The 54575-nt window shown below is 62.4% G+C and carries 57 protein-coding genes, 1 tRNA gene and 1 riboswitch (2 of these 59 only partly in view); of the genes, 28 read left to right on the top strand and 30 right to left on the bottom strand.

Features of this window, described 5'->3' with window-relative positions:
- The 5 genes from AMC88_RS14015 to AMC88_RS33630 all read right to left on the bottom strand — a co-directional run.
- On the bottom strand, positions 1–196 hold the start of the coding sequence (locus AMC88_RS14015) for a TIGR04290 family methyltransferase (protein WP_225880689.1). 620 nt of this gene lie to the left of the window's left edge; 196 of the gene's 816 nt are visible here — the first part of the coding sequence; its start codon is at positions 194–196; its stop codon lies beyond the left edge, outside the window.
- A 26-nt stretch (positions 197–222) separates the two neighbouring features.
- Entirely contained in the window at positions 223–348 is a 126-nt protein-coding gene (locus AMC88_RS34675) for a hypothetical protein (RefSeq protein ID WP_418314103.1), read from the bottom strand.
- A gap of 359 nt (positions 349–707) precedes the next feature.
- On the bottom strand, positions 708–1295 hold the full coding sequence (locus tag AMC88_RS14010) for a class I SAM-dependent methyltransferase (RefSeq protein ID WP_064825448.1): 588 nt from the start codon (positions 1293–1295) through the stop codon (positions 708–710).
- 163 nt (positions 1296–1458) lie between these two features.
- The gene (locus AMC88_RS14005) at positions 1459–2559 is read right to left on the bottom strand and encodes a branched-chain amino acid aminotransferase (RefSeq protein WP_064825447.1); all 1101 of its coding nucleotides are present in this window, start codon (positions 2557–2559) and stop codon (positions 1459–1461) included.
- Between the two features lie 95 nt (positions 2560–2654).
- Positions 2655–2921 carry a hypothetical protein gene (locus AMC88_RS33630; RefSeq protein WP_167355272.1) on the bottom strand — a complete coding sequence of 89 codons (267 nt, stop codon included), beginning with the start codon at positions 2919–2921 and terminating at the stop codon, positions 2655–2657.
- Here AMC88_RS33630 and AMC88_RS14000 point away from each other — a divergent pair.
- Positions 2878–4098, top strand: coding sequence for an aminotransferase-like domain-containing protein (locus tag AMC88_RS14000; RefSeq protein ID WP_064825446.1), 1221 nt, complete (start codon positions 2878–2880; stop codon positions 4096–4098). The genes AMC88_RS33630 and AMC88_RS14000 overlap by 44 nt on opposite strands.
- 320 nt (positions 4099–4418) lie before the next feature.
- Here the strand turns inward: AMC88_RS14000 and AMC88_RS13995 are convergent, their stop codons facing one another.
- Together AMC88_RS13995 and AMC88_RS13990 are read right to left on the bottom strand one after the other, a co-directional pair.
- Positions 4419–5477 carry an aldo/keto reductase gene (locus AMC88_RS13995; protein ID WP_010025046.1) on the bottom strand — a complete coding sequence of 353 codons (1059 nt, stop codon included), beginning with the start codon at positions 5475–5477 and terminating at the stop codon, positions 4419–4421.
- Between the two features lie 193 nt (positions 5478–5670).
- The gene (locus tag AMC88_RS13990) at positions 5671–6141 is read right to left on the bottom strand and encodes a MarR family winged helix-turn-helix transcriptional regulator (RefSeq protein ID WP_012484399.1); all 471 of its coding nucleotides are present in this window, start codon (positions 6139–6141) and stop codon (positions 5671–5673) included.
- A 189-nt stretch (positions 6142–6330) separates the two neighbouring features.
- Here AMC88_RS13990 and AMC88_RS13985 point away from each other — a divergent pair, with 189 nt between their 5' ends.
- From AMC88_RS13985 to AMC88_RS13950, 8 genes are all read left to right on the top strand, one after another.
- Complete coding sequence (locus tag AMC88_RS13985; RefSeq protein ID WP_010025043.1) at positions 6331–7098, top strand: alpha/beta fold hydrolase; 768 nt, start codon at positions 6331–6333, stop codon at positions 7096–7098.
- Between the two features lie 131 nt (positions 7099–7229).
- The gene (locus AMC88_RS13980; RefSeq protein ID WP_064825445.1) at positions 7230–8207 is read left to right on the top strand and encodes an ABC transporter substrate-binding protein; all 978 of its coding nucleotides are present in this window, start codon (positions 7230–7232) and stop codon (positions 8205–8207) included.
- Between the two features lie 7 nt (positions 8208–8214).
- Positions 8215–9909, top strand: coding sequence for an ABC transporter permease (locus AMC88_RS13975; RefSeq protein ID WP_064825444.1), 1695 nt, complete (start codon positions 8215–8217; stop codon positions 9907–9909).
- The gene (locus AMC88_RS13970; protein ID WP_012484396.1) at positions 9897–10916 is read left to right on the top strand and encodes an ABC transporter ATP-binding protein; all 1020 of its coding nucleotides are present in this window, start codon (positions 9897–9899) and stop codon (positions 10914–10916) included. The genes AMC88_RS13975 and AMC88_RS13970 overlap by 13 nt, the downstream gene beginning before the upstream one ends.
- A 120-nt stretch (positions 10917–11036) precedes the next feature.
- On the top strand, positions 11037–12146 hold the full coding sequence (locus AMC88_RS13965; RefSeq protein ID WP_012484395.1) for an endonuclease/exonuclease/phosphatase family protein: 1110 nt from the start codon (positions 11037–11039) through the stop codon (positions 12144–12146).
- On the top strand, positions 12143–12913 hold the full coding sequence (locus AMC88_RS13960) for an NUDIX hydrolase (RefSeq protein ID WP_012484394.1): 771 nt from the start codon (positions 12143–12145) through the stop codon (positions 12911–12913). The genes AMC88_RS13965 and AMC88_RS13960 overlap by 4 nt, the downstream gene beginning before the upstream one ends.
- A gap of 237 nt (positions 12914–13150) precedes the next feature.
- Positions 13151–14062, top strand: a complete 912-nt coding sequence (locus AMC88_RS13955) for a PhzF family phenazine biosynthesis protein (protein ID WP_012484393.1) — start codon at positions 13151–13153, stop codon at positions 14060–14062.
- 124 nt (positions 14063–14186) lie between these two features.
- Positions 14187–14262: transfer RNA gene (locus tag AMC88_RS13950), tRNA-Lys, on the top strand.
- A gap of 218 nt (positions 14263–14480) precedes the next feature.
- Here AMC88_RS13950 and AMC88_RS13945 read toward each other — a convergent pair.
- Together AMC88_RS13945 and AMC88_RS13940 are read right to left on the bottom strand one after the other, a co-directional pair.
- Complete coding sequence (locus AMC88_RS13945; protein WP_016733509.1) at positions 14481–15164, bottom strand: methyltransferase family protein; 684 nt, start codon at positions 15162–15164, stop codon at positions 14481–14483.
- Between the two features lie 97 nt (positions 15165–15261).
- Positions 15262–15789, bottom strand: coding sequence for a hypothetical protein (locus AMC88_RS13940; RefSeq protein ID WP_016733508.1), 528 nt, complete (start codon positions 15787–15789; stop codon positions 15262–15264).
- 356 nt (positions 15790–16145) lie between these two features.
- Here AMC88_RS13940 and AMC88_RS13935 point away from each other — a divergent pair, with 356 nt between their 5' ends.
- Together AMC88_RS13935 and AMC88_RS13930 are read left to right on the top strand one after the other, a co-directional pair.
- On the top strand, positions 16146–16442 hold the full coding sequence (locus tag AMC88_RS13935) for a hypothetical protein (RefSeq protein ID WP_012484390.1): 297 nt from the start codon (positions 16146–16148) through the stop codon (positions 16440–16442).
- A gap of 102 nt (positions 16443–16544) precedes the next feature.
- Positions 16545–16847 (top strand): hypothetical protein, encoded by a 303-nt coding sequence (locus tag AMC88_RS13930; RefSeq protein ID WP_029531372.1) that lies wholly within the window; start codon positions 16545–16547, stop codon positions 16845–16847.
- Between the two features lie 277 nt (positions 16848–17124).
- Here AMC88_RS13930 and AMC88_RS13925 read toward each other — a convergent pair whose 3' ends face one another.
- Positions 17125–17436 carry a hypothetical protein gene (locus tag AMC88_RS13925; RefSeq protein ID WP_041683691.1) on the bottom strand — a complete coding sequence of 104 codons (312 nt, stop codon included), beginning with the start codon at positions 17434–17436 and terminating at the stop codon, positions 17125–17127.
- 312 nt (positions 17437–17748) lie between these two features.
- On the opposite strand from AMC88_RS13925, the gene AMC88_RS13920 reads away from it, so the two are divergent.
- Together AMC88_RS13920 and chrA (AMC88_RS13915) are read left to right on the top strand one after the other, a co-directional pair.
- Positions 17749–18564: a chromate resistance protein ChrB domain-containing protein gene (locus AMC88_RS13920; RefSeq protein ID WP_012484387.1), complete on the top strand. Its 816-nt coding sequence runs from the start codon at positions 17749–17751 to the stop codon at positions 18562–18564.
- A 1-nt stretch (position 18565) separates the two neighbouring features.
- Positions 18566–19987 (top strand): chromate efflux transporter, encoded by a 1422-nt coding sequence (chrA, locus tag AMC88_RS13915; RefSeq protein ID WP_012484386.1) that lies wholly within the window; start codon positions 18566–18568, stop codon positions 19985–19987.
- Here the strand turns inward: chrA (AMC88_RS13915) and AMC88_RS13910 are convergent, their stop codons facing one another.
- The 3 genes from AMC88_RS13910 to chrA (AMC88_RS13900) all read right to left on the bottom strand — a co-directional run bounded on the left by AMC88_RS13910 (position 19988) and on the right by chrA (AMC88_RS13900) (position 23155).
- A complete protein-coding gene (locus AMC88_RS13910) occupies positions 19988–21319 on the bottom strand; it encodes a hemolysin family protein (protein ID WP_012484385.1) in 1332 nt (443 codons plus the stop codon). It abuts the gene before it with no gap.
- Between the two features lie 93 nt (positions 21320–21412).
- Positions 21413–21796, bottom strand: coding sequence for a VOC family protein (locus tag AMC88_RS13905; RefSeq protein WP_064825854.1), 384 nt, complete (start codon positions 21794–21796; stop codon positions 21413–21415).
- Between the two features lie 126 nt (positions 21797–21922).
- Positions 21923–23155: a chromate efflux transporter gene (gene chrA / locus AMC88_RS13900; RefSeq protein WP_064825443.1), complete on the bottom strand. Its 1233-nt coding sequence runs from the start codon at positions 23153–23155 to the stop codon at positions 21923–21925.
- Positions 23156–23677: 522 nt separating this feature from the next.
- On the opposite strand from chrA (AMC88_RS13900), the gene AMC88_RS13895 reads away from it, so the two are divergent.
- Positions 23678–24004 (top strand): RcnB family protein, encoded by a 327-nt coding sequence (locus AMC88_RS13895; RefSeq protein ID WP_012484382.1) that lies wholly within the window; start codon positions 23678–23680, stop codon positions 24002–24004.
- A 340-nt stretch (positions 24005–24344) separates the two neighbouring features.
- On the opposite strand, the gene AMC88_RS33625 is transcribed toward AMC88_RS13895, so the two are convergent.
- From AMC88_RS33625 to znuA, 3 genes are all read right to left on the bottom strand, one after another.
- Entirely contained in the window at positions 24345–24518 is a 174-nt protein-coding gene (locus AMC88_RS33625) for a hypothetical protein (RefSeq protein ID WP_010010145.1), read from the bottom strand.
- Complete coding sequence (gene zigA / locus AMC88_RS13890; protein ID WP_064829966.1) at positions 24515–25720, bottom strand: zinc metallochaperone GTPase ZigA; 1206 nt, start codon at positions 25718–25720, stop codon at positions 24515–24517. The genes AMC88_RS33625 and zigA overlap by 4 nt, the downstream gene beginning before the upstream one ends.
- A gap of 119 nt (positions 25721–25839) precedes the next feature.
- Positions 25840–26862: a zinc ABC transporter substrate-binding protein ZnuA gene (gene znuA / locus AMC88_RS13885; protein ID WP_012484380.1), complete on the bottom strand. Its 1023-nt coding sequence runs from the start codon at positions 26860–26862 to the stop codon at positions 25840–25842.
- A 101-nt stretch (positions 26863–26963) separates the two neighbouring features.
- Here znuA and AMC88_RS13880 point away from each other — a divergent pair, with 101 nt between their 5' ends.
- The 3 genes from AMC88_RS13880 to AMC88_RS13870 are packed head-to-tail and all read left to right on the top strand — an operon-like array spanning position 26964 to position 29117.
- On the top strand, positions 26964–27914 hold the full coding sequence (locus AMC88_RS13880) for an ATP-binding cassette domain-containing protein (protein ID WP_012484379.1): 951 nt from the start codon (positions 26964–26966) through the stop codon (positions 27912–27914).
- Complete coding sequence (locus AMC88_RS13875; RefSeq protein ID WP_012484378.1) at positions 27907–28722, top strand: iron chelate uptake ABC transporter family permease subunit; 816 nt, start codon at positions 27907–27909, stop codon at positions 28720–28722. The genes AMC88_RS13880 and AMC88_RS13875 overlap by 8 nt, the downstream gene beginning before the upstream one ends.
- The gene (locus AMC88_RS13870) at positions 28719–29117 is read left to right on the top strand and encodes a Fur family transcriptional regulator (RefSeq protein ID WP_012484377.1); all 399 of its coding nucleotides are present in this window, start codon (positions 28719–28721) and stop codon (positions 29115–29117) included. Before AMC88_RS13875 ends, AMC88_RS13870 begins: the two co-directional genes overlap by 4 nt.
- Positions 29118–29391: 274 nt before the next feature.
- On the opposite strand, the gene AMC88_RS13865 is transcribed toward AMC88_RS13870, so the two are convergent.
- Positions 29392–29754, bottom strand: coding sequence for a hypothetical protein (locus AMC88_RS13865; protein ID WP_012484376.1), 363 nt, complete (start codon positions 29752–29754; stop codon positions 29392–29394).
- A gap of 258 nt (positions 29755–30012) precedes the next feature.
- The gene (locus tag AMC88_RS13860; protein ID WP_064825442.1) at positions 30013–31260 is read right to left on the bottom strand and encodes a hypothetical protein; all 1248 of its coding nucleotides are present in this window, start codon (positions 31258–31260) and stop codon (positions 30013–30015) included.
- A 191-nt stretch (positions 31261–31451) separates the two neighbouring features.
- Between AMC88_RS13860 and AMC88_RS13855 the strand changes: the two genes are divergently transcribed.
- The 3 genes from AMC88_RS13855 to AMC88_RS13845 all read left to right on the top strand — a co-directional run bounded on the left by AMC88_RS13855 (position 31452) and on the right by AMC88_RS13845 (position 33730).
- Positions 31452–32024: a transglutaminase-like cysteine peptidase gene (locus tag AMC88_RS13855; protein ID WP_012484374.1), complete on the top strand. Its 573-nt coding sequence runs from the start codon at positions 31452–31454 to the stop codon at positions 32022–32024.
- 393 nt (positions 32025–32417) lie between these two features.
- Positions 32418–32819 carry a hypothetical protein gene (locus AMC88_RS13850; protein WP_041683690.1) on the top strand — a complete coding sequence of 134 codons (402 nt, stop codon included), beginning with the start codon at positions 32418–32420 and terminating at the stop codon, positions 32817–32819.
- Positions 32820–33022: 203 nt separating this feature from the next.
- Positions 33023–33730 (top strand): methyltransferase family protein, encoded by a 708-nt coding sequence (locus tag AMC88_RS13845; protein WP_064825441.1) that lies wholly within the window; start codon positions 33023–33025, stop codon positions 33728–33730.
- A gap of 123 nt (positions 33731–33853) precedes the next feature.
- Here AMC88_RS13845 and AMC88_RS13840 read toward each other — a convergent pair whose 3' ends face one another.
- Both AMC88_RS13840 and AMC88_RS13835 read right to left on the bottom strand, forming a co-directional pair.
- Positions 33854–34384, bottom strand: coding sequence for a gamma carbonic anhydrase family protein (locus AMC88_RS13840; RefSeq protein ID WP_064829965.1), 531 nt, complete (start codon positions 34382–34384; stop codon positions 33854–33856).
- Positions 34385–34396: 12 nt separating this feature from the next.
- Positions 34397–35092 (bottom strand): fumarylacetoacetate hydrolase family protein, encoded by a 696-nt coding sequence (locus AMC88_RS13835; RefSeq protein WP_010023807.1) that lies wholly within the window; start codon positions 35090–35092, stop codon positions 34397–34399.
- A gap of 278 nt (positions 35093–35370) precedes the next feature.
- Here AMC88_RS13835 and AMC88_RS13830 point away from each other — a divergent pair, with 278 nt between their 5' ends.
- Positions 35371–36123, top strand: coding sequence for a nucleotidyltransferase domain-containing protein (locus AMC88_RS13830; protein ID WP_010023808.1), 753 nt, complete (start codon positions 35371–35373; stop codon positions 36121–36123).
- Positions 36124–36328: 205 nt separating this feature from the next.
- Here the strand turns inward: AMC88_RS13830 and AMC88_RS13825 are convergent, their stop codons facing one another.
- Positions 36329–37309, bottom strand: coding sequence for an SDR family oxidoreductase (locus AMC88_RS13825; RefSeq protein WP_064825440.1), 981 nt, complete (start codon positions 37307–37309; stop codon positions 36329–36331).
- Positions 37310–37470: 161 nt separating this feature from the next.
- Positions 37471–38028 (bottom strand): DUF308 domain-containing protein, encoded by a 558-nt coding sequence (locus AMC88_RS13820; protein WP_064825439.1) that lies wholly within the window; start codon positions 38026–38028, stop codon positions 37471–37473.
- 140 nt (positions 38029–38168) lie between these two features.
- On the opposite strand from AMC88_RS13820, the gene AMC88_RS13815 reads away from it, so the two are divergent.
- The gene (locus AMC88_RS13815; RefSeq protein ID WP_064825438.1) at positions 38169–38750 is read left to right on the top strand and encodes a TetR/AcrR family transcriptional regulator; all 582 of its coding nucleotides are present in this window, start codon (positions 38169–38171) and stop codon (positions 38748–38750) included.
- 181 nt (positions 38751–38931) lie between these two features.
- On the opposite strand, the gene AMC88_RS13810 is transcribed toward AMC88_RS13815, so the two are convergent.
- From AMC88_RS13810 to AMC88_RS13800, 3 genes are all read right to left on the bottom strand, one after another.
- Positions 38932–40257, bottom strand: a complete 1326-nt coding sequence (locus AMC88_RS13810; RefSeq protein WP_081283852.1) for an IS1182 family transposase — start codon at positions 40255–40257, stop codon at positions 38932–38934.
- A gap of 449 nt (positions 40258–40706) precedes the next feature.
- The gene (locus tag AMC88_RS13805; protein WP_064825437.1) at positions 40707–42686 is read right to left on the bottom strand and encodes a CHASE2 domain-containing protein; all 1980 of its coding nucleotides are present in this window, start codon (positions 42684–42686) and stop codon (positions 40707–40709) included.
- Complete coding sequence (locus AMC88_RS13800; RefSeq protein WP_064825436.1) at positions 42686–46444, bottom strand: FecR domain-containing protein; 3759 nt, start codon at positions 46442–46444, stop codon at positions 42686–42688. Before AMC88_RS13800 ends, AMC88_RS13805 begins: the two co-directional genes overlap by 1 nt.
- 130 nt (positions 46445–46574) lie before the next feature.
- Between AMC88_RS13800 and AMC88_RS13795 the strand changes: the two genes are divergently transcribed.
- Positions 46575–47114: a Pycsar system effector family protein gene (locus tag AMC88_RS13795; RefSeq protein ID WP_016733485.1), complete on the top strand. Its 540-nt coding sequence runs from the start codon at positions 46575–46577 to the stop codon at positions 47112–47114.
- Positions 47115–47174: 60 nt separating this feature from the next.
- Here the strand turns inward: AMC88_RS13795 and AMC88_RS13790 are convergent, their stop codons facing one another.
- Both AMC88_RS13790 and AMC88_RS13785 read right to left on the bottom strand, forming a co-directional pair.
- Positions 47175–47663 (bottom strand): RidA family protein, encoded by a 489-nt coding sequence (locus AMC88_RS13790; protein ID WP_010025285.1) that lies wholly within the window; start codon positions 47661–47663, stop codon positions 47175–47177.
- Entirely contained in the window at positions 47657–48382 is a 726-nt protein-coding gene (locus AMC88_RS13785) for an SDR family NAD(P)-dependent oxidoreductase (protein WP_010025284.1), read from the bottom strand. Before AMC88_RS13785 ends, AMC88_RS13790 begins: the two co-directional genes overlap by 7 nt.
- Before the next feature lie 190 nt (positions 48383–48572).
- Here AMC88_RS13785 and AMC88_RS13780 point away from each other — a divergent pair, with 190 nt between their 5' ends.
- Positions 48573–49475: a LysR family transcriptional regulator gene (locus AMC88_RS13780; RefSeq protein ID WP_016733482.1), complete on the top strand. Its 903-nt coding sequence runs from the start codon at positions 48573–48575 to the stop codon at positions 49473–49475.
- 207 nt (positions 49476–49682) lie between these two features.
- Entirely contained in the window at positions 49683–50459 is a 777-nt protein-coding gene (locus tag AMC88_RS13775) for a DUF1194 domain-containing protein (RefSeq protein ID WP_010025281.1), read from the top strand.
- 111 nt (positions 50460–50570) lie between these two features.
- On the opposite strand, the gene AMC88_RS13770 is transcribed toward AMC88_RS13775, so the two are convergent.
- Both AMC88_RS13770 and AMC88_RS13765 read right to left on the bottom strand, forming a co-directional pair.
- Entirely contained in the window at positions 50571–51260 is a 690-nt protein-coding gene (locus AMC88_RS13770; RefSeq protein WP_012484359.1) for a VOC family protein, read from the bottom strand.
- 175 nt (positions 51261–51435) lie between these two features.
- The gene (locus AMC88_RS13765) at positions 51436–51870 is read right to left on the bottom strand and encodes a 6,7-dimethyl-8-ribityllumazine synthase (RefSeq protein WP_004675539.1); all 435 of its coding nucleotides are present in this window, start codon (positions 51868–51870) and stop codon (positions 51436–51438) included.
- 80 nt (positions 51871–51950) lie between these two features.
- Positions 51951–52095, bottom strand: a riboswitch (FMN riboswitch).
- A 252-nt stretch (positions 52096–52347) separates the two neighbouring features.
- Between AMC88_RS13765 and AMC88_RS13760 the strand changes: the two genes are divergently transcribed.
- Positions 52348–52794: an SRPBCC family protein gene (locus AMC88_RS13760; RefSeq protein ID WP_012484358.1), complete on the top strand. Its 447-nt coding sequence runs from the start codon at positions 52348–52350 to the stop codon at positions 52792–52794.
- A gap of 163 nt (positions 52795–52957) precedes the next feature.
- The gene (locus AMC88_RS13755; protein WP_004675543.1) at positions 52958–53263 is read left to right on the top strand and encodes a GCG_CRPN prefix-to-repeats domain-containing protein; all 306 of its coding nucleotides are present in this window, start codon (positions 52958–52960) and stop codon (positions 53261–53263) included.
- 80 nt (positions 53264–53343) lie between these two features.
- Here AMC88_RS13755 and AMC88_RS13750 read toward each other — a convergent pair whose 3' ends face one another.
- Positions 53344–53568, bottom strand: coding sequence for a hypothetical protein (locus AMC88_RS13750; protein ID WP_064825435.1), 225 nt, complete (start codon positions 53566–53568; stop codon positions 53344–53346).
- A 186-nt stretch (positions 53569–53754) separates the two neighbouring features.
- Here AMC88_RS13750 and AMC88_RS13745 point away from each other — a divergent pair, with 186 nt between their 5' ends.
- Positions 53755–54575, top strand: partial view of an adenylate/guanylate cyclase domain-containing protein gene (locus AMC88_RS13745; protein ID WP_064825434.1) — the 5' portion only. 274 nt of this gene lie beyond the right edge of the window; only the first 821 of its 1095 coding nucleotides appear in the window; the start codon lies at positions 53755–53757; the stop codon falls past the right edge of the window.

Below are 54575 nucleotides of genomic sequence, written 5' to 3'. Positions count from 1 at the left end.
CGGCGTTGCAGCCGATGTCCAGAACGCTGCACCCGCGGAGATCTTCAGGCACAACCTGCTGAAAGTGGGCCCATTTGAAGGACGGGTAGTCGCCAAGGAAATGATCGGGCGCGGTCTGAACGCCGTTAATTCGCAGATTGTGAAACCATGGGCCCAGGGCTGCGATGTCGCTTTCCAGTCGAGCCTTCTCGTTCATTCCCTACTCCAATCCGCACGCCTCGATCATTCTTTCGAATGCGTCGCCGAGACGTGTGTTCGGTTACGTTTAAATCTTCTAACCGCCGACCGTATCTGCTCGACGGATCGAGGGCCAATCCCCGGGAGCTGGAGGAGTTCAGCGTTCTTCATGTCTGCCAATTGGCTCATCCGATGAATTCCACTTCTGGCGAGGGAACGGGCAATCCATCCAGGGAGACAGGTGGTCAATAAGAGATCTTCGGTATCTCCCCCACCAATCTTCGTCCGCTTTTGAGATATCTGCGGCATGTTCAGCTTTAGCCGGCTTTGTCAGATTGTGATTGAACCCTCTTGATGGTTTTCGGTTCCCGCTGAAGAAGAAAAATCCCAAACCACCTTGTCGCCATGGTCGACATGATCGGGCAGCGGGTGAAATCCTTCGGCCACGACGTCAACTCACCGGTCTGATCGCGAGCCCGGACGACAGGCACGTCGCCGTTGACAGGGTATCGGCCCCACACGGGGCACCGTTATCGTTGCGCACTCACCGTAAGCCAGCGTGTTGGCTTGCCGTCATATCCGCCGCCTTCGCTTTCCCAGACGGCGAATTTGCGCCAGCCGCCCGCGGTCAGAAGCGCCGACAGCCAATCGGCGGAGGGATAGTTGTAATAGCGTCCGAAGCCGTCGTGACCTTCGGCTTCTCCCGCCTTGAAGCTGGCGTGGAGGATGCCGTCGGGTCTGAGCGCATTGCGAACACGGGCGAAAACGCTCGGAAGTTCGGATCTCGGAACATGGAGCAGGCTCGCATGCGCCCAGACGCCGTCGTAGGCGCTGTCGGCGTCGAGCTGCTGGAAGAGCATGACCCTGACAGGCCTTCCGATCAGCATCTCCGCCTTTCTTGCAAGCTCGGCCGAGCCATCCGTGGGTGTCACGTCGAAACCCTGCGACAGCATATAGGCGCTGTCCTGCCCACCACCGCAGCCGAGTTCGAGGATTGCGGCACCTGGTGCGAGCCGCGCGAGGAAGGCGTCGAGCTGTTGCTTTGGCAGGCTACGTGCCCGGTTTGCGTATGTCTCGGCGTTTTCCTTGTAAAAGGCTGAGGTACGGTCAGGAGACATGTGGGTCGGCCGCTCGGGGATGTCGGTTAGCGTGGAGATGTCTTCCCGAAAGCTGGTCGGCGGCGCAGATGATATCGATAGAATGCCGATGGCTTTGGGTGAGGCGACGAGCGGCGCCCGGCATATCGATGCTGACGCCGCCGTTCGCGTGGAACGTCGGAATTCAGGCCGGGACGAGGCGCGTCCAGCCGTGCTCATCGTTCGTTACGCCCTTCTGCAGACTGACGAGCTGCTGGCGCAGTTCGCTGGTCAATTTGCCGGTCTGGCCGTCTCCGACCAGAAATTCGCCGCCGGCATGTCGAACCAGGCCGATGCCCGCCAGGACGGCGGCAGTGCCGCAGGCGAACGCTTCGGCGAGCCTGCCACTGGCAGCGTCGTCTTGCCATTCCGCGAACGAGTAGGGGCGCTGCTCGACGCGCAAACCCCTTTCTTCGGCGAGCACGATCACGGAAGCCCGGGTGATGCCCGGCAGGATCGTGCCGCCAAGGGGCGGGGTTACCACCGATCCATCGTTCATCACGAAGAAGACGTTCATGCCGCCGAGTTCTTCGACCCAGCGATGCTCTGCGGCGTCGAGGAAGACGACCTGATCGCAACCCTTCTTCGACGCCTCGGCTTGCGCCACGAGGCTGGCTGCGTAGTTTCCGCCGCATTTTGCGGCACCCGTGCCGCCGGCGGCTGCGCGGGTGTATTCGGTCTCGACCCAAAGGGAGACGGCCTTCGCGCCGCCCTTGAAGTAGGCGCCGACCGGAGAGGCGATGATGCAGAAGACATACTCCTGAGCCGGACGAACGCCGAGAAACGCCTCGTTGGCGAACATGAAGGGGCGAAGGTAGAGGCTGGCGTCGCCGGAGGGTATCCACGCCTTGTCAACGCGGACCAGTTCTTCGACCGCCTTCAGGAAGAGTTCTTCGGGCACGGGAGGCATCGCCATGCGGGTTGCTGACTGCGCGAAGCGGCGTGCATTCTCCTCAGGCCGAAAGAGCAGAATCCGGCCATCGTCCGCCTTGTAGGCTTTCATGCCCTCGAAGATTTCCTGCGCGTAGTGCAGCACGGCGCTCGCAGGATCGAGCTCCAGGGGGCGCCGGGGCGTAACCTTCGCATCGTGCCAGCCCTTCTCGGCCGTCCAGCGTGCCAGGACCATATGATCCGTGAAGAGCTTGCCGAAGCCGGGCGCCTCCAGTGCCTGAACACGATCAGCGTCCGATACGGGAGACTTGTGGAGTTCGATTTTGATTTCAGGAGAGGCCGACGTCACGGTCATTGCTGGCACCTTGATAGTAAATTGAATAGTGGCGGCGACACTACCGCCGCCGAGCTGGTCTTGGAAAGGTCTGAATCAGCCGGTTTCGGTTTTGATCAGAGGAATAATCCTTTGATGTGGCTGCCGTCGAGCAGCAAATTCGGGACCGAGCGGCTTCGATATCGGATGGTGTCTGCATCAAGTGAAATCCCGAACATCCAAAACCTTGGAGGATAAGATTTCCCACATGTCACCGTGACAAGAAAATAGGTCAGTATTGTTGACATAATTTCCGCCGCATGGTTTGTCGGCGGTATAGAAAAGATATGAGGAAACTCCATGCTGAACTGGGACACCATGTTTGCATCGCGATCGTCGCGCATGCGCGCATCCGAGATTCGCGAGCTCCTGAAGCTTCTCGACCGGCCCGACATCATCTCCTTCGCCGGCGGCATTCCGGATCCGGCGCTGTTTCCCGATCAGCAATTCAAGCAGGCCTATGCCGATATTTTCGCCGGCGCTGCCGTCAATTCGGCGCTGCAATATTCGGTCAGCGAAGGCTACAAGCCACTGCGCGAATGGCTGGTCCGACAGATAGCCGATCTCGGCATCCCCTGCGAACTCGACAATGTCTTCATTGTTTCCGGCTCGCAGCAGGGTCTCGATTATCTCGGCAAGCTGTTCCTGTCGCCGAACGATACGGCGCTGGTGACATGGCCGACCTATCTCGGCGCGCTGCAGGCCTTCAACGCCTATGAGCCGGCCTATGACCAACTGACGCCCGGCGGCAACCGGACGCCGGAATCATATCGCGCGGCGGCTGCCGCCGCCGGCGGCAAGGTGAAATTCGCCTATCTCTCCGCCGATTTCTCCAATCCGACCGGTGAAACGGTCGATCTCGCCGGCCGCAAGCAGGTGCTGGCACTTGCCGAGGAGCTCGACGTCGCCGTCATCGAAGATGCGGCCTATCAGTCGCTGCGCTACGATGCTGAGCCGATCCCGCCGATTCTGGCGCTGGAGATAGCCGAAAAGGGCCATATCAACGAGACCCGCACGATCTATTGCGGCAGCTTCTCCAAGACTTTGGCGCCTGGTCTACGCGTCGGCTTCGTCGTCGCCAATGCGCCGGTCATTCGCAAGCTGGTGCTGATGAAGCAGGCGGCCGATCTGCACTCGTCGACGATCAACCAGATGGCCATCGCCGATGTCGCCGAGCGCGGTTTCGATGCGCAGGTGGCCAAGATCAAGGCCGCCTACAGCCATCGGCGCAACTGCATGCTGGCGGCACTTGAGAAATACATGCCCAAGGGCACCAGCTGGACGAAGCCGGAAGGCGGCATGTTCATCTGGATCACTCTGCCGGAAGGCATGGATGGCGCCAAGCTTCTGGCGAAGTCGCTCGAAACCGCCAAGGTCGCCTTCGTACCTGGCAAGGCCTTCTTCGCCGACGGCTCCGGCGCCAACACCTTCCGCGTCAGCTTCTCGTGCGCCAACGACCAGATGATCGAGGACGGGATCGGCCGGTTGGGCAAGCTGATCGCTGATGAGATTGGCGGTTGACCGCGAGGGATGAGAAGAGGCAGCGGCATTCACCGCCGTCCCTCATTCCTGTGCTCGTCACAGGAATCCAGCCACGGCGCGTCCGCGCCGTGATTGACTCTTACGCGTGAAGGCTTCTCTCGTGCCCAAGGACTTGGGCACGCTGGATTCCTGTGACGAGCACAGGAATGAGGGAGGATAGGGAAGTGCTTCCGCCCTCTTGTCTCAGAGGGGAATAAGCGGTTTGTCCATCGCTACGGTTTCGGCAAAACAGCCAGCCAGCACCCAATCAAAGAATCGTCGTCCAGCCCTCGTTCGCGGTCTCGCTCTTGCCCTCGGCGCTATTGCCGGAGATGCGGGCCGAAAAGCTCGAGGTCGGCTTCGCTCAACCTGTCGCTTGCGGTGTTCAGCTGGTGCCAATAGGGATAGAGGATCGGCGGCAGGCTGACGGCGTCCAGGCGCTTGCGCTCTTCTTCCGTCAGCTTCAGCTCGGCAGCGGCAATGTTGTCGCGGAACTGGGCCTCGGTGCGCCCGCCGATGATGACCGAGGTGACCGCCTTGCGGCCGATCAGCCAGGCGAGCGCCACCTGAGCGGCCGAGACGCCGCGCTCTTCGCCGATCGCGACCAAGGTCTCGACGATGTTCCAGAGGCGGTTTTCGTCGCGGATCGGCGGCTCGGTCCAGCCGGCGAACTGGCGGGTGCCTTCGGGGGCTGCCTGATTGCGGCGGTGCTTGCCGGAGAGCAGGCCGCCGGCCAGCGGACTCCAGACCAGCACACCGAGGCCCTGGTCGATCGAGATCGGCAGCAGCTCGTATTCGGCGTCGCGGGCTTCGAGCGTATAGTGGATCTGCTGGCTGACGAAGCGTTGGAATTTGTGTTCGTTGGCGATGCCGAGTGCCTTCATGATGTGCCAGCCGGAATAGTTCGAGCAGCCGACGTAACGCACCTTGCCCTGCTTGGTCAGGGTGTCGAGCGCTTCCATCGTCTCTTCAAGCGACGTCTGGCCGTCCCATTCATGCACCTGATAGAGGTCGATGACATCGGTCTTCAGGCGCTTCAGGCTCGCCTCGCATTCGCGGATCAGGTGGTAACGCGAAAGACCACGGTCGTTCGGGCCGTCGCCCATGCCGAAGCGGGCCTTGGTGGCGAGCAGCACGCCCTGCGGCCGCTTGCCGGCGAGCGCCTCGCCGATGATGTTTTCACATTCGCCTGATGAATAGACGTTGGCGGTATCGATCAGGTTGATGCCGGCGTCGATGCACATATCGATCATCTTCTTCGCCTCGGAGACGCCGAGATCGCCAACCATCTTCGCCCAGCCGACGCCGCCGAAGGTCATCGTGCCCATGGTCAATGTCGAGATTTTCAGGCCGGAGCGGCCGAGCAGACGATATTCCATGAAAACTCCTCCTTCATCGAACGGATTGACGCCCTCAGCGCGGCCGAATGCAATGGCGGCGTGGTTCACGCCTGCGTGAGGCTTAGACAAGATAGCGGGTGCCGGGCATCGTGCCGGCGGCAGACGGATCGTACAATATGCCGCGGGCTTGTCGAACGAAAATCGTCGCAGCGGTGCGGGGGGCGCCTTTGCGTCAGGCCTCGTCCTTGTCCTTGCCGTGAATGTTGTCCCGGATCGACGCGATCGTGTCCCGGATCTTGCCGACGGTCTCGGCGTCTATACCGACGGCTTTGCCGATGCAGTCGAACACGTGGGCGGCGCGGCTCTTCAGGGCCAGGCCCTTGCTTGTCAGCCGCAACAGCACCTGGCGTTCATCGGCGGGATTTCGGTTGCGGGTGACGAGGCCGACATTTTCCAGCCGCTTCAGCAGCGGGGTGAGGGTGCTGGAGTCGAGGAAAAGCGTTTCGCCGAGATCCTTCACCGTGCGGTCGTCACGCGCCCACAAGGCGGTCATGACGAGGAACTGCGGATAGGTGAGTTCCATTTCGTCGAGCAGGGGACGGTAAAGCTGGTTGAAGGCGTGGCCGGCGGAATAGATTGAAAAGCAAAGCATTTCATCGATCTGGGGCACGTCGGCGAGATCATTCGATGGGGTGGGTTTCATCACGCTCTCCTATGGCTTCAATATAATTTGTGCGCGATCTGTTTGCAAGCTATTGACGCCGCGTCCGAGACGGGTTAATTAAATCGCGTACAAAGAAATCGCTTACAAATTATATGCCGAACACGAGAGCTCGTGAACGCGAACCCGGTTCGGCTCCTGTGATACTCAACCGACGAAAGGAAATGACCAATGTTCAAATTTGCTGCCGCCGTCGCCCTGGCGGGCGCTCTGTTCTCCGGTGCTGCCTTTGCGCAGCCGGCCAAGCCGACCGTCGTCCTCGTCCATGGCGCCTTTGCGGATTCCTCCAGCTGGAACGGCGTCGTCGAAATCCTGCGCAAGGACGGTTTCCCGGTCGTGGCGGCCGCCAATCCGCTGCGCAGCGTTTCCAGCGATGCCGCCTATGTCTCCGACGTCGTCGGCAGCATTGCCGGCCCCGTGGTCCTCGTCGGCCATTCCTATGGAGGGCAGGTGATCTCGGCCGCTGCAAACGGCCACGGCAACGTCAAGTCGCTGGTCTATGTCGCGGCCTTCGCGCCCGATGCCGGTGAATCGGTTGCCGATCTCGCCGGCAAGTTTCCAGGCGGCACGCTGAGCGGAGCGCTCGCGGCCCCGGTAAAGCTCAGCACCGGCGGCGTCGATCTCTATATCGACGCGGCGAAATTCCATGATCAGTTCGCCAGCGACGTGCCGGCTGAACAGGCCGCGCTGATGGCGGCCGCCCAACGGCCGATCACCGAAGCGGCGCTCACCGAAAAATCCGGCGAGCCCGCTTGGAAGAAGCTGCCGTCCTGGTTCGTCTACGGCACCGGCGACAAGAACATCCCGGCCGCAGCCCTCGGCTTCATGGCCGAGCGGGCAGGGTCCAAGCGCACCGTCGTGGTCGACGGCGCCTCGCACGTCGTGATGGTGTCGCATCCCGAGAAGGTTGCCGAACTGATCGAAGAGGCCGCGAAGTAACAGTCGACCCAAGGCCGCGGCGCGCAAGTGCCGTGGCCCGAATGCCGGCAAGCGGCGCCTGCGGCCGCCTGTCACATCTCTGTCAACGACCCCTAATAAGGGAGGGGTGACGCAATCCGAGGACTCCTCCCATGAAAACGATCGTTTCCGCCGCAGCCCTTCTCGCCGCGAGCCTGTTTGCCGTTCCGGCTTCGGCCGCAAACCTCGTTCTCTACACCAGCCAGCCGAACGAAGACGCGCAGGCGACGGTCGATGGCTTCATGGCCGCCAATCCCGATATCAAGGTCGACTGGGTGCGCGACGGCACGCCGAAGATCATCGCCAAGCTGCAGGCCGAGATCCAGGCCGGCAACCCGGTCGCCGACGTTCTGCTGATCGCCGACATGGTGACGCTGGAGCGTCTCAAGGAAGAGGGCAAGCTGCTCGCCTACAAGTCGCCGGAAGCGGCCCAATACAACGCCACCCTCTATGACGCCGACGGCTACTATTACTCGACCAAGCTGATCACGACCGGCATCATGTATAACACCTCTGCCGGCATGAAGCCTGCGAGCTGGAAGGATCTGGCCAAGCCGGAAGCCAAGGGCCTCGTCACCATGCCGAGCCCGCTCGCTTCGGGTGCGGCCCTCATCCACGCCCAGGCGCTGGCCGCCGTGCCCGGCCTCGGCTGGGATTATTACAAGGCGCTTGCCGAAAACGGCGCGATTGCGGCCGGCGGCAATGGCGCCGTGCTGAAGTCGGTCGCCTCGGGCGAGAAGGCCTATGGCGTGGTCGTCGATTACCTGCCGATCCGCGAGAAGGCCAAGGGCGCGCCCGTCGAATTCGTCTTCCCGAGCGAAGGCGTTTCCGCTGTCACCGAGCCGGTCGGCATCCTCGCCAGCAGCAAAAATGCCGAGGCCGCCAAGAAGTTCGTCGATTACGTGCTCTCCGAAAAGGGCCAGGAAGGCTTCCTCAAGCTCGGCTATATCCCGGCCCGCAACGGCATGAAGGTGCCGGAAGGCTTCCCGGCGCGCGAGACGATCAAGGTCCTGCCGGTCAATGCCGCGGAAGCCCTGAAGAATACCGACCAGGATCTGAAGACCTTCTCGGGCATTTACGGCTCGAACTGATCTCTTCATGCCAGGCTATGTCAGAGCAGGAAACAGCCAGCCCGCCTGGCTGTTTCCTTTTATCGTCATTACCGTGCTCGTCCTCAGCGTGCTGCCGCTCGCCCGCCTTGTCATGGCAGGGATTGCGGCCTTCGCCGCCGGCGGCGTCACCGATGTGCTCGCCGACCCGGCGCTCTGGCAGGCGACCTATTACACCCTCGTCACCTCCGTTCTCGGCACGATCGTCTCACTTCTCATCGGCTGCCTCTTCGCCTTCCTGCTGACGCTGACGGATATTCCGGGGAAGGGGCCGCTCAGCTTCTTCTTCGTGCTGCCGATGATGATCCCGCCGCAGGTGACGGCGCTTGCCTGGGTACAGATGTCGGGGCCGTCGAGCCCGCTCTTGAAGGCGCTCGCGATCGCTCCGCCGCTCGGTTCGCCGCAGCCGCTCTATTCGGTCGGCGGCATCGCCCTGCTTTATGGCGTGCAGCACGCGCCGCTCGTCTATCTCGCGCTCCGGGCCGGGCTGATGACGCTGCCGCGCGACGGCGTGGAGGCCGCGCGGCTTTCCGGCGCTTCCAGCTTTCGGGTCTTTCGCGATATCATCCTGCCTCTGTCGCTGCCTGGCATCATCGCGGGCGCGGCGATCTCCTTCGTCTCCTGCACCGGCAATTTCGGCATTCCCGCCATTCTCGGCATTCCGGCCTCGATCTTCACGCTGCCGACGCTCATCTTCACAAAGTTTTCCGCCTTCACCAGCCGCACCTTCGGCGATGTTGCGGTGCTCTCGGCAATCATCGCGATGATTTCGGTGGCAGGCTTGATGATCCAGGACCGGGCGCTCAGAGGCCGCGATTACCGCGTCATCGGCCTGTCGGGGGCGAGTGCGGCCTTCGAACTCGGCGCCTGGCGGTTCGCGTTCACGCCGCTCCTCTGGGCGATCCTGTTCTTCATGCTCGCTGCTCCCTTCTTCGCGCTCGTCGCCGGCGCGCTGGTGCCGGCCTATGGCGTACCGCTCAACTTCAAGACCATGTCGCTGCATGCCTTTGAGGAGATCCTCTTCCGGCAGGCGGTGACGCGCACGGCTTTCGTCAATTCGATCTCGCTTGCCGGCGCCACCGCCATTGGTCTCCTGGCGGTGACCGTGCTGGCGACCTATATGCTGACGCGGCGCAAGGATGCGGCGTCCCGCATCATCGCGAAACTGATCGAGATACCCTATTCGCTGCCCGGCATCGTCATGGCGGTCGCCTTCATCCTGGTTTTCGCCGCGCCCATCCCCTTCCTCCACATCTCGCTCTACGGCACGATCTGGATCATCCTGATCGCCTATTTCTCCTCCTTCTTCGCCGTCAGCCTGAAACCCGTGGTCAGCGCCTTCCACCAGCTCGATCCGGCGCTGGAGGAGGCCGCACGGCTTTCCGGCGCCGGCTTCTTCCGAAGGCTTTCCGATATCATCGTGCCGCTGATTGCGCCCGCCGCCGGGGCCTCCGTCATCCTCGTCTTCCTGATCGCCTGCAACGAGCTGACGATCTCCGCGCTGCTCTGGTCGGCCGGCACCCAGACGCTCGGCGTCGCCATCTACAATCTCGACGACAGCGGCAGCTCCGACCTTGCCTCGGCGCTGTCGGTCCTCGTCGTCCTGATGGTCGTCATCATGATGCTGCTGCTGGAACTCCTGGCGAAACGCCTGCCGAAAGGGGTGGCCCCATGGCGCAACTGATCCTCAACCGGGTGGCCAAGGATTTCGGCACCGGGCGCGCGGCCGTCAGCGATTTCTCGCTCGATGTGCGCGAGGGCGGTTTCCTGGCGCTGCTCGGGCCTTCCGGCTGCGGCAAGACGACGGTTCTGCGCATGATCGCCGGCTTCGAGACGCCCTCCGACGGCTCGATCCATCTCGGCGAGCGGCTGCTTGCTGATGCCGCGCAATTGCTGCCGCCCGAGAAGCGCAACATGGCGATGGTGTTCCAGTCCTATGCGCTCTGGCCGCACATGAGCGTCGCCGACAATGTCGGCTATCCCCTGAAGGTACGCGGCGTCTCGGGGGAGGCATACCGGGTGAAGGTCGGCGAGGCGCTTTCCACCGTCCGGCTTGCCGACTATGCCGGCCGGCGGCCGGCCGATCTCTCCGGCGGCCAGCGCCAGCGCGTGGCGCTCGCCCGCTGCCTGGTGACCTCGCCCGATGTCGTGCTGCTCGACGAGCCGCTCGCCAATCTCGACCGGCACCTAAAGCAGGAGATGGAGGAGACTTTCCGCGAATTTCACCAGCGCTCCGGTGCGACGATGATCTACGTCACCCACGACCAGAGCGAGGCGATGGCGCTGGCGACCGATGTCGCCGTGATGTCGGAAGGCCGCCTCCTTCAGGTGGCGCCGCCGGCCGAGATCTATGCACGCCCGGAGGGCCGTATCGTCGGCGGCGTGATCGGACGCGGCGCGATCCTGACGCTGCCTGTCATGGGCGGCGAACGCCATCTGGAATGGGATGAACTGCAGGACGCGCTGCAGGCGGCTAACACCGATGGCGCCGACATTCTCGTGCGGCCGGAAGATGTCATCATCGGCGGCGAGGGGGCTCCGGCAACCGTCGAATCCGTGCTGTTCGAGGGAGAGCGCTACGCCGTGAAGCTGACGCTCGGCAACGGCCAGACACTGCGCGCCTACAGCCGCGTGGCCGTCGTGCCTGGTGAAACGCTTCGCGTCGTGATCCGCGCCGCCTGGCGGCTTTGATGGAACACAGTCAATCGCATTCCGGTTCAAAGAGGGCGGTTGTCCGCATCTTTCTTGGCCCAAGCATCTTTCCCTGTGGCAATTGCCGGGTAAGGTGCTGCCCGCAACCGGACTCTCGCCATGTCGCTTCGCCTCGCCACCTTCAATGTCGAAAACCTGCTGACCCGTTTTGATTTCACCGGCTTCCGCAACCAGCTGCGCCAGGACCGCGTCATCAAGCTTTTCGAGGTATCGAGCGAGGGCGTCTATCAGCAGCTCGAGCAGGCACGGGTGATCGCCGCCACAGACGACACCAGGCAAATGACGGCGTTGGCGATCGCCGATGCGGATGCCGATATTCTTTGCCTGCAGGAAATCGACAATATGGCGGCGCTGCAGGCTTTCGAATACGGCTATCTCTTCCGCATGGTCGGAAACGGCTATCGCCAGAAATTCCTGGTCGAGGGCAATGACAGCCGCGGCATCGATGTCGCCGTCTTGATGCGCGAGGAAACGCGGGACGGCCAGAGGATCGAGCTCAAGGACATCAGAAGCCATGCGATGACGACCTATCGCGACTTCGATCTCTTCGATGAGGACCTGGCGCTCACCAACCGCATCGACGACAAGATCTTCAAGCGCGATTGCCTGGAGCTCGATCTTCTGATCGGCGGCCGGCCGCTCTCGCTCTATGTCGTGCATTTCAAATCGATGGGCAACCCGCGCGACGGATTGGACGGGCGGCAATCGACACTGCCGCTCCGTCGCGCCGAGGCGCGCGCCGTGCGCCGCATCATCGAGCATAGGTTCGGCGCCGGCCACACCGCCAAGAAGAGCTTCGCCATTTGCGGTGATATGAACGATTATCAGGAGCGCGTCGACGTTGTCGGCCGGCGCGGCGCCGGTTATCGTTTCGAGCATCAGCCAGAGGCCGAAAGCGCACTCGACGTGTTCAGTCATGACGGCTTTGTCGAGAACGTCATGGCCCGTCGCCAGCCGCTTGACCGCTGGACGCTCTATCATGCGCGCGGACCGCAGGAGCAGCACCTTTGCCAGCTCGATTATATCTGGCTTTCGCCCGCGCTTGCCGCCCATAATAGCGGCCGTCTGCCCGAAATCATCCGCAAGGGCCAACCCTACCGCACCGTCTTTCCGCCAGGCCAGGAGGTGGAGCGGTATCCACGCACTGGCTGGGACCGGCCGAAAGCATCCGATCACTGCCCCGTCGTCATGACACTGGATCTCCCATGAAAACCAATTTGAGCTTAAAATTTCCGACGAGCGATATTTCCAATGATTTCGCGGGTTGGCCGCCGGAGGCGACGGTTTTCCCGATCGCCGGCGTCGACCTGCGAGTGCTGCCCGGCGCCCATCCCTTCGTCATCGCCGAGGAAGCCGCAATCCGTGAAAACTGGGCGAAGGAAACCGCCGCCAACCCGGCGCTGTTCGACGGCCGCCTGGTGTTCCAGCAGCGGCTGTGGTTCAGCGAAGGGCGGATTGCGGGCGAGGGCTACGTCACTCCATTTTCCGCCTTCATGTGGTGGCGCCGGCAGGCGCAGCGCCAGGGCGGCCTGCACATCTTCGCCTATCCCGTGCTCGAAAGCTCGGACGGCGCGCTCGTGGCGATCCGCATGGGCGCACATACCGCCAATCCCGGCCAGGTCTATTTCGCGGCCGGCTCGCTGGAACCGGAGGACATCGTCGATGGGCGCTGCGACATCGAGGCCAATATGCGCCGCGAAGTTCACGAGGAGACCGGACTGGATCTGGCCGACGCGGTCGCGGGGGAAGGCCTCTTTGCCAGCCATGCCAGGCGCACGGTGACGCTGCTGAGGCTCTTCCGCTTCGACATGACGGCGGACGAGATGGTGAAGCGGATCGAAGCCCACATGCTGGTCGCAGAAGACAAGGAGATCGCCGGGGCGGCCGCTATCCGCTCGGCCGATCCTTCTGCCCATCCGTACAACGTCGCCATGCTGCCGGTGATTGAGTGGTATTTCGGCAAGGCCGGCGTATAGGAGGGGTGAGGGCGGGGCAGCCTCGCCCTTCGAGGCCGCTAAAGGGCACCTCTGGACGAGGCTGGAGAGAGCGCGGCATTCTACAACTCCCTCATCGTCAGGCGCGCAGGCCGACGGCCGGAGCCTCGAAGGACAAGCTCCAGCTGTCCTCCTTGCATCCATCCTGCGTTAGCGCCTTGCACTCGACCGCGCGGTCGGGCAGGTTGACGGCGCGATGATCGATTCAAGGAGGCCGATGTGGCGCGAAGCTACAGCGTCTATGACGTGTTCACCGATCGAAAGCTTGCAGGTAACCCGCTGGCGGTGGTCTTCGATGGAGACAATCTCAGCGACGAGGCGATGCAGGCGATCACGCGGGAGATCAATCTCTCCGAGACGGTTTTCGTGCAACCTTCGACCAATCCCGCCTATGCGGCGAAGCTTCGGATCTTTACGCCGGGTCGCGAGCTGCCCTTTGCCGGCCATCCGACCGTCGGTACGGCAATTGCGCTGGCCGAGCGTGCCCATGGCGCAGCGGCGCTCGATCTCGTTACGGTGCTCGAAGAAAATGTCGGGCCGGTGCGTTGCGCCGTGCGGCTGAGAGAGGGCGAGGCGAGCTTTGCCGAATTCGACCTGCCGCGCAAATCGCAGCAGGCCGTCATGCCGCTCGACAAGCTCGGTATCGCCGATGCTCTATCATTGAAGATCACCGAGATCGGCTTTGAAAATCACGTCCCCTCCGTCTGGAGCGCCGGCGTTCCGTTCCTGCTCATTCCGGTGCACGATGTCGGGGCCGCGCAGCGGGTGGAATTCGACCCGCAGCTCTGGGAAAAGATCGTGCCCTTCGTCGATGGCGCGCTTGCTTCGGCCTATGTCTATTGCCGCGGCGGCGTCAATCATGTGGCGAAGTTTCATGCACGCATGTTCGCCAGTGGCATGGGCATTGTCGAAGACCCGGCCACCGGCGCGGCGGCAGCCGCCCTCTCCGGCGCCATCCGCCATTTCGACCGGCTGACGGACGGGCACCATCCGATCATGATCGAGCAGGGCCTCGAGATGGGCCGACCCTCTTTCATCCATCTGCATATCGATGTCGACGGCGGGGCGATTTCCAACGCGCGGATCGGCGGCCAGGCGGTGCGGCTGGCGAGCGGTACGCTCGACCTCTGATTTTATTGCATTTCAGCCATGCGCAAAAATCTTTGAGATTAACCAAAGAATTTTCGCCGATGCGCTGGACAAGCCTGCCGATCGTGTTTATACGCCCGGTCACACCGCGCAGCCAAGCGCGAACGGGTGATTAGCTCAGTTGGTAGAGCAGCTGACTCTTAATCAGCGGGTCGTAGGTTCGAGCCCTACATCACCCACCATCATTTCACTTCACCAAGATTTCAGGACAGCGGTTTCCAACTAATTGGAAACGCTTTCCAATTCACATTCCGTTCCTGTTCCAAAAGGCGGCCGACTCGATCTCGCTCCATTGGGCCTCCATAAGCTCCTGAATTCCGGCACTGTCACGCCGAACATCTGGGTATCCAGCGGCGTCACGCCTCGCCTGACGACCGCATCGACCGTCACCGAAGACTGATCATCCGGTGGTCGCAGCGCGTTTGCCGCGCATGGGCAAAAACGGGATCACCTTGGGGACGCGCTCGGCATATGACCGGTAGTCTGGAAATGCCGCCCAGAGCACTGTCTCTTCGTTACTCATCCGGCGAAGCTGCAGGCCCCAATGCACGACCCCGAGAAATACCGTCCACGGAGAAAAGCTGAACAGGATCATTCCAATAATGAATATCTCCTCGGTCAGATAGAGCGGGTGCCGGACGATAGAATAGGGCCCCGTTGTGACCAGAGCTCTTGCGCCCGGTGCTATGCTGAAACTGCGGCCGAGGATCGCAAGCATATATGCCGATGACAGGAAGCCAATGATCATCAAAACCATTGCCGCAATGCGCACAGCGTCCGGCAACACCATTGGCGGAGGCAGGAAGGCAATTAGCAGGAAGAGGAATGTGCCTCCCATCGCCGTCAGGTATGGTTCAACACCGCGCGCGGACCGCACTTGGGGCATTCTCGTCAGGGTCACGACGCACATCATGCCGATAAATAAGATCGCGGCGATCTCAGCTATTATGAATACAACGCCGTGGGAGGAATAGTCGCCGGTCGTCATCGTCCGCGCGATCTTGGTCCACACAACCAGTATTGAATAGGTGCAGATGCCAATCCGGCCGATGACGTCTGCAATAAACAAGTGTCGATTGCCCATAGGTTCCCCCGCGTTGTTTAAACGCATCTTCGCACGGTTGCGGAAAATAACAATCGCAACCGCTTAAATTGGTGAATACCAACTATTGGGGATGTGACTACGCGCGATACGCCGGCATTCGACCAATGCTGGCCCGGATGCGGATGCGCCGGATGATCTCGGCATGTGTGGAAACGCAGGCGAGGGCGGCCCAGATGATCAGCGCGGTTCCGAGCAGTGCTGTAGGCAACGGCAGTGACCAGTCGACGTAACCGGGGAGTGATGATGCCCCAATGCGACCTGCTTCGGATGTGCTTGCCGCTGCGTTGGAAAGCACCAGCCCGAGCATCGCAACATGAGCATGAATGAAGCGTGCCCTAAGAAACCGCTTCGGATGGAACGAAAGATAGACGCCGAAAATCGTCATCGATGCCAGCGTAGCGAGAAGTTCCCACGCCCCCATCCCCGCAACGCTAAGCAACATAAGGGGCAGGCGCAACACTGGCAGCATCGTCAGGTACAGCTCCCAAGCAAACGGGCGTGACGGATACATGGCCAGCAACAGCATGCTGGCGGCAAATACTGCACCGATGGCATAGACCAAAGCAGGTCCAAAACGAACAAACGTCAGAACCAAGATTCGCATACGCTTTCCTCCTTCGGTAGGCCTCGTGGTTCTGTGCAGAATATTCGAAAATGCTTGAGCAGGGCTTACCGCTCGATCAGCGCCGCATGCAGGTGGACGACCATTATTGCTCAACCACAGACATGACTCCGACTGTGGAGAATTGCAACCTTCCTGCGCTCCTGATCCCCAACAAGGATACCCCACCTCATGAAAGCATTGCCGGATTGCAGGTCGTCGATTCGAGCCCCCATCACCCACCAAACTTCTTGATAAGATTAATTGTTGTGCCAGCGCCGAATTCGTGGGCGGCCGCATGCCCGGGGCTGGCAGCGTTGATCAGCGCGCCCTATCTTCGGCACATAGTGGAGGGGCCAATGAGAACCATGATATTGGTCGTCGCCTTATCATTGCCGCTGCCGGCTTTAGCCGCAGGCACAATGGAGGTCCGAGCAAAAGATCACAGCTGCGACGAGATTGCGCAGATCATCCGGCAGAACAAAAAGGTGTTTGTCCGTGTCGGGCTTGGCGGCCGCAGTTTCCGCTATCCGCCGGCGCAGTGCAGCATGGGCGACAAGCGCTCGACGACAAGTTTCCGCGATGGTGAGGGCAAGTCGTGCGTTCTCGACCACGCTTGCGTCTTCGATCCGGCATCGCCCTATAATTTCCCCTAAATCCGGATTTTGCTGTCGATTAGATTGCTGAAGCCTATTGGCTTTGGAGAGCAGCACGCATTTATCGTCATTCATCATGCTGTTTCATGTTCAGGAGTTTTCATGAAAATCGTCGTCATCACCGCCACCCTGCTGCTTCCGTCTGCAGCCCTTGCCGTCGAGGCGGTGGAGGTCAATGCCAGGGATCATAGCTGCGCGGAGCTCACGCAGATCATCCGCAAGGACAAGGCGGTTTTCGTGCGCATGGGCATCGGCGGCCGCAGTTTCCGTTACCCGCCCGCCCGGTGCAATCTGGGCGACAAGTACGATACGGCGACGGTTAAAGACGCCAACGGCAAAATGTGCCGTCTCGACTACGAGTGCGTGTACGATCCCCAATCCTTTTACAACAGGATCCCCAAATAACCCCGGCATGCCTGACCACGCATGTGTCTGCGCGCCGACATCGAAACTGTTCGATTTTGCCGGGCCGTCCTTCGGCGTCGCCGGGGCAAGAAAAAAGGCCGGGCGAAACTCGCACCGACCTTCCTCGATTTGTCTCGACAACGGCTGCCAGTACCTCCGTGGTCAACCGTCAGAGACAAACTCTATGGTCCTTAGATAGGACTTGCTTGGCGACGTTCAAGGCCCTGCCGCGGAGAAGAAGCCGGTTTTGGGCCGGCTTCTTTCTGCGACGCTGTGCTTACTGCTGGGCAGGAGCAGCCGGCGGCGTGGCCGGGGCTGGTGCCGGTGCGGGCGTTGCGCTGTTGTCAGTCGGAGCGATCGGCTTGGCCGGCGCCGGCTCGGATTGGGTCGTGGAGGCTGTCGTGTCCGGTGAGGTGCCGGGGCTGCTGCTCCACTGCGAATAGGCGAATGCAGCGACAGCGATCACGGCCAATGCAGCAACCCAGACTACCCACGTATTGCTGCTGCGCGCGGTCGGGGTCGTGCGCAGATCCAGATTCGGATTCAGGGGGCGGTTCGGGTCGTTGGCATTATTGGGGTCGTACGTCATGGTACTTTCTCCTCTTGCGGTGACAAGGAAATGGCGCAACGCGCTTTTTGTTCCATTCTGGGGCCGCGAGGCGAGTAATATCAGGGATTTCCGGCCGGGAGCGCCTCGGAGACTGGCAGCTGATATCCGCTGGATCTGCTGGATTGGCCGGTCCGTCCGGCGCCGGCAGAGAAGCTCCGACGCCCGGGCCGACCGAGCGCTTGACATGGCCGGCTCTCTTTGCGAATGATTTTGCATGGGGTTGCGATCACCCCACGAGGCGCCATGCCGAAGAATCGCGTCCATTAGAACCGATCAACGGAGGGACGCGTCATGCCGTCATTTCTCGAAATTTCTTCCGATAAACTCAGCCGCCTCATCGGCACGCCGGGTGCGCCTTCCATCATCGATGTTCGCACCGAAGAGGACTTTGCGCTCGATCCGCGGCTGGTGCCGGGCTCGATCCGGCGCAGCCATGCCGATGTCGCGTCCTGGGCCTGCAGCATCGAAGCCGATGCCGTCGTCGTGGTCTGCCAGAGAGGCGGCAAGCTCAGCCACGGGGTCGCCGCTTATCTCCGCCATGCGGGAATCGAGGCCGAGAGCCTCGAGGGCGGCTTCGAAGCGTGGATCGCTGAAGGACTGGCGGTGCCGGAGGAGAAGCTGCCGCGCCGCGACCTGGAGGGACGCACAGTCTGGGTGACGCGGGCGCGGCCGAAGATCGACCGCATCGCCTGCCCGTGGCTGATCCGGCGGTTCGTCGATCCGAAAGCCTTGTTTCTGTTTGTGCCGACGACCGAGGTTTTGGAGGTCGGCGCCCGCTTCGGAGCAACGCCCTTCGATATCGAAGAAGTGTTCTGGAGCCATCGCGGTGAGCTTTGCACCTTCGACGTGATGGTCGAGGAGTTCAGGCTGGCGTCGGAACCGCTCCTGCACCTGGCGCGGATCATCCGGGCTGCCGATACCGCAAGGCTCGATCTCGCGCCCGAGGCGCCCGGTCTGCTTGCCGCTTCGCTCGGCCTGTCCAGAATGTATTCCGACGATCTGGAGCAGCTCGAGGCCGGCATGCTTCTCTATGACGCCTTCTTCCGCTGGTGCCGCGATGCAACGGAGGAAACGCACAATTGGCCCGCTCCGAAGAAGAGGGCATGAGATGGTCGAGATGACAGGAAACGCGTCGGCCGGCAAAATGGCGGCGAAACAAGCAGGCGAGGAGCATCATCACGGCGTTTCGTTCGGCGAAGCCTTCAAGGTCTGGCTGCGGGTCGCGGGCTTGAGCTTCGGCGGTCCGGCCGGTCAGATCGCCGTGATGCACCGGATCATCGTCGACGAAAAGCGATGGATCGGCGAGCATCGTTTCCTGCATGCGCTCAACTACTGCATGCTGCTTCCTGGCCCCGAGGCGCAACAGCTCGCCATCTATATCGGCTGGCTGATGCACCGGACCCTGGGCGGTCTCGTTGCCGGTATTCTATTCGTGCTGCCGGGGTTTCTGTCGATCCTCTGTCTCAGCTACGTCTATGCCGCTTATGGCAATGTCGGCATCGTCGCCGGCCTGTTCTTCGGCCTGAAGGCGGCCGTGCTTGCCGTTGTCGTGCAGGCCGTCATCCGGATCGGCGGCCGGGCCTTGAGGAACAAGGTCATGGTCGCGATCGCGGCAGTGGCCTTTGTCGCCATCTTCTTTCTTCATGTTCCGTTCCCGCTGATCGTGCTTGCAGCCGGCATCACCGGCTTTTTCGGCGGACGGGCCGGGCTTGCGGCCTTCAAGATCGGCGGCGGGCACAAGGCCGGCAGCGGGCTGCTGCTGTCGGATGCGGATTCAATGCTGGGCGAGGACATACCGGCGCATGCGCGCCCGAATCTCGCATGGTCCTTGCGCGTGTCGACGGTGCTGCTTGCCCTGTGGCTCATTCCGGTCGCTGCCTTCTACCTGGTCTTCGGGGCGGACAGCGTTTTTGCCGAGATCGGCCTGTTCTTCAGCAAGATGGCTGTCGTCACCTTCGGCGGCGCCTATGCCGTTCTTGCCTATGTCGCGCAGGAGGCCGTGCAGCACTTCGGCTGGCTGAAGCCGGGCGAGATGCTCGATGGCCTCGGCATGGCCGAAACGACGCCCGGACCGCTGATCATGGTGGTCCAGTTCGTCGGCTTCATGGGCGCCTACCGCGATCCGGGATCACTGAATCCCATGCTGGCCGCCGCGCTTGGAGCGCTGCTGACGACCTGGGTGACCTTCGTGCCGTGTTTCCTCTGGATCTTCCTGGGGGCGCCGTTCATCGAAAAACTGCGCGGCAATATCGCGCTGGCAGCGGCAATGTCGGCGATAACGGCGGCGGTGGTCGGGGTAATTCTCAACCTTGCCATCTGGTTTGGCCTGCACACGCTGTTTGCCGAGGTTGCCGTCGTCAGCCTTGGTGGTCTGCGGCTCGACATCCCCGTTCTGCAATCGGCCGTGCCGGCGGCAATGGCGCTGTCAGTCGCCGCCGCGATCGCGATCTTCCGGTTCAAGACCTCCGTCATCGCGACGCTCCTCAGCTGCGCCGCTGCCGGAATGCTCTGGACGCTGGCGATGGGCTGACTAGGCCTCGGCCCCTTCGGCGGCAATGCGGGTCGCGAGCATCTTGTCGATGCGCATGCCGTCCATGTCGATCACCTCGAAGCGCCAGCCGTCGAAGAGGAAGGTTTCGCCGGCTTCGGGGATGTGCTGAAGCTGATGCAGCGCGAAGCCTGCGAGCGTGTGGAAATCGGCGTCGGGGCGATCCCTGAGGCCCAACCTTTCGAAGGCGTCGAAGGCCGGCATCATCGCGTCGATCAGCAGCGAGCCGTCTTCGCGAACGACGATGTCGGGCTCCTCGTCGGCGCCCGGCAGATCGCCGGCGATGGCTTCCAACAGGTCTGTCTGGGTGACGATACCCTCGAGGCTGCCATATTCGTCAATGACGATGGCGAGGCGCACGGGTGACGCCTTGAAGCTGTCGATGACGCGCACCACCTTGGTGCCCTCGTGCAGCACCAGGGGTTGCTTGATCACCTCCAGCGGCCGGACCTTGCCACCGTCGAGGACCTGATCGAGAAGATCCTTCTTCAACACCATGCCGATCGGCTCGTCGATCGAGCCGCGGGCGACCAGCAGCTGCTCGTGACTGCATTCGCGGATCGTTTTCAGGATCTCCGCCTCGCTGTCGTCGGCATCGAACCACTCGATGTCGAGACGTGGGGTCATGATGTCGGAGACCGGTCTGTCGCCGATGTTGAATACCCGCTCCACCAGCTGCTGCTGCACGGGATTCAGAAGCCCGGCTTCCTGGCTTTCGGCGACCAGCAATTTCAATTCCTGCGGCGAGTGGAACGAGGATTCACCGGTTCCGGCACGAAGGCCGACGGCCCGCAGCACGAGGTTGCCCATACCGTTGAGGGTGAAGATCGCCGGCTTGAACAATACAAGGAAAAGCCCGAGCGGACGCACCACGGCCAGCGAGGTGGCCTCACTGCGCTGCAGCGCCAGACTTTTGGGTGCGAGCTCGCCGAGCACGATATGCAGCGCGGTGATGATGACGAAAGCGACGACGATGGCGACGGTATGGGCGCCGGTCGTCGCCCATGGCTCGGGCAGCCAGGAGAGCAGCGGCTCGATCAAGTGGGCAAGCGCCGGTTCGCCGACCCAGCCGAGCGCCAGCGACGAGATGGTGATGCCGAGCTGGGTGGCGGCGAGATTGGCGTCGAGATTGTCGACGGCGCGCTGGAGCGCGGAGGCGTTCATGCGGCCTGCCGTGACAAGCTCGGCGACACGGCTGCGTCTGACCGACACAAGGGCGAATTCGGCAGCGACGAAGAAGCCATTGGCGGCGACGAGAACGAATACGGCTAGTATCCCGACATAGTCGAAGAGCCCGCCCGCGGATTCGGACATATTTTCCTTACCTCAGAATTGACGCGAATCCGAAACTACACGCTGGGGCACGGCTGACAAGGCGCAGCCGCTGTTCCTGCGCCGCCGCGGCGATCATCTCTTAGGCGCTTCGAAGAGTTCGATCGGGTTTCCAGCGGGGTCGTCGAGCAGGATCTGCTTGCCGCCGATGCCCTGCACGATCTCATTGCGAAAATGCGCGCCGGCCTGGCGCAGCGTGGCGACTTCCGCCTCGAGGTCGGCGACCTCGATCTGGATGCGGTTCCATCCGCCGGGTTCCGGCTTTTGTCCGTCCGGCATGGCTTGGGAAGCTCCGCCCGGACCCGTCGTGCCGCTGACGAGCAGCCGGAAGCCGTTCCTGGTCAGGATGGCGAAGCTCGGCGCCGGGTGAAGCGCGACGGAGAAGCCGAGATGCCTGGTGTAGAATTCCACCGCGGCGTCGACGTCGTCGACGATATAACGCATGCTTATGCCGGGCATGGTTTCCTCCATGGTGTTTTCGCTATTGCGGAGCAATCCGGCGCGGCGGCCGGATCGGATGCACGGCGGACGCTCCCGTCTTAAATCTGCGCCTAATCCTTCCGAAAATCGAATCCGATCTTCGCGCTATGCGCCTGCCGCGGCGAAGGAGGCCGAACCTACTGCCAGCAGCAGGACGATGACCCAGGGCGGCGCCTTCCAGACGGCGAGCAGCAGGAAACCGGTAAGCGCCAGCGCGAAATCCCGCGGCGAAAGTACCGCGCTCGTCCAGACGGGGCTGTAGAGCGCAGCGCCCAGAATGCCGACAACGGCGGCGTTGGCACCGCGCATGGCGGCCTGCATGACCGGGCCGGTACGCAAGCGATCCCAGAATGGCAACATGCCGTAGGCGAGGAGAAGGCCCGGCAGGAAGATAGCGACGAGCGCGATGACGGCGCCTGCCCATCCGTTCGGCGCGGGTGTCATCACCGTGCCGAGATAGGCGGCGAAAGTGAAGAGCGGCCCCGGCGCCGCCTGCGTCAGGCCGTAACCGGCGAGGAAAGATTCGTTAGTCACCCAGCCGGGGGCGACGACCTCTGCCTGCAGCAGCGGCAGCACGACGTGGCCGCCGCCGAAGACCAGCGCACCCGAGCGGTAGAAGGCGTCGAAGAGCGCGATCCCCCGAAGGCCGGTCAGATTGGCGAGAAGCGGCGGGACGAGGAAGAAGGCGGCAAAAAGGCCAAGCGCGACCGCGCCGGCCCGGTGCGATACGGGAAAGCCGAGACGGCCGGCAAGCGCCGACGCGTCGGCGCGACAGAGAACGAGCCCCGCCGCCGCTCCGAGCGCGATCGCACCGATCTGGCCGAAGGAGCCGCCGACGAAGACGACGATGGTGATCGCCGCCAGCGCAATGCCGGCGCGCTCGCGGTCCGGCGTCAGGCTCTTCGCCATGCCCCAGATTGCCTGCGCGACGACGGCGACGGCAACAAGCTTCAGCCCGTGGAGGAGACCTTCGGCGACCGGGCCGGTGAAGGCGGCGGCGCCCAGCGCGAAAGCAAAAAGCATGAGCGCCGACGGCAGGGTGAAGCCGCACCAGGCGGCGAGCCCGCCGACAAGGCCGTTCCCCCTGAGGACGCCGAGAGAAAAGCCGACCTGGCTGGAGGCCGGCCCCGGCAGGAACTGGCAAAGCGCGACGAGATCGGCATAACCCGCCTCATCGATCCATTTGCGCCGCACCACAAGCTCGTCCCTGAAATAGCCGAGATGGGCAATCGGCCCGCCGAAGGAGGTGAGGCCGAGCTTGAGGAAGACGCGCAGCACCTCGAGCGGGGAACCCTCGGCAGTTCCGTCAATCGGCATGGCATCCTCACGAGCACTCATCGCCGCCCCCGTAGCAGGGCACGGTTGCGGCTGGATGACACCGCGAGAGCAGAAAAGCTCTCGGCGGCCACAGGAGAAATGAACATTGCCTGCCTTTGAATTGGTGCGAGGCCGAAACTACACGCTCGCGCGCAGCTGGCAAGGCACAGGCGGCATTCTTCCGATGGGGTAGCTGAGGCGCCTCATCGCCCGTCCCCGTCCTTCGAGGCTCCAGCCCTTGGCCTGCGCACCTCAGGATGAGGGCTAGTCGGCGTGCCGTGCGGCTGAAGGTTAAGCGGCGCGCCGTGCAACCGCGATTTCCGATGCTGCAGGCCGCAGCTTCTCTCCGACCTCATCCTGAGGTGCCCCGTGAGGGGCCTCGAAGGGCGAGGGCGGCCCTGAGGCTGATGCATAAGCTTCGTCTAAAATATAAAGCGCGCCTCGCAGGCCACGGATTTCATTACGGAAGTTTAATTTAACTTTCAGTTTCGGTTCATCTTTTCTGTCCTAGTTTTCTCCCGTGCCCAACACGAGGAACCCCACATGAAAAAGAACTTCGCAGCTCTTCTTTCCGCTTCCTTCCTTCTTTCGCCGATCGTCGCCTCCCAGGCGAGCGCCGACGATTTCCGCCGCCCGCCGGTGGTCGTGCAGAAGAAGGTGATCGTCGAAAGAACGGTCGTTCGGCCTCATTGGAAGAAGGGATACCGCGTCAGCGCCAGCGAGCGGCGTCGCTTCTCCGACGTCAATGACTACCGCCGCTACCGGCTCGCCCCTCCGCCGCGCGGCTATCGCTGGGTTCGCGCCGACCACGACTTCCTGCTGATCGGCGTCACCAGCGGTGTCATTTCGAATGTTATCGTCGTTCGTTGATCGGCGGGTGAGGAGGGCGGCTTCGGCCGCTCTATCTTCGGCTGTGGGTAGGGGTTTGGCAACGCCGTTTCTCCAAACTCGTCATTCCTGTGCCTGTCACAGGAATCCAGCCATGGCGCGTCTGCGCCGTGAATGACTCACTACCACGAACAAAGTCTCCTGCGCCCAAGGACTTGGGCGCGCTGGATCCCTGTGACATCGCTCGAGCGAAGCCTGAGGCCACAGGGACGAGGGTGGGGAGGCGACAGCTCCGCCAAATTAAGTACTTCTGCGAGGAGGTACCGTTTGTTCATGAACTCCATCCTCTGTCCATTCCGTTCCATCGAATGCATTTCCGGTGTCACTCCCGTTGGCGTGACGATATCACCCGCTCGGCAATCATCCCCAGCAATCCCTTCGGCCTTTCGGCCGCAGCCTCCCGGTCATGCGTCAACGGATGTAGCCCTTCAATCGGCGGCAGGGGATCGCATTCCTCGCAGATGCAGCGGTAGCGTTTGATCGCCGTCGCCTTCATGCCGCTTGCCTGTTCCAGCCGGCGAAAGGATCGGGCAGGTTGCGCCAGCGCTCCGGCGTGAAGGCATCGCCGTCGACCAGGCAGGCGTCGAGTTCTCTCCTGATCCAGGCCTCGTCCATCGGATCGGCGCCGATGAAGACGATTTCCTGGCGGCGATCGCCCCAGACGGGATCGAAATAGGGGCCGAGAGCGTTGAGGAAGCCAGGCTCCTGCGGCCATTGTTCGCGCGGGACGGCTGCCCACCAGAGGCCCATCCTGCCGGTGCGCACGATCGCGCCGGCCTGGCTGATCTCGCCGACGTGATGCGGGCGGGTCGCCAGCCAGAAGAAGCCTTTGGCGCGCACAACGCCCGGCCAGCTCTTGTCGAGAAATGCCTGGAGCCTTGCCGGATGGAAAGGCCGCTTTTCGCGATAGACGAAGGAGCTAATGCCGTATTCCTCGGTCTCCGGCACGTGGTCGCGGAACCCGTGCAGTTCCTTGTACCAGAGCGGGTGCGTCTCGGCCCTATCGATATCGAAGCGGCCGGTGCCGAGGACGTCCTTCAGCGCCACCTTGCCAAAATCGGCCTCGATCAGCCTCGCATCCGGGTTCAGGCCGACGATGATCTTGCGCGCGGCGTCGCGCTCATCCTCGCTTGCCGTGCCGATCTTGTTCAGCACCACGACATCGGCGAATTCGATCTGCTCGACCAGCAGGTCGATGATGGTTCGGTTGTCGCCGTCGCCCGCCGTTTCGCCGCGGTCGGCGAGGAAATCGGCCGAGGCGTAATCGGCGAGAAGATTGGCGGCGTCGACCACCGTGACCATCGTATCGAGCCTTGCGACGTCGGAAAGACTTTCGCCGTTCTCGTCGCGGAATTCGAAGGTGGTGGCGACGGGCAGGGGCTCGGCGATGCCGGTGGATTCGATCAGCAGGTAATCGAAGCGGCCCTGGGCCGCGAGATCGCGTACTTCCTTCAACAGGTCGTCGCGCAGCGTGCAGCAGATGCAGCCATTGGTCATCTCGACCAGTTGCTCCTCGGTGCGCGAGAGATTGGCGCCGCCATCGCGCACGAGCGCGGCGTCGATGTTCACCTCGCTCATGTCGTTGACGATCACCGCGACGCGCAGGCCCTCGCGGTTGGCGAGCACGTGGTTCAGCAGCGTCGTCTTGCCGGCGCCGAGAAAGCCGGAGAGCACGGTGACCGGAAGTCTGTTGTCCATGAGAACCTCATTGATATTGATATTGATGTTATATCATTACATTGATTGCGCCGAAAAAAGGCGGAACGGGGTCATCCGCCTTTTTCCGCCTCAGCTCTCTCCAGGAGATTGCACGGCAATCATGCGCTGGAGAGGCAAGCCTTCATGCTGTCGGCGATACCGCGCATGAGGGTGAAGTAGAGATCGGGGCCGGCCTTCAGCGTCGCCGCTTCGGGGTCGAGCACGCCGGATCTGGCGCTGGTTCCCTCGATGACGACATTGACGAGGCGCGGCTCGAATTGCGGCTCGGCAAAGACGCAGGTTGCGCCGAGTTCGCCGACCTTGCGGTGAATTTCCGAGACGCGCTCGGCACCGGGGATGGTTTCCGGGCTGACGGTGATCGAGCCGGCGACGCGGATGCCGTAGCGGTGCTCGAAATATTGATAGGCGTCGTGGAAGACGACGAAAGGCTTGTCCTTGACGGGAGCGACGGTGGTGGCGATTTCCTTGTCCAGCGCCGTCAGCCTGTCGTCGAGCGCCTTGGCATTGGCCTGATAGGTCAGGGCATTGGCGGGATCGGCGGCGACCAGCGTCGTGGTGATCTCGGCGGCCATCGCCTTGGCATTCATCGGGTCGAGCCAGAGATGGGTGTCGAAGGTGCCGTGCTCGTGGTCATGGTCGTGCTCGTGATCACTGTCATGCCCCGTTTCGCCGGCATGGTCGTGATCATCACCGTCGTCATGCGGTTCGAAAGCGCCGCCTTCGCGGAAGGGCAGCTTGACGAGGCCGGGCGCCTTGTCGAGCTCGGCGATGCTCGCCTTCGAGCCCAGCGCCTGCAGCGGCTTTTCCAGAAAAGCTTCGAGCCCGGGGCCGGTCCAGAAGATCACCTTTGCTTCTTGCAGGGCGCGCGCGTTCGAAGGCTTCAGATTGTAGGTGTGGGGGGAGGCGGCGCCATCGACGATCAACTCCGGTTCGCCGACGCCCTGCATAATCGCCGCAACCAGCGAATGGATCGGCTTGATCGAGGTGACGACAACAGGCGCGTCGGCCGCCCGCATCGTGCCGGCAAAGAGCAAAGCGGGGATTGCCAAGGCCGGGATGGAGAGGAGGGCCGGGAATTTAAGGGCTGACGTTTTCAGGGCAGTCCCCAGGGCGCGTTTCATCAAGTGCTCCGCTTGAATTGCAAATGTTATGTTATTACATCAATTGCGTTATGCTATAACGTGTGCAATAGCAGGATGCAACAGCGCTATCGGAAAATTTGATGCTCTCTCCCGCAAACAAGAAGGGCGAAACGCTGGTTTCGCTCGAAAATGTCGGCGTCCTGCGCGGCGGCCGCTGGCTGGTGCGCGGCGTCGAGTTTTCCGTCTCGCGCGGCGAAATCGTCACGCTGATCGGGCCGAACGGTTCCGGAAAATCGACGAGCGCCAAGGCGGCGATCGGCGTGCTCAAACCGGATGAGGGCAGGGTGAAGCGATTGGCCGGTCTGAAGGTCGGCTATGTCCCGCAGAAGCTGTCGATCGACTGGACGCTGCCGCTGACGGTGCGCCGACTGATGACGCTGACCGGGCCGCTGCCGGAGCGCGACATGGGCGCAGCCCTCGAAGCCGCCGGCATCGCCCATATGCTCGATGCCGAGGTTCAGCATCTCTCCGGCGGCGAGTTCCAGCGTGCGCTGATGGCCCGGGCCATCGCCCGCAAGCCCGATCTCCTGGTGCTCGACGAGCCGGTGCAGGGCGTGGATTTCTCCGGCGAGATCGCCCTTTACGACCTCATCAAATCGATCCGCAATGCCAGCGGCTGCGGCATCCTGCTGATCTCGCACGATCTGCACGTCGTCATGGCCGAGACCGACACGGTCATCTGCCTCAACGGCCATGTCTGCTGCCGCGGCACGCCCGAGACCGTCAGCCGCAGCCCGGAATATGTGCGCCTGTTCGGCAGCCGGGCAGCGCAGACGCTCGCCGTCTACAGCCATCATCACGACCATACGCATCTGCCGGACGGCCGCGTTCGCCATGCCGATGGCTCGGTAACGGATCATTGCCACCCCGAGGACGGCCATCACGTTCATGGCACCCATGAAAACGCTCATGGCACCCATGGGCACGCACATGAAGGGCATGGGCACGCTCATGCGCATGACGATCATCATGCGCACGAACACGCGCATGAACACGCCCATTCCCGTAGCGGGGAGGGTCGCCATGCTTGACGATTTCTTCGTGCGCGCCATCCTGGCCGGCGTCGGGCTGGCGCTGACGACGGGGCCGCTCGGCTGCTTCATCATCTGGCGGCGCATGGCCTATTTCGGCGATACGATCGCCCATTCGGCGCTGCTCGGCGTGGCGCTGTCGCTGCTTTTCGAGCTCAACCTGACGCTCGCCGTCTTCGCCGTCGCCGCTCTCGTCTCGGTGCTGCTGCTGTTCCTGCAGAAGCGCCAGGCGCTGTCGGCGGATGCGCTGCTCGGCATCCTCTCGCATGCGACGCTCGCGATCGGCCTCGTCATGGTCGCCTTCATGAGCTGGGTGAGGATCGATCTCATCGCCTTCCTGTTCGGCGATATCCTTGCCGTTTCCACCACCGATATCGCGCTGATCTGGGGCGGCGGTCTGTTCGTGCTCGTGGCGCTCGCCTGGCTCTGGCGGCCGCTTCTGGCAGCAACCGTCAACGCCGAGCTTGCCGAGGCCGAAGGGCTGAGACCCGAACGGGCGCGGCTGTTCTTCATGCTGCTGATGGCCGTCGTCATTGCGATTGCCATGAAGATCGTCGGGATCATGCTGATCACCTCGCTGCTGATCATTCCGGCGGCTGCGGCGCGGCGCTTCTCGGTGACGCCGGAGATCATGGCAGTGTTCGCTTCGCTGATCGGCGCGGCCGCCGTCGTCGGCGGGCTGTTCGGCTCGCTCACCTATGACACGCCGTCCGGCCCTTCGATCGTCGTCGCAGCGCTCGTCCTCTTTATTCTCAGCCTGCTTCCGGTCAGGCGCCACCGCGCGGTCGCGCAAGGACAAGGTTCATGACGACACCGCAACTCACCAAAAACCAGTCGCTAGTCTTCGACGTGCTCGAAAAGGCAGAAGGCCCGCTCAGCGCCTACACGATCCTCGACAAGCTGCGCGATCACGGTTTTCGCGCGCCGCTGCAGGTCTACCGGGCGTTGGAGAAACTGCTCGAATATGGTGTCGTGCACCGGCTGGAAAGCATCAACTCCTTCGTCGCCTGCGCTCATCCGGGCGAGAACTGCCATAGTCACGGAATCGTCGCCTTCGCGATCTGCGAAAGCTGCGGTCAGGTGATGGAGTTCCACGACCACGAGGTTGACCACCGGCTAATGACCTGGGTGCGCGGGCAGAAGTTCAAGCCGGAGAAGACGACGATTGAGATCCGCGGTCTGTGCGAGGCCTGTGCGGCGTAAGCGACTTGTTCCAGAGCAAGGTATTCATGGCATCTTATCCCATCGCGCTGACCGTAATTTGACGCGGAGCGCTCACCTCCCCACCTCATTCCGCGTTACAGGAATCCAGCCAGCGCGCGTCTGCGCGGTGAATGATTTAATTATTTTTTAAAGCGTCTCTCGCGCCCAAGGACTTGGGCGCGCCGGATTTTGTGACGAGCACAGGAATGAGGATGGGTTGGGTGTTCTCCGTCCAGATTTTCCATCGGGGAGAGAGTTCGGACCGCCGTCTAAACTAGACGATCGCCTCGCGCTCGCCGAAGGGCGTGTCATCGTCGAAATTCCGGGTGCCGATCCGCTCGCTTTCGCCTGATAAGGTCGGTTGTTCCGCAGTTTCGCCGGCTTCTTCCTCCTGCGATCTCGCACTCCGTTCGCGTTGATGCATGTCCTCTTCAGCAGCCAGATCCGCGTGGGGTATGAGCTCGTTTCCGCTGTGCTTCTGCGCCATCTCTCGGGAGGCCTGGTGATCGGCGGTGATCTGCGACTGGCGGGCGGCGACCCAGGCATTGTCGGGTTCCGAACTGATCGAGGTGCTGGTGCCGACCTTGGTGGGCTCGGATGCGGCGGTGGCGGAGATCGGGTTAATCGCCTCGACCATGAGAGTCTCCTGCTGGCACAGGCCCGCTGTTCCCAGGACTAATAGGGGAGCGGGCGGCTGGCGGATGAGACTCATATCGAGCGTGAGCGGCAATACACAAGGTCGATCGCTGGACTGTGATCTGGAATTCGCCCGCCAGGTTTGCAGCCATGTCTCTTTTCAGAACGGCAACGGCCGCCGATCGAGCCTCAAGCCGATGATCTAAGAAAGGCGAGGCCGGAGATCGGCCTCGCCTTTTGCGTTTCTGCTATGACAAGCTTAGTTCGATCCGCCCTTGCCGGAACCTTTGCCGGAGCCGCCACCATCGCTCTTGCCAGAGCCGCCGTTGTCGCTCTTGTCGGAGCTGCCATTGTCGCTCTTGCCGGAACCGCCATTGTCGCTCTTGCCGGAATCGCCATTGTCGTTCTTGCCGGAGCCGCCATTATCGCTCTTGCCGGAGCCGCCATCGTCGCTCTTGCCGGAGCCGCCATTATCGCTCTTGCCGGAGCCACCATTGTCGCTCTTGCCAGAGCCGCCATTGTCGCTCTTTCCGGAGCCGCCATTGTCGCTCTTGCCGGAACCGCCATTGTCGCTCTTGCCGGAACCGCCATTGTCGCTCTTGCCGGAATCGCCATTGTCGCTCTTTCCGGAGCCGCCATTGTCGCTCTTGCCGGAATCGCCATTGTCGTTCTTGCCGGAACCGCCATTGTCGCTCTTGTCGGAGCCGCCATCGTCGCTCTTGCCGGAGCCGCCATTATCGCTCTTGCCGGAGCCACCATTGTCGCTCTTGCCAGAGCCGCCATTGTCGCTCTTGCCAGGGCCACCATTGTCGCCCTTGCCGTGACCTTCCTTGCCGCCGTGGTTGTCTTTGCCATGGCCGTCCTTGCCATGACCGTGATCCTTGCCGCCGCCCTTGTCGTCGCCGTGATGATCGCGGTCCTTGCCACCATGGTCTTTGCCATGGCCATCTTTGCCATGATCGTGATCTTTGCCGCCCTTGCCGTGATGGTCGTGGCCATGGTCGTTGTCGTCACCGGTGTTGTTGCCAGTGTCGTCACCGGTGTTGTTGCCAGTGTTGTCACCGGTGTTGTTGCCAGTGTTGTCACCGGTGTTGTTGCCAGTGTTGTCACCGGTGTTGTTGCCAGTGTTGTCACCGGTGTTATTGCCAGTGTTGTCACCGGTGTTGTTACCAGTGTTGTCCCCAGTATTGTCACCAGTGTTATCGCCGGTGTCGTTTCCGCCATCATTCGCAACCTGATTGCTGCCACTATTGCCACCGGACGCGGCAGTGGAACTGGTGCGCGATGTCTTCTGGCCGCCGCCAATGCCTCGGCTGCTGCGATCGCTGTCGTTCGGGTTGAATTTGCTGCCGGTGGGAATTGATCTGGTCGGCATGCACAGCCGGTATTCGAGCGTGCCGCGCACGGCGGTGTTGCAATTAACGACCGTCGGGGCCGCCATAGTCAAGCTGCTGTTTGCCATAAGGAAAGCAACGGCGACGCTGAATTTCGATGCTCTGCTGCTCATTTCAATCGTCTCCCAAGGTTAACTGTATGTTAATGGGGAGAGCTTTTATACTAACAGTCTATTAACAGAAAGAATAAACGATGGTTAACCTGTCTCCATTAGATATTACGGTTAAATTCGCAAGTATAAAATTTTAATAAATTTTTATCCCGACCGTGTTATTGTAAAGGTGGAAATAAGGGGAATCGGCTATGAAGCGTCTATTTTCTCTCGCTGTCATTTTGTCTTTTCTTGTGCCTTTTCAGGCTATTGCCGGATCCTCCTTGCCTGTGACGAGAAGTATCGGCGCGCCGGTGGGATTCGCGGCGGCCTGCGCCAAGTACAAGTGGCTGTGCGGCAGGGTGGCGGCTCAACAGCCGCGCGACGCGGCAGGCATAGCGCTGCTTCAAAAGGTCAATCGGGCCGTCAATGGACGCATCATTCCCGTGGAAGATCGTCCGTCTTCCCACGGGGATGTCTGGTCTCTGCCGGTTGCCGGCCGGGGCGATTGTGAGGACTATGCCCTTCAGAAGATGAAGGACCTGATCGACGCTGGTTTTCCGTCAAACAGGCTGGCGCTTTCCGTGGTCATTGGTCCGCATGATCAAAATCACGTCGTTCTTATTGCCCGCACAGACGGTGGCGATTACGTGCTCGACAATCTGTCCAGCGCCGTCAGGCTCTGGCGCACGACGGGCTATACGTTTTTGGCCACCCAGGATTTTCAGTCGCGAACAGGCTGGCGGGTGACGCTTGCCGGTCCCCGCGCCGGCGAATTCTCCTGAACCCCGCGCGTCGTGCGAACGCCAAGATGCCTGGCGAGCCGGCGCGCCCGACTGCGAACTGGCCCACCTTGCGGATCGAAAGTCTCCTGCGCCGTTCCTCGGTCTCCTCGATGCCGCCGAACGGCGGAGACCAGTGCGGCTTCGGCCTTTATCGGGAGATTTCAAGCCTGAGTGGAGAGGCGCAATGAACATTGCTGCGCGCGCGAGAGGCCGAAACGGGGTGCAGGTCGCGGTAAATTCGACGAAGAATTGTGCATCCGAAAAGCGGCCTGAAGCGCGGAAGATGTAAGAATCGGAAACACTTTGTGACTAAGTGCCTCCAAAAGCAGCGTTTTTTGACTTGCCGCGCAAGAGGACTTGAAGGATATTGCCCAGACGTTGAGGAACGCCGTCATGATCAGAATGATAGAAGACCCAGCCGAACTGGCTGGCGAAGACATCACTGGCAAATATATTCTCCGCAAGCTGAACTATCATTGGTTCGCTTACGGCAAGGCGGCCATTGTGACTGCCTGCAGGGGAACGATCCTCCACCTCGATCGGGAGGAAACGGTCTTTTCCGAGCAGTGGGGCCGTCGCGCCTATACGGGGACCGGCAAGCGTTACCCCGGCGGCATCTGTCCCATTTCGGCGGTCGCCTGTGTTTGCGATACGCCCGATGATGTCAATGCCGTCATACAGCTGGATGTCGAAGCGCAGGATGAATTCTATCAGTTGATCGCCAAGACGGAAGCCAGGGTTCGGGCGCTCGCCGCCTCGTCCGGCGCGAGCCAGTTCATGGAAGCGGCCGCATAGGCGGTTTTTCAACTATATTTCCGATTGCCACCACGGCAGTTGCGGACAATGCGGCTGTTGACGGTGGAGGCGGCGCTGCGATCCGCCTTGACGCCCATGGGTTGTTGCGCGCGTTTCGCCTCCTAAATTCCGCATAGGGTTGCCAGACTAACGGCCGCTGTCGGCAGTCGCGGGTGCTTGGCCCGATGATGCGGAGAATGGTCATGACGCAACAGCACAATCGACCCAGCCGCTCATTGGCGGCCGCGCCATCGATCGGATCGCTGGCCATAACCGTCGCGGTGATGTTTGCCGCACTCTTCTGGCCGGCCGGCACGCTTGATTGGCAGCGCGGCTGGATCTTCTTCGGCCTCTTTCTTGCGCTGACGGCAATTGCGATCGCCTGGATCTGGCGGACGAATCCCGAGCTGTTTGCAGCGCGCAGCCGATATCAGAGGGGCACCAAGCGCTGGGACGCGGTGGTGGCGACGCTGACGATTATTCTCTTTGCCACCATTCTTCCGATCGGGGCGTTCGACGACGGGCGTTTCCATTGGGCGCCGCAATCCGAATGGGTGGTGCTCGCCGGCTATATCCTGATGATCTTTGGCTATCTCGGCCTGACCTGGGCGCAATCGGTCAACCGGCATTTCGAGCCGACAGTGCGCATCCAGACCGACCGCGACCACAAGGTGATCGACACCGGCCCCTACGCCGTCATCCGCCACCCCGGCTATGCCTTCGCCATCGTGCTCGGCGCCGGCATGGCGCTGTCGCTCGGCTCGCTCTATGCGCTGATCCCGGCGGGGCTGCTGGTGATCGTGCTGTTTGGAAGGACGCTGGGGGAGGAAATGGAATTGCGCCGCGGGCTCGAGGGGTACGAGGAGTATATGGATCGGGTGCGCTGGCGGTGGGTTCCCGGTGTCTGGTGAAGGGGCGGCAGCGTCGCCGGCCCGCGACGGTCCTCAGGACGGCAAGCGCGGCTTCTTTCCGCCCTCATTCTGAGGCGCCCCGCAGGGGCCTCGATGGGCAGGGCGGCCACCGGCCCCCACCGATCATCCGATCTGCTTCAGATCCCGCGCAAAACGCTGCCAATTCTTCACATAATTCTCCGCCGAGCGGCGGATGCTTTCGATAGCCTTCTCATCGAGCACCCGCACCACGCGCGCAGGCGCCCCGACAATCAGCGAGTTGTCAGGAAACTCCTTGCCCTCCGTGACGAGCGCATTGGCGCCGACGAGGCAGTTGTTGCCGATCTTGGCGCCGTTCAGGATGGTTGCGCCCATGCCGACCAGCACATTGTCGCCGAGCGTGCAGCCGTGGAGGATGGCGTGGTGGCCGATGGTGCAGCCCTTTCCCGTCGTCAGCGGGAAGCCCATATCGGTATGAGCCATTACGCCTTCCTGGATATTGGTGCCGTCGCCGATGACGATCTTCTCATTGTCGCCGCGCAGCACCGCACCGAACCAGATGCCGACATTCTCGCCGAGTTCGACCTGACCGATGACATGGGCGTCGGGGGCGATCCAATGCAGCCCGGCGGGAGGCAGTTGCGGCGTCAATCCGCCAAGAGCGTAGATCGGCATGATTTCCTCCGGTCAGATGACCTCGACCGACAGCGTCGCGACGCCGTCGATGCCGCAGGTGATGCGGTCGCCCTTTGCGACTGCGCCGACGCCGGCCGGCGTGCCGGTCATGACGACATCGCCAGGTGCCAGCACGAAGAGTTTCGAGAGTTCGGCGATAATCTCCGGCACCTTCCAGATCATCTGGTTGAGATCGCCGTCCTGGACGCGCTTGCCGTTCTGTTCCAGCCAGATCCGGCCTTCGCCGGGATGGCCGATGCGGCTGGCCGGCACGATCGCCGAGACGGGCGCGGAATGTTCGAAGGCCTTGGCCACTTCCCAAGGACGGCCGAGCTTCTTTGCCTCACCCTGAAGATCTCGGCGGGTAAAATCGATGCCGACGCCATAACCGTAGATGCAATCGAGCGCGAGTTCGGCTTGTATGTTCGCACCCCCCGATTTCAGGGCCAGCACGCATTCGACCTCGTAATGCACGTCGTTCGACAGCGGCGGATACGGAAAGGCGCTGCCCGGCGGCAGCAGGTTCTCGGCATTCTTCTGAAAGAAGAAGGGCGGCTCGCGGCTGGGATCATGGCCCATCTCGATCGCATGGTCGGCATAATTGCGCCCTACGCAATAGATGCGGCGCACCGGAAAGCGCTCGTCGCTGCCGTCCACCGGCAGCAGCACCGGTTTGGGAAGCGGAATGACGGTGGCGGGATCGGACATGGGCGGGCTCTTCCTGTTCAACGAGTCTTGGTGCCCATCTTAGACGGAAAACGGCGGGGCGGGGAAGCATTCTCGGCGCGTTGACGTTGTCGCTGCCGGGCGATATCCTCGCCGCCATGAACAGGATGTTTGCAGTTTCGACGTCTACGACCACCGCCTCGGCGGTGGGTGGCAGACGCATGAACTGAATTTCCGTTCATTGCTGCCGAGACCCAACCCGCCGGAAACGAGCGGGTTTTTGTTTGCCCGCTCGCCTCCCCGCATTCGAGGACGAGATCATGGACGAACTGCAAAGAGACAATCTTGCCGAGCAGGTGCTCGCCGCCGCCCACCGCTGCGTCACCAACCGTTACGCCGGGGCGGCTTTTGCTTACGCCAGCGGCTCCCTGATGCGTGGCGAAGGGACGGCGTCTTCGGACATCGATCTCGTCGTGGTGTTTCCGTCGCTGGAAAGGGCCTGGCGGGAATCCTTCACGCATGAAGGCTTCCCGGTCGAAGCCTTCATCCACGACGAAGAGACGCTGGCGCACTATCTCCATGCCGATGCCGAGAGCGGCTGTCCTATCATGGTCAACATGGTCGCCACGGGTCGCATCGTCGGAGCGGATACCGGGCGCGCGGGCAGTATCCAGGCAAAGGCGGCGGCAATGCTGGCGGCGGGACCGAAACCGCTTGTCGGGGCGGGTTATGAGATGCGACGGTATCAGGTGACCGATCTCGCCGATGATCTGCGCGGCAACCGCCCGCCGGAGGAGATCGCCGCCATCGCTGCGCAGCTCTACCAGACGCTCGCCGATCTTATCCTGCTCGGACGCGGCGCCTGGGCCGGACGGGGAAAATGGGCGCCGCGGCTCATGAAAAAGCTCGATCCGCAATTGGCAAGCGAATTCGACGTGGCCTTCAGGCTGGCGGTCGGGGGTGATGGCGCGCGGTTCCTGGCTCTGGCCGACCGGGAACTCGCGCGGCACGGCGGCCGCTGTTTCGACGGTTTCAGGCTGGAGGCCCCGCTCGATGCGCGACGGCCGGAATAGTCGCCGCGGAGGCGCCGACGCCCAAGAGAGCCTCACCCTGAAGGCGCCCCGCAGGGGCCTCGAAGGGCGAGGCGGGTGCGCCAAGCGTTGATGGCGGCAAGGAGCAGCGTTGGAGCATGTCCTTCGAGGCTCCGGCCTTCGGCCTGCGCGCCTCAGGAGAGGGAGGTTGGTGGGATGCCGCGCCAACGCCCACCATAGCCTCATCCTAGCCGAGTGCACTTTGCTCCGCGCAGATCCTGTCGATCAGCGCATCGATCTCACCTCTCGGCGGACGGCTTTTGGCTAGGCGCTGTTTGACGTGCATGATCGGCTCGGCCAGGATTTCGTCCAGGCTCTCGGCGCATGTGAAGTCGCCGGCCACGCGCTTGACCTTCGAATTGTCGAAGATCGCGGTCCAGGCCTTGTCGCCCAGGAGCGGGCCGACCCATTCCGGATTGTATTTGATCAGCGTATCCGTCGGCACGTGGACGATCTTCGCCTCGACGCCTAGCAATCTGGCGATCGTGTTCTGGATATCGTCCCAGATGTGGGCGCGGTCGGAGGTGATGTGGAAAATCTCGTTCACCGCCGCCTGCTTGCCGAAGAGGCCGACGAAAGGCACGGCAAAATCGGCCGAGCGGGTCAGCGTCCAGGGCGTGTGGCCGTCGCCGGCGACGATGATGGGTTCGCCATCCAGCAGGCGTCTCGCCATGATGTCGCTGTCGCCCATCATCATCGGCAGGCCGGTGCGAACGGTGTGGCTGGGACGCACGATCGTCCAGGCGAGATTGCCGGATTTCTTGAGTAGTTCCTCGCAGGCGATCTTGGCCTGACTGTAGGGCAAGTACGGATTGATCGCCGGGGTCTCCTCGGTGATCACGTAGTGACGCGGCGGTTTTTCATAGACCGAAGCTGAGGAGATGAAGACGTACTGGCCGCACTTGCCCGAGAAGACCTCGATGTCACGCGCGATCTGATCGGGCGTGAAGGCGATGAACTGGCAGACGACATCATATCCGGCGTCGGCGAGTTCTGCGTAAGCGCCCGATCCGAGTTCGCCGACGATCGAACTCACGCCCGCAGGCAGGGGGGTGCTTTTCAAGCCGCGATTAAAGACGCTGACATGGTGGCCCGCGGCAACGGCGCGCTCGACGCAGGGATATGAGATCTGGCCGGTGCCGCCGATGAAGAGAACGTTCAAAGCCATAGGCGTGACCTCGGGATCTGTGGGCGGGATCAAGGATGGCTCTTCATAGCGCGAAAGAAGCTGATCGTCTCCCGCAAATCTCGTGTGCCGCGATCGTCGGAGCTCGTCGTTTCGACGGCGGCAAATGAGGTCGAACTTGCCGCCGTCATGGCACGCAGCGCCTATGCCTGTGCCTTGCGGTAGGCTGCGGCGACTAACCAGATTGAGGAAAGCAGGAAATAAAAGGCGCCGAAGCCCGCATAGGGAACGATGTCAAGAATCGTCGGCGATGCGGCGCCGAAAGACCGGCTGATCATGAAGGCGCCGGCAAGCGCCGATTGCGCACCGCTGAGGATCATCACCCATTGGGCGCCGTAGATGCGCCAGCGCCTGACGCCTGTTGAGAGTTGCAAGAGCCCGGAAAGGATTGCCCATGCCCCGAAGACGGCAAGAACGGCATAGTTGCTTCTGCCGAGGGCGATGACGACGGCGAGTGTGGTGACGATGCTGACGACGACATTGAATGCCTGCGAAGGGTTGGCCTTGAGGCCGCCATTGAGCCGGGCGTCGACGAGGTTGGCCGCGGCATCCCACAGCGGATAGATCACCAGCAGAAAGGCGGCAAGGCCGGCTTGCCCGCCCGAGAGAATGGCGGCGGCAATCCAGATCAGAGAGAACGCGGCGCGCGTGAAATAATAGGATTGCAGCCAGTTGGGCTGGGGAGAGAAATTGTCTAGCATCGGCAGGGGTTCCTTGGTTTGTCTACCTACTAGTAGGAAGCCAAATACTTCGAGTCAACGCGTCGCTCGAACACCTCATTGTGAGCAAGAGGAATGCCGCGCAGGCTTGACAATCTGCCTACCAAAAGGTAGGCGACGTTATGAAATCAATGGCTTCCACCTCGGATAAAATTCTCGACGTCGCCCAGTCGCTCATCGTGGCGGGCGGCTATAACGGCTTCAGCTATGCCGACATCTCGGCCGCGATCGGCATCCGCAAGGCGAGCATCCACCACCATTTTCCTGCGAAGGCCGAGCTGGTCGCGGTGCTGGTGGACCGTTACGCCAGGCAGGCGGAGGCGGGTTTGCAGTCTTTGCGCGAGCAGGCCGCAAGCCCTGCCGATCAACTGCAGTTCTACGCCAATTACTGGCGTTCCTGCATCGAGAACGCGGCGCAGCCCTTCTGCGTCTGCGCTATGCTTGCCAGCGAGATGCAGATGCTGCCCGACGAGGTGGCATCACGCGTTCGTGCCCATTTCCGAAATCTTACTGCATGGCTCACCTCGGTGCTGCAGGCCGGCGTCGAGCAGGGCCTGTTCCAGCTCGATACGCGGCCGGAAGAGCAGGCGCAAATGCTGATGGCCTCGGTTCATGGAGCCATGCTTTCGGCGCGGGCTCTGGGGGATCCCGGGCTGTTTATCGCAGTGGTTGGACCTGAGATTGCGAGGCTGAGGGCAGTATAACGATCTCCTCCCGCCAATTTGCAGGATCCGGTCAGCTCAAGAGAGCCTCATCCTGAGAGCTTGTGAAGCTTTTGAGTTGGTGCGGTTCTGGCCGGTCTTGGCTGACCGATGCAATCGAACGTTAGACGATTGCGCGGTGCGTGCGGATGGTCGCTAGTTGGCGTTTGGGTGATGGCACTAGCTATCCATTGGCAAGCCGACGGCCTTGCAAGATATTGTTGGTGAGTGCGTAGCAGAGCACGACGGCACGGACCTTTTCGATACCGCGGACCGTCAATTGTCGCAGATTCCAGTTGCGCCAGCGGGCATGGATGCATTCGCAGATCGATCGGGGTTTGTACTGAGCCTTGCCCGCCTCGCTTGCCATGCGGGCCCGCCAGGTCGACACACCCGGACCGTCGCCGCGCCGCGGCAAGAAGGGATCGGTTCCGTGCTTGGACTGAGTGGGCGGACAAAAGACCTCAACCCCTTCGCCGTGCGCCCACTCGATATCTTCAGCGCTGCCAAAGCCGCCATCGGCGAGATAGCGCCGCGGCAGATGGCCGCTTAACGCGCGCAACCGCTCCAGCATCGGCCGCATGAGGCCGCGATCGGAGCCGGCATTGGTCACCTCGAGCCCGACCACGAACTGCTCACCGGCCGTGCTCGCAACCTGCACATTATAACCCGGACGGAAGCCGCCGTCGGCCATCTTCATCACCCGCGCCTGTGCATCCGTGCTGGAGGCGCGCGGCTCCTTCGGCTTTTTGCCATTGCCGCGCTTTTCTTCGCGCGCCTGACGCTGGCGCTGGATCTCGTCAAGAGCGACCTGGGCTGCTCTGACCCGCTCACCACGCTCGCGCGCCGCTCGTTCCCTGGCCGCTTTGATACGCCGATTGCTGGCATCCGAACGCGCATCAACCTCGTGCTTGAGCTGATCCACAACCGCCTCGGCAATCGAAAGATGCCGATCAAGCTTCGCCTTGCGGCCGAACGAGGCGGCCCCCGCGCTCGCCCGGATCCGCACGCCATCCTGCGCCAGACTGTCGAGAGTGACGAGGCCGGCACCGGCAAGCGCCGCCAGATGCTCGGCCAGCAGCCGGTCGAGCAGATCGGCGCAACCAACCCGAAAATCCGAAAGCGTGTGATAGTTCACCGAGACACCGCCGCACAGCCAGCGATAGACGTCGTGGCTCCCGCACAGCCGTTCCAGAGCCCGCGCGCTGCCGACACCGTCGCTGCTGGCATAGAGCCACAGCGCCAGCAAAAGCCGTGGCGAAATCGGCGGATGGCCCGGCCTGTGCTCGCGCGCTTTGATCCGACCTTCAAGCGCGCTCAGATCCAGCCCCTCGACATAGCTCCAAATGACGCGCACCGCGTGATCCTGGCCGATCAAGCTGTCGATATCGACGGCACGCAACTCGATCTGATCGCGCACCGGCTCGCGCATGCGCGCCGCCCCGCGCCCCACCTGAGCACTGCGCCGCGATCCCTGCGCCGGCAATCCCTCGAACAACTCGTCGTCCATCACCGTCCTCCAAGCAAATCAACGACCCAACAGAATCACAATAAAATCGCCTCCGCCACTAAACATTCACAGGCTCTGAGGCGCCCCGCAGGGCCTCGAAGGACGAGGCGGGTGTGCCGCGATTGTTGGATGCAAGGAGTTATGTTGAGGCGTGTCCTTCGAGGCTCCGGCCCCTGGCCTGCGCACCTCAGGATGAGGGAGGTTGGAGTGTGCCGCGCCGATAATCACGGGCGTTGGTGGATGCCCTGTCGAGGCCCAAGAGAGCCTCATCCTGAGGCGCCCCGCAGGGGCCTCGAAGGACGAGGCGGGCGCACAGATTTACGGTTGATGCATGCAAGGAGCAGCGTTGCGGCGTGTCCTCGAGGCTCCGACTCCTGGCCTGCGCGCCTCAGGATGAGGAGCGTTGGAGGTTGCCGCGACCAACTCATGTGGCGAAAAATGCTGCGCGGTCATTCCCCGCCTTCTGTCAGTCCATCCCGCACGATCGCGTAATAGACGGCAAGCTCTGGAATATCAGCAGCCAGCCCGTCAAAGACCGGATCGGATGGCGCCAGCGTGCCGGCATATTTCGCCTCGATAAAATCCTCATGCGCGGCAAGCGCCTCGGCATCGGCCTTATGCACGACGGTGTAGATCGGCGAGGGCACGGTGCGGCCCTTGACGATGATGCGGTCGAGTTCGATCACCGTGTAGTTCACGGCGACCAGTCTTGCGGTGTCCTCGCCGAGCAGCAGCGCCACGCCGTAATTTTTCGAGGCGCCTTCCAGGCGCGAGGCGAGGTTGACGCTGTCGCCGAGGCAGGAATAGTCGAAGCGGCGGTTCGAGCCCATGTTGCCGACGATGCATTCGCCGGTGTTGATGCCGACGCCCATCTTCAGGACGTGTGGCTTGCGGCCGAGTGCCGCCGCTTCCCGTTCCAGCTGGTTATTCAGCCTCGAGATCGCCGCCTGCATGGCGAGCGCGGCGCGCACGGCGTGCAGTGCATGGTCGGGATCGTCGAGCGGTGCATTCCAGAAGGCCATGATGCAGTCGCCCATATATTTGTCGATCGTGCCGCCGTGATCCATGACGACGTCGGAGAGCGGCGTCAACAGCCGGTTGATCAGGCCGGTCAGTTGCTCCGGATCGTCCTTCAGCGTCTCGGCGATGGTGGTGAAGCCACGCACGTCGGAAAACAGCACCGAGAGGGTGCGCCGCTCGCCGCCGAGCTTCAGCTGCGATGGGTCGTTCGACAGGCGCTTGACGAGATCGGGCGAAATATATTGGGCGAAGGCGCGGATGATCTGGCGCTTGTTGCGGCGCTCCTCGGCAAAATCGAAGGCGGCCTGACCGAAGACGACGGAGATATAGGCGACGGTCGGGCCGAGCGGCGAGACGAAGACATGGCCGAGCCGGATGCCTGCAAAGCTGACGGCCGCGAAGGCGAGGAGGGCGGCCGCGCTGGTCACGATCGTCAGCCATCCGGTCGAGCGCCAGACGGTCAGCGCCGCAAGCAGCACCGAGATCAGGATGCAGGCGGCGACCGCCGGCAGGTGCGCTTCGCGGATCGACAGGCCGTAGCGAATATTGTCGTAGATCGTCGCCTGGATTTCGACGCCGGGGACGAGCTTGCCGGTGTGAACCGTGTAAGGCGTGGCGAAAGCATCGACGCCGCCCTTGTCGATCTCAGGTGCATTCTGCAGGCTGAGGCCGACGAGCACGACGCGGTCCTTGAAATAGCCCGGCGGCAGCAGGTTCTGAGGATCGAGCGCCTGGTAATAGGAGACCGTAGGATAGCTGCGGGCCGGGCCGAGGGACTGGATCAGTCGCCCGGCCGGCAGGATCTCCGCCGCTGCCCCCGAGGCCTTGGCCAGCATGGCGGCAAAGCCGTCCTCATAGCCGGGAATGCGGCGGAAGATGCCGTCACCGCTGAGATCGATCGAGGCGATGCCGGTCACCGCACCCGCGTCGGTCAACGCCGGCAGCGGCGTGGCGCGGATCAGCTGCGAAGCCTGCGGCGTCTCGATCAGCGTTTCATCGCCGGCAAGCACGACATCGGGACCGACCGCCTTGGCAATTGCCGCGTCGTTGCCGGGGTTGGATGGCTCGGCCATGATGATGTCGAGGCCGATGACGCGGGCGCCGGCGGCGCGCAATTGGCTGACAAGCTCGGCATGCAGGCTGCGCGGCCAGGGCCATTGCGCGTTGATATCGGCGAGCGAAGGCTCGTCGATCGCGACGATGATAGGGCCGTCCCTCGGAGGACGCGGATCGTCGACGGTCGAGAGATAGTCGAAGCTTCTGAGTTCCAGCAGCGACCAGGCGGGCAGGCGCGACAGAAGCGAGATGGCGACCAGCACGCTGAGCGACAGCACCAGCAGCCTGAGGCGGCGGCTTCCGGCCTGACCGCCATCCAGCCCGGCCTGCCGAGGCTTGTGGTCCGCCCGCATCAGAAGCGGACTTTGAGCGTGCCCTTGAAGGCGCGGCCCCAGCCGGGCACGCCGGGCGTGATCTCGAAATCTTCGTCGAGCAGATTATAGGCGGCCGCCTCGAGTTCCATGCGCTTGTCGAAGGGTTCCCAGACGAGGTGGGCGTCGAGGCTCCAGTAATCGTCGAGCTTGGTGCCGAAGCGATCGCCGTCGCGCTCGCCGATGTAGTTGGCGGCAACGGTTGCCTTGACCTTGGCCTCGTTGACCCAGGTCAGCGCAATCTGCCCGGAATTCTGCGGTATGAACGGAAGGGGGCCGCCATAGATCGGCTCGAGCGGATCCCTGTTCTCCGAATCCATATAGGCATAGGTGGCCGAAAGACCGAACCCGTTGCCGAGCGCGACGTTGGCGGTGACGGCGGCGCGATCGATGCTGCCGCGCGAGATCGGCAGGCTGGTATCCGAGGGAAGCGAGATCAGCGGAAAATCGACCGAGAAATCATGCAGTTCCTGATGCTGGTACTCGACCGAAGTGAAGAAGCGGTCGGTCCATTCGGCATCCCATTGCAGGGCGGCCGTATCCGTATAGCCCCGCAGATTGTTGGAAAACTGATTGGCCTGCAGTCCGAGGATGCCGATCGGAGCAAGGGTCGGCACGGTAGTATCAAAGCTTTGCCGCATGAAGGCGGCACGCAGCCAGTGGTTTTGAATCGGCGCCCAGGCGAGGCCGAAACGCGGCTCCAGCCGGCTGATATCGGTGCCGCCGCCCTCCAGGCGCGTGGCGAACAAGGCGTATTCGCCCTTGAGATCGGGCGTGATCTCGTGCAGCACATCAACATAGGCGCGGCCGATATTGATAGTGTTGCTTGAGGTGTTCGGGCCGTCGACGAATCCTGGGATTAATGGGAAGCGAGGAACGAGTTCATAAGTGCGGGAGAAGACGGTCGTGCTGAGGTCGCTCCAGCCGCCTTCGATACCGTACCGCCAGGTCAGCGGCCCGTTGCCGATGGAATGGCTGAGAGCCCCGATGTAAGTCTTGGAGGAGGTGTCCTCGGTCCCGTCTGCGACAGGAATGATGTCTGGATCGGGCAGCGGTATAACGCGGGCGTCGTCGACCTGAAGAGAGGTTGCCGTCTTCGACCTGATCCCCGAATAGAAGAATGCACCATTCAATATGTTTTCATAGGCGAAGGTGTGGCTCCAGCCAATGCCGGCATTGGTGATCTCGTTGTCAATATCGCGGCTGACATATTCCGGCAATACTGTCGTCGTGAGCGGAATACCTGCCAAATTGAACAGGTCCGTTAGCGTCGTGCCCTGCGTCTGCGCGCTTAGCGCTCCGTCATTCTTGCCGTGGTTGACGAAGGCGACTACGCGATCATCAGGCGTGACGGTTGCCGTGAGATAACCGTTGGCGCTCAGCAGTTTGTTGTCTGTCTGAACGCCGCCGAAATCCCGGAAATCACGATCAAGCGCCAGTTCTTCCCAGCTCAGATTGCCATAGAAGCTGATCGGGATCGTCTCATTGGAATAGCCTTGGATCTCGGCTTCGCCGATCCGCCTGGTATGGCCATCGATGCTGTTGATGCCGCCGCCGACAGAGCCTTCGATGAAGGGAACGTCGAACAGCGTTGCCGAGCGAGAACGGCCCGACAGCATGTGCGGAGAAATCAACAAGCCCTGGATGAAGGATGAATAGCTCGATGCGTTGCCGCGGTTCTGGATGACATTGTCATCACTGAAGCTGGTCGCGTTGACGAAAGGAAAGATGCTGCCCTTGATTGACTGGTCGATGTAACCGGTGCCCTTGAAGGGATCGAAGACGGCATCGCCGTAATAGCGGCCCCAGGCATCCAGACCCTGCAGGCGGAAGGCGTTATTCAGCGTCGAACCGGCGCTTGCATTGGCGCCGAGCGAACCGTAATCGCCGCCGCGGGCGCGGGAGCGACGCAGGTATTCCTGCGCGTTGTGGATCGCGCCGTCGGCGTCGTAATCGTCGATATCAACGGCGGTGCGGAAGGCCGAGATAGCCGGGTCGTTGTTGTCGAGCCGGTCGGCATTGTCGAGCGCCTGCTGGGAAGGGATGCGGTCGCCTTTTTCATAATGGGCGGCTGCGAGCATCAGCTGCGATTGCGAATGCGCGGGGTTGGCGGTGCTGGCGGCGAGCAGGTCTTCCAGCGACTTGTCCCTCTCGCCACTTTGCAGATAGTAGCGGCCGCGGACAAGCAGTGCGATGTCGAAAGACGGATCGAGGGCGATCGCGGTATCGATCTCGCGCTTGGCTTCCTTCATGCGGGATTGATCAAGATAGAGCATAGCGAGGTTCGCGTGCAGCAGCGGGTCCTGCGGATCAAGCTCGATGGCCCTCTTGAATGCCTTTTCTGCTTCGCCATTGGCATCGCGTGAACTCTGCAGCAGGCCGAGAGAATTCAGCGCGCCCGAGTCGCCGGGAGCAAGCTCGATAGCATGGTTCAAATCAGCGAGCGCGCCGTCGATGTCGCTTTCATAGGCTGCCTTGTATTCGGCGCGGGCGGAGAGAGCCATCGGATGATCAGGATCGAGGGCCAGCGAGCGTTCTATCGCTTCTTTCATCTGCTGGCGGTCGTCGATGAGTTGCGCCAGCTGGGCGCGAACCGCCGGCAGGGTCGGATCGTCGGGATAGCGCCGTTCCGCCTTTTTGATGATCTCGAGCGCTGCACGCGGGTTTTCCAGAAAGCCCGCCGTATAGGCCTGCATGATGGCGCCATAGGGGCCGGTAGTAGTGGCCGGCGGCGGTTCGGAATGGGCGGGGTCGGCCAGCGAACGGGCGAAATAGCCGCCATATTGCGCCATGTTGCGGCGTGTCGGGTCAAGATGCGGCAGGGCTTTCTGGAAGAGCTTGGCGGCATCGCCGTAGCGCTTTTCGGAGCCGGCAATGGTGGCGTCGAGCAGGTCGACACGGGCCTGCTGAGCGACTGTCAGCTTGCGGCCGCGAATGTTCTGCAAGGTTGCAGCCGCGGCCTGTCGCCCGTCAAACGCGCTCTGCACTTCCGCAAGTTCCAGCCAATCTTCGATGCTGCGGTGCTCCAACGGCAGTGCCAGCAGGCGGCGGCGCTCTGTCGCCATGCGGTCGGCCCGCAGCGGCGAAGTCGGCATCAGGCCGAAACCGTCGCGCAGATCCAAGTAGAAGAGCATCTGTTCGCGGTCATCAGGATTGACGCTGATGAGCTTGTGCGGCGCCTGGCCGATGGTGGCGACCGCTCCTTCGCCTTCGCTCACGTCGACGCTGCCTTGCGGGTTGCTGAGCGACACGCGGCCTTCAAGCACGATCATCGACGTCTGATCGCCCTTGACGGTCATCGTCCAGTCGGTGCCGCGGATGGCGGCCGCCGCCGCAGGAGTCTCGACCGTCAGGCCCTGGCCGCCGCGTTCGGCGCGCGCCCAGATGGTGCCGGCCTGTAGCTCGAGCACCGTATCGCCGCTCGCGGCCATCTTCTTGACCTGCAGCGAAGAGTTTCGCCCAAGGCGAACCTGGGTGTGATCGGAAAAGACGATGGCGAGCTGGCCGTTGGCATTGGTGCGCAGCACGTCGCCGGTCAGAAGATCCTGGTTGATATCGACGACGCGCCAGTCCGATACGTCGATGAAGCGGACCTCCTCGCCGGTCTTGCGAGCGATGACCGAGCCGGCGACCGGTGTCGGGCGCTGCACGGGATCGGCCATCGCCGGCAGCCCGAAACCGGGCACGGCAAACGCCAGCGCCATCCCGATGCGACAGATGTTATTGGAATAACCCCGCATGACCTTGACCCCATACCCCGCTTCCCGTTTGTCCGTGTAGGGTGAAAATGTCAAGCGCGTTGCACACGTGTTCTTGCTTTCGTCGCAAAGTGTAATATCAGGGAAACACTTTAGGGGATGGAGTATTCAGGTGAGCGAATTCGAAAATGCCACGGAGGTTATGCTGAGCAGCCCGTCGAGCGGAGACGTCAGCACCGAGTATTTCGACCACATCAAGAAAATCAACGACATATTTTATGATCAGATCAAGATTTCCGATCAGAAGGCCGCCTATATCTTTACTTTCATGCTCGCCTTTTTGGTGAGCTCTAGCGAGGTGAGGGCGGTCTTCAGCCTTGCCCGTTATATCGGGGGCGCGCCGGGAAGCATTCTGTTTTCGGGCCTGCTTGCCGCAGCCTCGGTCTTCTCCATCCTCTCGGCCATCCTCGTCGTGCTGCCCCGTCGTCTGGGCACTTCGACCTCGCTTTTCTGGGGCGCCTGGCCGAAGCACCGCGACCTGTTTTTCGAGGCGGCGCTGCGGCGCGACGAGCGCTATCTATTCGACCAGTATCTTGAAAATGCCGAGATTCTTTCCTGCATCGCGCGCAGCAAATATCGCTGTGTGACATTCGCCTTTCGTGGATTGATGGTGAGCGTCGTTGCCTATGTCCTGCTGTTGGCGGCTGGGTGAGAGCTGACACTCTCCTATTGAGGCATAGGGATGGGGCGCGCTGAGGCGCCCCATCCGTCGTCACTCCTCGACCTCGAGAACGAGTTCGATCTCGATCGGCATGCCGAGCGGCAGGCTGGCCACGCCGAGGACGACACGGCCGGAGAGCCTTTCCTTGCCGAAGATTTCGAGCAGCAGTTCGGATGCCCCGTCGGCGACCTTCGGGTGGTCGCGGAAATCGCCTTCGGTGGCGATGTAGACACCAAGCTTGACGACCCTGACGACGCCGTCCAGCGAACCGAGATAATCCCTGGCGGCGGAGAGTGCGCTGAGGGTCGCCGTCTCGGCCGCCTTGCGGCCGTCTTCCAATGTCAATGCGCCGCCGATGCGGCCGATATAGCGGGGCTCATGGCCGACGACCGGCAGCATGCCGCTGAAGAAGATCAGATTGCCGGTCCTCGTCGCCTCGACATAGGCTCCGAAGGGCGTCGGGGGCGGCGGCAGAACGATGCCGCGTTCCTGCAGCCGCCGTTCCGCGCCGGCTGCCTGCGCTTTCGCCCCGGTTACCATTTGCCCAGATGTGCGCCGCCGTCGACGTGCAGCACCTCCCCGGTGACACGCGGCGCTTCGGTCAGGAAGACCACCGCATCGACAATTTCATCGACATTGGAAATGCCCGTCATCGGCGAGAGCGTCGCCAGGAAATCCTTGGGATTGTCCTTGTGCAGAGGCGTGTCGACGACGCCGGGGGCGACCGTGTTGACGCGAATTCCCTCGCTTGCATATTCCATCGCAAGGTTCTTGGAGATCGCGTCGATACCGCCCTTGGTCATCATCGAAACCGAGGCGGAGAAGCCGGCGATCGGATGGTCGATCAGCGGCGTGGTGATGCTGACGATGCTGCCACCCGTCTTCTGGGACAGCATCTGCCGGATGACCTGTTGGGTCAGGTGGATGAAGCCTTCGAGATTGGTCGAGGAGAGTTTACGGAAATCGGTCATCGTGTAGTCGATGAAGGGCTTGGTCAGGAAGATGCCGGCATTGTTGACGAGCGCGTCGATCGAGCCGAAGCGGTCGATTGCGGTTTTGGCGACGCGCGAGGCGGTCTCGGGATCACCGATGTCGCCGTCGACAAGGGCCAGCCTGTCGGAAGCTTCGAGAGCATCCGAGGCGCTGACCTGGCGCGAGGTGGCGACGACGTTGTAGCCGCGCTCTACGAAGGCGTTGACGAGGCCTGCTCCGATACCCTGGGAGGCGCCCGTGACGATGACAGTCTTTTGCTTGGTCATGTTGAACTCCATTGATCTGGTTCGGGCAACGCGGGCCATGCACAGGCGGGGTCGCTCGAGATGGGGCCGCTGCGATCGCGCCGCCATCGGGTTGTTGATTGTTTTCGCAAGGTGAATATGGCGAAAACCGCACTGCTCGATTAGATGGAAATATCTGGATTCTCTTTTGCATCAATGCAAAAATAGGAGCATGGCCGATCTCAATGACATCGCTGTTTTCGTCAAGGTGGCGCAGTATGGCAGCTTCAGCCGCGCGGCCCATTCGCTCGGCATGCCTGTTTCAACCGTCAGCCGCAAGGTAACCTCGCTCGAGGAGCAGCTTGGCGTGACGCTGATACAGCGGACCACCCGCAAGCTTAGCCTCACCGCGCAGGGCCGGGCCTATTACAACAGATGCAGCGAGCCGCTTTCCCATCTCCTCGATGCCGAGCAGGCGCTGACCGAAACGCAGAGGAAGCCGGAAGGTCTCCTGAAGATCTCCGTGCCCGTTATCTTCGGCCAGGAGGTCTTCTACGAATTCATCTCCGATTTCCTAAAAGTTTTCCCCGAGATACAGATCGATCTTTTCGTCACCAATCTGTTCCTCGATCTGGTCGCGGAGAATATCGACCTGGGCATCCGCTTCGGCGAACTGAAGGATTCCACCATCGTCGCACAGCGGCTCGGCAAGAGCGTGCGCTATCTGGTTGCCGCTCCGGACTATCTCAAGGGCAGGGCGCCTCCTTCGAAGCCGGAGGACCTTGAGGATCATCGATGCGTGCTCCTGAACGGCCGCAACGGTGAGGGCGAATGGCATCTCGTCAGCGGCCGCAAATCGGTGGATCTGCGCGTATCGGGGCCGATATCGAGCCGCGATTTCGATGCGGTCAGCGCCTTCACTTATCGCGGCCACGGCATCGGACTCCTGCCTTCGACCTATTGCGACGAGCAGATCCGAAGAGGCGAGCTCGTCCGCGTGCTGCCGGACTGGTCGTCACCGGAAATCTTCGTGCACGCCGTCTATCCCACTCGCCGCTTCCTGCCCCTGCGGCTGCAGGTCTTCCTCGATGCCCTGAAGGCGTGGAAAAGCCCCTTGTGGCTGCCATTGCACTGAGATCGCGGGATTGGCGTTGCGAGAGGGGTGCTCGGAAAAGGGACCTGAAGGATGCACGCGACGCATCATCGGAGGCGACCGATCGCGACAACTTCAGAAAGCCGAGTGCCATCACCGAAAATTGAAGCTCAACGCGTGGCGGCGCGGCCGGCCCCGATCAAGCTGTGGTACAGTCTGCCGGCTTGAGAATGGCGCGGGGATCTGCCGATGCTGACGTCGCTTGCGGTGCTCATGGGTCTTTCCGGTGTCGTGCCGACGGCGCAGGCTGCGGCAAACGAGGTCGACGTGACGCTGGTGCTTGCCGTCGACACTTCGCGGTCGATGGATTTCGAAGAGATCGGCATCCAGCGCGACGGTTATGTCGAAGCGCTGAAACACAAGGAATTCATCGACGCGGTGAGGGGCGGGCTCACCGGCCGCATTGCCATCAGCTATTTTGAATGGGCGGGTTATGTCGTCCAGGGTTCGGTGATCGACTGGCAGGTGATCGCGACGGAGCAGGATGCTATCGCCTTTGCCGACAGGATCGACGCTCGGCCGATCGCCACGCAGCGACGCACGTCGATCTCCACCGCGATTACCCAGGGCGTCAGCATGATCATTGCCAGCCCCTTCCGCGGGAGGCGGGAGGTGATCGATGTTTCCGGCGACGGTCCGAATAATTCCGGCAATCCCGTCACCCCCGTCCGCGACAAGGCGGTGGCGTCAGGCATGGTCATCAACGGTCTCGCCCTCATGCTGCGGCCTTCCGATGTGCCTGACGGGCTGGACAAATATTATGCCGACTGCGTCATCGGCGGCCCCGGCGCCTTCGTGCTGCCGGTCCGCAAGATCGAGGACTTTGCCGTCGCCGTGCGCCGCAAGTTGGTGATGGAGATCAGCGGCCTGTCTGCCCCGGCAACGGTACAGCCGATCGCCGGCACGGAGCCGGCCACCGACTGCCTGATCGGGGAGAAACAGTGGCGGGAGTTTTTCGAGCGGTGATGCCGGCGGGCCGAGGCTCCGCCTTTGGCTGGCGGGCCTCTGGACGAGGGACGCCGGAGGATGCCGCTCCCATAGGGGGCGTTAGATAACCGCAAGTATTATTGGACCCACCTATAGCGGCAGTTCCTTGCCGGCCTGTTCGTTGACCATATATTCGGCATACCAGTCCGGCCAGTTCTCGTCGTGCTTGCCGCCGTTGCGTTTCTCGTGTTCGCCGTGGGCGGCGGCGGCGCGGCGCAGGGCAGACGCCAGGTCGCTCGACGTGGAGAAGGCCGTCTCGTCGGCATCGATGCGTCCCGGCAGTCGCGTGGTGACTTCCTGGAACAGCCAGCCGTTGCCGTCGGGATCCTTGAAGGAAGCGAAGGAGCGGTAGCTGCGATGCTCGGGATCACGGCCTGCGATCCTCAGCCGTCCGAAGAGATAAGGTTCGTCCTTGCCGGCATAGACGCCTGATGCGTCATGAAACACGTCGCTGACCTCGACGCCGCGGGCGATCAGATCGCGGCGGGCGGCGTCGATGTCGGAGACGACAAGATAAAGGCCCTGGGCGGAGCCGGGCGCCGCAGCGGTGATGTTCTTGCCGAAGATGATCGCGCAGCCGGAGCCCGGTGGCGTAAACTGGATCACCCGGAAATCGGCATCATTGGTGAAGTCGGCGTCGAGCCGCCAGCCCAAGCCGTCATAGAAACGTTTGGCGCGGTCGACATCGGAGACGGGGATGACGACCACCTCGAGCTTGGTATCGACAGGCCGCGTTTTCGGATTTGCGATGGGGGGTTCACTGCGCATTGCATTGCTCATCTTCAGCTCCTTGAGGTTTGGACGCATTAAGAATGGCGATACATGTCGGGGTCGAGTGGATCACAGCGCGGCGAGGGCGTCGAATCAATTCTTCCGTCTGGGGTGGCGGGTATCTGCGGTCTCGCAGCGAGGCGGCGGGCGCTGTCGCCGCCGCCTTCTGTTCGTCGCGCCGCGGTTATGCGGCGAGAGCGGCGCGCGTCTTGCCGATCATGAGGGCGGCCCGCGCCGCCTCGCGGCCCTTCTCGACGAAGTGCGCGCGGTAGATCTGGGTGTGGTGTTCCGTCTCCTGATACTGATGTGGCGTCAGCGAAACGGACAGCACCGGCACGCCGGTATCCATGCCGGCGCGCATCAGCCCGTCGACAACGGCCTGGGCGACGAATTCGTGGCGGTAAATTCCGCCGTCGACGACGAAGGCGGCGGCGATGACGGCGCTGTAGCGGCCGGTGGCGGCAAGATCACGCGACAGCAGCGGCATTTCGAAGGCGCCGGGTACATCGAACACGTCGATCTGCTCAGCTGGAATAAGCTGCTGGAAACCTTCGAGCGCACGGTCGACGATATCGGCGTGCCAGCCGGCTTTGACGAAGGCATAACGGGTGGGTGTCATGGTAATCTCCTTTGGCGTACAGACACGTCACCCAAGGCGATCACGAACGTTCGCCGGCAGCCGGGGAGGGCAGCAGGAACGCACGTTCTCTTTCATCCGGACTATGACCGTCGGCTCAGGCATCTCACCTGATCTGCTGACCCTTCCTTATGGAAGGCGCTCGCGGGCTCGCAATTGAAACTGCATACCGCCGGTAGGGACTTCCACCCCGCCCTGAGAACGGCGCGGACAATAGGGGCAAGGCGAGAGGCTGGCAATAGGGTTTCGTCGTCGAAGACCCGCGGTGGCCCCCAACCTCCATCATTCCAGGCCTTGAGCGTGCAATCCCGCCAATAAAGGCAAGGGAGTTGCGCGGCCTCAGCCGAAGGTCTTGCTGAGCGCGCACTTCCCCCTACCTTCCAGGAGGGCTCACGCCAAACCAGCATGACACGCCGTCCCGCATGAGGCGGGCAGGCCATCGCACCACGGGAGGGAGACATGCCGGAAGCTTTCGTCGTTCACCGCGAAGCGCATATCGCAGCGCCGCCGGCGGCGGTGTTCGCGCTGATGACCGATCCGGAAAAGATCCTGCGCTGGATGGGGACGGAGGCCCAGGTCGAGCCGCAGCCGGGCGGTCTCTATCTCGTCAACGTCACCGGCGCCCGCTTTGCGCGCGGCTCGTTTCGCGAGGTGGTGCCGGTGCATCGCCTTGCCTACAGTTTCGGCTGGGATGGCAGCGAGGTGGTGCCGCCGGGCTCGAGCCTGGTCGAGATCGATCTGATCGAGCAGCCCGACGGGACGCTCCTGCGGCTGACCCATAGCGGTCTGCCGAGTGCCGAGCAATGCGCCGGCCATGCGGAAGGTTGGGCGCATTATCTCGGCCGGCTGACCGAAGTCGCCGCCGGACGCGACCCCGGTCCCGATCCGTTTTATGGCAGAACATGAACGGGTTTTTGCAAGGCATCGAAACGTCCAACGGCCTCTCGTCACTGAAGGGACGGCCTCCGCGACCGCGGTTGGCGCGGCCGCAAAGATGAACGCCCAATTCATCGCAGGTTCAATTTGGCGGCCCTAGAGTCGGTGCGGCTGGATTGAAATGGAGTTCTCGATGAAGGTACTTTTGATCGCGGCTGCCGTGCTCGCTGGCAGCCTCTCGATCGGCACAGCTGAGGCGATGCCGACCGGGACAATCAAAGTTCAGAGCAATGTCACACAGGTCGACTACGCCTGTGGTCGCGGTTGGCATCTGACGCGCTGGGGCGAATGCCGGCGGAACTGGCGACGCCCGCCGCCGGTGGCCTACTATGGCGGCCCGCCGCGCTGGGGCTGGGAACGGCGGCATCACCGCTATTGGGATGGTCCGCGCTGGCGCGAGGAGCGGCGTTGGGACCGCGACCGTCGCTGGGACGATTAAGGGCCTCGATCAGAGGCATGTCGATGGAGGCCGGCGCGATCTCGCCCGGCCTCTTTTCACGAGATTTCGAGCCTCAATGTTCAGATCCGGCTGACAAGCCAGTGCTTGCCGTCGATCAGCTCTTCGAGTTCGGCCGGATCCTTAACGCCGAATTCGAACCATTCGACGAGTTCCTTCGCCTTCAGACGGCTTTCGTCCGCCGTAAACTCGATTCCATAGCGCGCGCACCAGCGCCGCAGGATCGACGTCAGCAGAGTCATGTCTTTTCCGTCCAGCGGATCTTTCGGCCAGAATGTCGTGCCCATCGCAACCCCTCAATCGCGGAGACCGACATTACATTGGAATCAAAGCCGCGCAAGTTTAAAGTGTTATTTTTCTGATTTCCACCGACGTGACGGATTATTTGACGGTGTTGTTGCCTGAAAGCCGAGGGGAAGGCGGGCGCGGAAGCGTCGGCTTGCGGAGGTTTGCCGGCGATGTCATCCTAAATTATGGATCTGCCTTTTTCCCTTGCCTGGCTGGTTGACGAGGCCGCTGCCTCGCCCGGTCCCGAACGGTTCCTCGCCGAGCTCGGGCGCCGGCTGCTTGGCGACGGTCTGCCGCTTGCCGGCGGCGCGCTGACGCTTTCGGTGCCGCATCCGATCATCGCGCGGCGCACCTGGCTCTGGCGGGCGGAGACCGGGGCCGTAATCGAGGCGCTCGCCTTCGCCGCGGCCCCGCCCATCGAGGCCGGGCGCGAGTGGCTGGCCGGGCTCGGGCCGGTATGGGAGGAAAGGATCGGAGCCTCGCCGGAGAACCCGCTGCTTGGCTGGGCGGGCATCGGCGATGAAAAGGGGACGGGCGCTTTCGGCCCGGCCGAGGCGGACCGTCTGCGCGACGTGGCGCGCTTTGCCGCCGCCCCGCTCTCCGCCCTTGCGGCACGGGAGGCGCGGGCCGCCCTGCTCGAAGCCTATCTCGGCCGGCGCAGTGCGGCGCGGGTGCAGGCGGGGGCGCTTGCGCGCGGCACCGGCGAAACCATCCGCGCGGCGCTTCTCTGCGCCGATCTGCGCGACTTCACGGCGCTCTCCGAAGTGACGGAGCCGCACGCAATGATCACCACGCTCGATGCCTGGTTCGACCGCGTCGCCGGTGCCGTGCACGCCTTCGGCGGCGAGGTGCTGAAATTCATCGGCGACGGCGTGCTGGCGATCTTCCCCGTCACGCCTGCCGCGGATAAGGCGCAGGGGGACCGCGATGCCTGCGAGGCGGCGCTGAGGGCCATCGCCGCCAGCCGCGCCGGCATGGCCCATCTCGACCAGGTTCGCCAGGGGCA

The organism is Rhizobium phaseoli, assembly GCF_001664385.1.
Taxonomy (GTDB): Bacteria; Pseudomonadota; Alphaproteobacteria; order Rhizobiales; family Rhizobiaceae; genus Rhizobium; species Rhizobium phaseoli.
The sequence above is the reverse complement of the archived record's forward strand: the minus strand, read 5'-3'. Positions and strand labels throughout refer to the sequence as shown.

Excerpts from the sequence above, each read along its gene's own strand:
- AMC88_RS34675 (WP_418314103.1), bottom strand. The coding sequence starts at position 348 with ATGAAGAACGCTGAACTCCTCCAGCTCCCGGGGATTGGCCCTCGATCC.
- AMC88_RS14010 (WP_064825448.1), bottom strand. The coding sequence starts at position 1,295 with ATGTCTCCTGACCGTACCTCAGCCTTTTACAAGGAAAACGCCGAGACA.
- AMC88_RS14005 (WP_064825447.1), bottom strand. The coding sequence starts at position 2,559 with ATGACCGTGACGTCGGCCTCTCCTGAAATCAAAATCGAACTCCACAAG.
- AMC88_RS14000 (WP_064825446.1), top strand. The coding sequence starts at position 2,878 with ATGCTGAACTGGGACACCATGTTTGCATCGCGATCGTCGCGCATGCGC.
- AMC88_RS33630 (WP_167355272.1), bottom strand. The coding sequence starts at position 2,921 with ATGCGCGACGATCGCGATGCAAACATGGTGTCCCAGTTCAGCATGGAG.
- AMC88_RS13995 (WP_010025046.1), bottom strand. The coding sequence starts at position 5,477 with ATGGAATATCGTCTGCTCGGCCGCTCCGGCCTGAAAATCTCGACATTG.
- AMC88_RS13990 (WP_012484399.1), bottom strand. The coding sequence starts at position 6,141 with ATGAAACCCACCCCATCGAATGATCTCGCCGACGTGCCCCAGATCGAT.
- AMC88_RS13985 (WP_010025043.1), top strand. The coding sequence starts at position 6,331 with ATGTTCAAATTTGCTGCCGCCGTCGCCCTGGCGGGCGCTCTGTTCTCC.
- AMC88_RS13980 (WP_064825445.1), top strand. The coding sequence starts at position 7,230 with ATGAAAACGATCGTTTCCGCCGCAGCCCTTCTCGCCGCGAGCCTGTTT.
- AMC88_RS13975 (WP_064825444.1), top strand. The coding sequence starts at position 8,215 with ATGCCAGGCTATGTCAGAGCAGGAAACAGCCAGCCCGCCTGGCTGTTT.
- AMC88_RS13970 (WP_012484396.1), top strand. The coding sequence starts at position 9,897 with ATGGCGCAACTGATCCTCAACCGGGTGGCCAAGGATTTCGGCACCGGG.
- AMC88_RS13965 (WP_012484395.1), top strand. The coding sequence starts at position 11,037 with ATGTCGCTTCGCCTCGCCACCTTCAATGTCGAAAACCTGCTGACCCGT.
- AMC88_RS13960 (WP_012484394.1), top strand. The coding sequence starts at position 12,143 with ATGAAAACCAATTTGAGCTTAAAATTTCCGACGAGCGATATTTCCAAT.
- AMC88_RS13945 (WP_016733509.1), bottom strand. The coding sequence starts at position 15,164 with ATGGGCAATCGACACTTGTTTATTGCAGACGTCATCGGCCGGATTGGC.
- AMC88_RS13940 (WP_016733508.1), bottom strand. The coding sequence starts at position 15,789 with ATGCGAATCTTGGTTCTGACGTTTGTTCGTTTTGGACCTGCTTTGGTC.
- AMC88_RS13935 (WP_012484390.1), top strand. The coding sequence starts at position 16,146 with ATGAGAACCATGATATTGGTCGTCGCCTTATCATTGCCGCTGCCGGCT.
- AMC88_RS13930 (WP_029531372.1), top strand. The coding sequence starts at position 16,545 with ATGAAAATCGTCGTCATCACCGCCACCCTGCTGCTTCCGTCTGCAGCC.
- AMC88_RS13925 (WP_041683691.1), bottom strand. The coding sequence starts at position 17,436 with ATGACGTACGACCCCAATAATGCCAACGACCCGAACCGCCCCCTGAAT.
- AMC88_RS13920 (WP_012484387.1), top strand. The coding sequence starts at position 17,749 with ATGCCGTCATTTCTCGAAATTTCTTCCGATAAACTCAGCCGCCTCATC.
- chrA (WP_012484386.1), top strand. The coding sequence starts at position 18,566 with ATGGTCGAGATGACAGGAAACGCGTCGGCCGGCAAAATGGCGGCGAAA.
- AMC88_RS13910 (WP_012484385.1), bottom strand. The coding sequence starts at position 21,319 with ATGTCCGAATCCGCGGGCGGGCTCTTCGACTATGTCGGGATACTAGCC.
- AMC88_RS13905 (WP_064825854.1), bottom strand. The coding sequence starts at position 21,796 with ATGCCCGGCATAAGCATGCGTTATATCGTCGACGACGTCGACGCCGCG.
- chrA (WP_064825443.1), bottom strand. The coding sequence starts at position 23,155 with ATGAGTGCTCGTGAGGATGCCATGCCGATTGACGGAACTGCCGAGGGT.
- AMC88_RS13895 (WP_012484382.1), top strand. The coding sequence starts at position 23,678 with ATGAAAAAGAACTTCGCAGCTCTTCTTTCCGCTTCCTTCCTTCTTTCG.
- AMC88_RS33625 (WP_010010145.1), bottom strand. The coding sequence starts at position 24,518 with ATGAAGGCGACGGCGATCAAACGCTACCGCTGCATCTGCGAGGAATGC.
- zigA (WP_064829966.1), bottom strand. The coding sequence starts at position 25,720 with ATGGACAACAGACTTCCGGTCACCGTGCTCTCCGGCTTTCTCGGCGCC.
- znuA (WP_012484380.1), bottom strand. The coding sequence starts at position 26,862 with ATGAAACGCGCCCTGGGGACTGCCCTGAAAACGTCAGCCCTTAAATTC.
- AMC88_RS13880 (WP_012484379.1), top strand. The coding sequence starts at position 26,964 with ATGCTCTCTCCCGCAAACAAGAAGGGCGAAACGCTGGTTTCGCTCGAA.
- AMC88_RS13875 (WP_012484378.1), top strand. The coding sequence starts at position 27,907 with ATGCTTGACGATTTCTTCGTGCGCGCCATCCTGGCCGGCGTCGGGCTG.
- AMC88_RS13870 (WP_012484377.1), top strand. The coding sequence starts at position 28,719 with ATGACGACACCGCAACTCACCAAAAACCAGTCGCTAGTCTTCGACGTG.
- AMC88_RS13865 (WP_012484376.1), bottom strand. The coding sequence starts at position 29,754 with ATGGTCGAGGCGATTAACCCGATCTCCGCCACCGCCGCATCCGAGCCC.
- AMC88_RS13860 (WP_064825442.1), bottom strand. The coding sequence starts at position 31,260 with ATGAGCAGCAGAGCATCGAAATTCAGCGTCGCCGTTGCTTTCCTTATG.
- AMC88_RS13855 (WP_012484374.1), top strand. The coding sequence starts at position 31,452 with ATGAAGCGTCTATTTTCTCTCGCTGTCATTTTGTCTTTTCTTGTGCCT.
- AMC88_RS13850 (WP_041683690.1), top strand. The coding sequence starts at position 32,418 with ATGATCAGAATGATAGAAGACCCAGCCGAACTGGCTGGCGAAGACATC.
- AMC88_RS13845 (WP_064825441.1), top strand. The coding sequence starts at position 33,023 with ATGACGCAACAGCACAATCGACCCAGCCGCTCATTGGCGGCCGCGCCA.
- AMC88_RS13840 (WP_064829965.1), bottom strand. The coding sequence starts at position 34,384 with ATGCCGATCTACGCTCTTGGCGGATTGACGCCGCAACTGCCTCCCGCC.
- AMC88_RS13835 (WP_010023807.1), bottom strand. The coding sequence starts at position 35,092 with ATGTCCGATCCCGCCACCGTCATTCCGCTTCCCAAACCGGTGCTGCTG.
- AMC88_RS13830 (WP_010023808.1), top strand. The coding sequence starts at position 35,371 with ATGGACGAACTGCAAAGAGACAATCTTGCCGAGCAGGTGCTCGCCGCC.
- AMC88_RS13825 (WP_064825440.1), bottom strand. The coding sequence starts at position 37,309 with ATGGCTTTGAACGTTCTCTTCATCGGCGGCACCGGCCAGATCTCATAT.
- AMC88_RS13820 (WP_064825439.1), bottom strand. The coding sequence starts at position 38,028 with ATGCTAGACAATTTCTCTCCCCAGCCCAACTGGCTGCAATCCTATTAT.
- AMC88_RS13815 (WP_064825438.1), top strand. The coding sequence starts at position 38,169 with ATGAAATCAATGGCTTCCACCTCGGATAAAATTCTCGACGTCGCCCAG.
- AMC88_RS13810 (WP_081283852.1), bottom strand. The coding sequence starts at position 40,257 with ATGGACGACGAGTTGTTCGAGGGATTGCCGGCGCAGGGATCGCGGCGC.
- AMC88_RS13805 (WP_064825437.1), bottom strand. The coding sequence starts at position 42,686 with ATGCGGGCGGACCACAAGCCTCGGCAGGCCGGGCTGGATGGCGGTCAG.
- AMC88_RS13800 (WP_064825436.1), bottom strand. The coding sequence starts at position 46,444 with ATGCGGGGTTATTCCAATAACATCTGTCGCATCGGGATGGCGCTGGCG.
- AMC88_RS13790 (WP_010025285.1), bottom strand. The coding sequence starts at position 47,663 with ATGGTAACCGGGGCGAAAGCGCAGGCAGCCGGCGCGGAACGGCGGCTG.
- AMC88_RS13785 (WP_010025284.1), bottom strand. The coding sequence starts at position 48,382 with ATGACCAAGCAAAAGACTGTCATCGTCACGGGCGCCTCCCAGGGTATC.
- AMC88_RS13780 (WP_016733482.1), top strand. The coding sequence starts at position 48,573 with ATGGCCGATCTCAATGACATCGCTGTTTTCGTCAAGGTGGCGCAGTAT.
- AMC88_RS13775 (WP_010025281.1), top strand. The coding sequence starts at position 49,683 with ATGCTGACGTCGCTTGCGGTGCTCATGGGTCTTTCCGGTGTCGTGCCG.
- AMC88_RS13770 (WP_012484359.1), bottom strand. The coding sequence starts at position 51,260 with ATGAGCAATGCAATGCGCAGTGAACCCCCCATCGCAAATCCGAAAACG.
- AMC88_RS13765 (WP_004675539.1), bottom strand. The coding sequence starts at position 51,870 with ATGACACCCACCCGTTATGCCTTCGTCAAAGCCGGCTGGCACGCCGAT.
- AMC88_RS13760 (WP_012484358.1), top strand. The coding sequence starts at position 52,348 with ATGCCGGAAGCTTTCGTCGTTCACCGCGAAGCGCATATCGCAGCGCCG.
- AMC88_RS13755 (WP_004675543.1), top strand. The coding sequence starts at position 52,958 with ATGAAGGTACTTTTGATCGCGGCTGCCGTGCTCGCTGGCAGCCTCTCG.
- AMC88_RS13750 (WP_064825435.1), bottom strand. The coding sequence starts at position 53,568 with ATGGGCACGACATTCTGGCCGAAAGATCCGCTGGACGGAAAAGACATG.